Below are 54,656 nucleotides of genomic sequence, written 5' to 3' on the forward strand. Positions count from 1 at the left end.
ACCTTGGCGGCACCGAGGCCGAGCGCGTCGGAAACAGCCGAAAGGGCCATGTTGTCCGAACGCATGGTCGTGGCGATCGACCAATAGGCAGCGTTGTCCGCAGCTTCGCCGACGCGCAGGCCGGAGGAGACGCGGGACTGGGTTTCTTCCATGCTGGAGGAGATTCCGCGCAGGGTCGAGAGCGCAGCCATGGCTGCGACGTTGGTCAGAATGCTGGTCATGAGATGATTGCCCCTTGAATGGCTGATGTGGGAAGGGACATTCCGGACTATACCGGGAGCCGGCGCACAGCGTCATGCTTGCTAACCCGTTAATAATCAAGGTTAACTCGCCGTCTCGATGAGGCTAGCTAACGCCTGTTTGGTTAATGAAGAGCTAAACGAATCCCGCGAAGCGGCACAGCCGCAGATTTTATTTTGCAGCTTTTGCGTGCGCGCGCGCGTGCCAGAACATGCTTAAAAAAGAATAAAGCCGCACCCGTTTCCAGGTGCGGCTGAATGTACCGGGCTCCAGCGAGCCCGGCGTTCGTCGTTCGTACCCGATCAGCGGAAGAGCGACAGGACGTTCTGCGAGTCGGAGTTGGCGATCGACAGAGCCTGGATCGCCAGCTGCTGCTGCGTCTGCAGGGCCTTCAGGCGGGTCGACTCTTCGTTCATGTCGGCGTCGACCAGGCGGCCGATACCGGCGTCGATCGATTCGCTCAGCTTCTTGACGAACTCTTCCTGCATGTCGATGCGCATGCCGATCGAACCGAGGTCGGCGGCAGCACTCGTCATGTCGCTCAGGGCGGCGTCGACGGCGGAGATCATCACGTCGAGCTGGGCGCTGGTCAGCGAAGCGAGGTCGAGCGAAGCAACCGACTGCGTGGCAACGGCCGTGGCCGGGACAGCAGTGGTCAGAACGCCCCACTTGGTGGTGCCGTCATCGGTGACGACTTCCTGGCCGGTCGCAGCCACGTCGACTGCCTCGACCCAGGTGCCGTTGACCTTGACGTAGTCGCCGGTCAGAGCGCCGGCCGTTACTTCGGCGTAATCGCCGTCGAAGGTGGCACCGCCAGCGATCAGATCGTCGACGGAGTAGGCAGCAACCGTGAACTCGGTTTCGGTACCGTTCATGTTGACCTTCAGCGTCGTGCTTGCCTGCGAGACGTTGTAGGTCTTGTCGAGGATACCGGTGTTGCCGCCGTCATCGAAGAGAACGGTCGTCGAGTCGAGGGTGTAGTTCACCTTCTTGACCGACACGTTGCCCTGATCGTCGCGGACGAAGGAGGCGACGACGTTCTTCTGGATCGTGCCGCCTGCAGCGGTGAGGTCGGCCTGCAGCCAGTTCTCGCCGGAGAAGGAAGCGGCCGAAGAGATCGCCGTCAGCTGGTCCTTGAGCTGATTGATTTCTTCCTGGATCTTGGTCTTGTCGACGCCGTCCTCGGTCGCGGCAACGAGCTTGGCCTTGATTTCCTTGACGACTTCGATGGCCGATTCCATACCGGCGTAGGCGGTATCAACCTTGGCGGCACCGAGGCCGAGAGCGTCGGAGACCGACGACAGAGCCATGTTGTCAGAACGCATGGTCGTAGCAATCGACCAGTAGGCCGCGTTATCGGAAGCCGAACCGACGCGCAGGCCGGAGGAGATACGTGCCTGGGTGTCTTCCATGTTGGAAGAGATGTTACGCAGCGTTGCGAGAGCTGCCATTGCATTGGTGTTGGTAAGTACGCTCGACATAATGTTTGTCCCTTTGACAAAATACTATTGGGGGACATACCGGATCGGTTTCCCTTCCGGTCACGACAGCCCGGCGTCATGCCACTCGGTGCCGCATCTTTGGCTACCAAACCCGTCGTGTGAGGCAAAGGTCGCACGCCAATTCTTGCCAACATCTTAAATCCGAGCGCCACTCAGGTCGGCAGTCGGCTCATGGTAAACGGGGGGTAAGGAGGCGTGGTTAACGGTCAGCCGAACGATCGGACCAGGCTGCCGACCAGCAGGTTCCAGCCGTCGATCAAGACGAAGAAGAGGATCTTGAACGGCAGCGAGATCGAGGTCGGGGGCAGCATCATCATGCCCATGGCCATGGTGATGGCGGCAACGACCATGTCGATCACGAGGAATGGCAGGATGATCAGGAAGCCGATCTCGAAGCCGCGCCGGATTTCCGACAGCATGAATGCCGGGATGAGAACCCGGTAATCGATTGCCTCGGCCGTACCGACGGTCTGGTTCCGCTCCCTCGCCAGATCGACGAAGAGCGCCAGATCCTTATCGCGCGTGTTGACGCTCATGAAGGCGCGGAAGGGCTCCGCGATCCTCTGCACCGCCTCGGCCTCCTGTATCTGGTTTTCCAGAAGCGGCTGGACTCCCTCGTTCCAGGCCCGATCGAAGGTCGGTGCCATGACGTAGAAGGTCATGAACAGCGCCATGGAGATCAAGATGAGGTTGGACGGCGCAGTGGCAAGTCCCATGCCGGAGCGGAGGATCGAGAAGGCGATGACGAAGCGCGGAAAGCTGGTCACCATGATGAGGATGCCTGGCGCGACCGAGAGGACGGTCAGAAGACCGAACGTCCTTATGATCCAGGCCGCAGCGGAGCCGTCGACGGGCAGGTTCAGAAGGTCGGCGGGCGACTGCTGTGCCAAGGCAAGTCCCGGAATCGCCATCATGGCTATGAGCAGGAGGATCAGCCGAATCATGCGATCACGAAGGTTCTGGACATCAACCTTCGATAGCCATCGCAGGTGATCGCGGTCAACCAGGCGCGCAGGTCATCCCCTGTTATCGGCAAGGCATGACGGCAGGGGTCTATTCGATTACCAGGGTACGGAACATCACCCTCGACACCTTTCCCTTCGAACGCAACGCGACGCGCTCCTGAAGGTCGTCCCGCAGGTACTGGAAACCGCGCGGACCCTCAATCTGCTGCAGGGAGACCGTCCGTACATAGGCGAGGATGTCCTGGTGGATATCCTCCGCAAGGGGGAGTTCCGGCGGGCCGTTGAAGGCAAGCGCGACTTCGAGACGAATCCAGTTTTCCGAAGGATAGGCGAGGTTGGTCGTTATCGGGTCGAGGAGGACTATGCCGTTTGCCTCGGTCGCGATCTTCGGAATACCCTCTTCCTTGGGGTTCTTATCGCCTTCCGGCGCTGCGGCTTCCTCGACGCCCGGAACAGGTGGCGCGATCATCCCGCCCAATACCCAGCCGCCACCGGCACCAAGCAGAGTCAGAATTGCAACACCGCCGATCAGCAGCAGAAGCGACTTCTTCTTGTTGGCACCGTCTGCGCCCTGTGATTCGTCCATTGTCGTGTCCCGTGCTCAGGTCACCCTCAGAAGGGCGAGTAGAGATCCACCACCTGCTGGCCAATCGGCGGCTGTTGTACTTCCATCAGGCGACCGCGGCCGCCGTAGGAGATGCGCGCCTCGGCGATGCGCTCGTAGGAGATCGTGTTGTCGGCATTGACATCCTGCGGACGGACGATGCCGGCGACGTTCAGGATGCGGATTTCGTGATTCACCCGCACTTCCTGCGATCCGCTGATCAACAGGTTGCCGTTCTCCAGGATGCCGGTCACGACGGCGGCGACGAGCAGCTTCAACTTCTCGGAACGCTCCGTTGAGCCCTTGCCCTGGGAGCTCGAACTGGAATCGGTGCCCATGTCGCCCGATGTACCCGTGTCCGTGCTGAAGCCGAGGAAGTTCGAGACCTGGGCGCCCCACTGCAGATTGGTGCCGTTCGTGCGGCTGCGTTCGGTTTCGTTGTCGAACGAGGCTCTATCGTTGATCTGGATGTCGACGGTGAGGATATCGCCAACGTTGAGGGCGCGGGCATCCTTGAAGAGCGCGGACTGCGAGTCGCTCCATAGCGAGTAGCCATTGGAGAGCTGGCGCGGCTGTTTCGGATAGGACGCCATCTGCGGCGCGGAAGCGTATTGCAGGCCGCTGCCGATTGGGCTCATGGAAGGCGCATTGCCGATTTCCTTGATGGTCTGGCTCTGGCATCCCGCGAGCAGGAGGACGGCCATGAGGGCTGGGGCGCGCTTCTTCATGAGGGTTCTTTCGAGGTATTTGGGTCGGATGCGCTGGCGATGATCGTGGCGATCACTCCCGCCTTCTGGGGATCCATTTCGCTGAGGACGAGCCCCGACTGGCGCGGCGGAAGCTTCATGATGATGGCAGCCGCCACTTCGATGTTCATTTCTTCGAGCTGCGGCGCGGCGGCATCGGCCTTCATCGTCTTGAAGATTTCGACGAGGCCTGCCTCGGCACGAACGAGGAAATCGTTGCGACGCTTCAGCCAGTCCTCGTACTCCGCCTTACGGCTTTCGAGAACGGCGATCCGGGCGTCGACGTCGGACTGCAGCTTTTCCAGCTCCTGCTTCTGCAATAGGTAGCGCTGATCCCTGGCGGCATCGGCAATGTTGGTGCAGAACTGCCTGATCTCGTCCTGGGTGGAGTTCGTGAGCGATGGAGCAGGCTCCTGCGCATTCACCTGCGGGACCGCCAGCAGTACCACGCCTACCAGAAGAAGGTGACGAAGGGAGGTGCGACGGCCACCAGGGTCCATTTCCTCGGTCATTGCAGGACAAGCTCCGCTTGAAGGGCTCCGGCAGACTTGATGCCCTGCAGGATGGCAATGATCCCGTCGGGCTTGACGCCGATATTGTTAAGGCCGGCGACCAGCGTACGGAGATCGGGACCATCGAGGATGGCGACCGGGCCGCCTTCCTTCATCGCCATGATGTCCGTTTCCGGCTGGACCGCAGTTACGCCCCGGGAGAAAGGCTCCGGCTGAATGACCTGCGGCGTCTCTGTTACCTGGACGGTGAGCGTTCCATAGCTCACGGCCACGCGCGAAACCCTGACATCGGCGCCGATGACGATGGTGCCGGTGCGCTCGTTGATGACGACCTTGGCCGGCGTATCGGTCTGGACCACCAGGTTCTCGACTTCGGCCATTAGACGGGTAAGGTCGGCGGCCTTCGGCTTTTGGATGATGACTTCCTGCGAATCGCGCGCCTCCGCGATGGGACCTCCGTAACGCTGACCCGCGAAGACGTTCACCGCGTCGGCCATGCGGACGGCTGTGGAGAAATCCGGATTGCGCAATTGCAGCACCAGGTTGACCGCATCCTTGAAGCGCGACGGCAGTTCGCGTTCGATGATTGCTCCGTTGGGGACGCGACCAGCCGTGGTGACGCCTTCCGTCAGCGTCGCCGCCTCTCCCTGGGCGGAGAATCCCGATACGATGACGGCACCCTGTGCCACGGCATAGATCTGGCCGTCGGCACCGGAGAGCGACGTCATCACCAGCGTCCCACCGCGCAGCGAGGTCGCGTCGCCCAGCGAGCTGACACTCACATCGAGGCGGCTGCCCGGGCTTGCGAAGGGCGGCAGGTTCGCGGTGACCATCACCGCTGCGACGTTCTTCGCATTGGACTGGCCGCCCTGGGTGGAAATGCCGAGATTTTGCAGCATCGCCCGCATGGACTGGTCGGTGAAGGGCGAACTGCGAAGGCTGTCTCCGCTACCCTGCAGACCAACGACCAGACCATAGCCGATCAACTGGTTGTCGCGGCCAGACTGCAGCGAAGCGATGTCCTTGATGCGGGCGGCGTCCGCCATGGCCGATGGGGCAACAGCGGAGAGTGCCGCCGCCGTCAGAACCAGTGCGAGTATCCAGCGAGCGTGTTTCATCGCGCCATCACCTGTATCGTCCCGTCACCCATTACCGTGCCGCTCACGATGACGCCGGAATCCGTATTTCGAACGCGAATGAGATCTCCGACGGAGGCGTCCTGGAGAGGCATGCCGGCCGCCGAGATCGTCATGTTGCCGATGCTGAAGGAAAGTCGTACCGACGAGCCGCGGCGCACCGCATAAGGGGCACGCAGGCCGGAGAGAGCAATGGTGCGGCCTGGCAGCAGTGTTCGCGTGCTGACCATGCCGCTGACTTCCTCGACGGTGCGGGCATAGCCACCGGCGAGGTTCGGATTGGTCACGTCGACCTCTTCCACCGCGGCGACCGAAATCTCCTCGCCGGGATAGATGATCTGCTTCGGCACCACGGCGGTGCCCATGTTCGCGGCGGCAGCAGCTGTCATCCCCAATAGCAAGGCGGCAGCCCACGGGAAGACCTTCCCGTTGATGATCCTCATTCTGCGGCGAAACATCATGTCTGCCCTTCCCGCTGCTTACTTCAGGTTCTTGCTGACGATGGAAGCCATCTCATCTGCCGTGGTGATCACCTTGGAGTTCATCTCGTAGGCACGCTGCGCAGAGATGAGGTCGGTGATCTCCTTCACCGCATCGACGTTGGAGGCTTCCAGATAGCCCTGCTTGACGTAGCCGAAGCCCGGATCTTCCGGGACGGCGACGATCGGCTCGCCCGACGCCGGGGTCTGGGCGAACAGGTTGTCGCCCAGCGGCTGCAGTCCTGCCTCGTTCACGAAGTTGGCGATGGTGAGCTGGCCGATTTCCTGGAACTCGGTCGCATTCCCGATGCGGACGCTCACCTGGCCGGTCCGGCTGATGACAGTCTCGCTGACGTCCGGAGGGAAGACGATGCCCGGAACGACCGTATAGCCGTCGATGGTGACGAGTTGTCCCTCAGCATTGGTGTTGAAGGCGCCGGCCCGCGTGTACATCGTCGTACCGTCCGGCGTCTCGATCTGGAACCAGCCGCGGCCGACCAGCGAGAGGTCCAGGCTATTCTCGGTGTGCGTCAGCTGGCCCTGCGTATGAATGTTGCGCACGGCGGCGGTCTGGACACCGAGGCCGATGTTGGCGCCTTCCGGCACGATCGCCTGGTTGGCGCGGTTCGGCACGCCCTGGGCACGCTCGGTCTGGTAAAGGAGGTCGGAGAATTCAGCACGCGCGCGCTTGTAGCCGGTCGTGTTGATGTTAGCGATGTTGTTGGCGATGACCTCGAGATTGGTCTGCTGGGCATCCATGCCCGTCGCCGCGACGGAAAGCGCTCTCATGTCCCGGTCTCCGCTCCGTTAGATCGACATCTTGGTGACTTCGAGATACGCATTCACGATCTTGTCGCGCAGCGCGATCGCCGTATTCAACGACTGCTGGGCCTGCAGGACGGCGTCCACCACCTCACGGGTGTTGGCCTTGCCCTGAATTCCCTCGAATGATTTCACTTCGGCGAACTTCAGGCTGTTCATGGTGTCGGTCGCCATGCCGCCAAGGACGCTGGCGAAGTTCGTGCCGGCATTCTCGCCGGGGGCGAGCGTGCCATTGAGGGAGGAACTCGTCTCGACCAGTTCCTTCAGGTTCCGGGTCGGCGACAGGGAGCTTATCTGGGTAATGCTATCGATCATTGTCCGCTCTTCAGAAGGTCTATGGTCGCGGCGATGAGTTCCCGCGTCTGTTTGATGGTCTGCAGATTTGCGTCGTAGGTCCTGTTGGCCTCGCGCATGTCCGCCATTTCGATCAGCATGTTGACGTTCGGCAGTTTCACCATGCCACGCTCATCAGCAGCCGGATGGTTGGGGTCGTATTCCTCGATGAAATTCGAGGCATCGGTACCGAGCTTCTTTACGCGCACCAGTTCGACCTCGGCAGCGCGGTCCATCTCGGCGCCGAAGGTGATCGTCTTGCGCCGGTACGGATCGGCGCCGGGCGTGTCCCCTGTGGAGCGTGCGTTGGCAATGTTTTCGGAAACGATGCGCAGGCGTGTCGCCTGGGCCTCAAGGCCGGAGCCTGCGATCTTGGAAGCGGCTGAAAGCGGATCCATTGCTTACCTTCTTACCGTCATGAGCATCATGCTATGAAAAGACTTCACGAGGCTCGTGCTGAGCTCGTATTGGCGCTTGATCTCTCCGGTCTTGGAGAGCTCCTCGGCGAGCGCCACAGTGTTGCCGGACTCCTGCAGGCCGATTTCGTTGTTCAGCTCGTTGTCGCTGACTTCGATATCCTGGCCGTACTGGCTCGCCGCGAGGTGTCCGGGATGCGTCCGGACCATGCTGACCTGGGTCTGGTCCAGGACCGCATTGAACGGGGTGATGTCCTTGGCGCGGAACTGGGGCGTGTTGGCATTCGCGATGTTGGTCGCCACAACCTCCTGACGGACCGAAAGCCATTCAGCCTGCCGGGATGCGAGCGCGAATAGTTGAATCGGTTGCATAGGCTTCTCCATCGTTCTGCCTGGAGACTATGCAGGTAATCTTGCGTGGGACTTACGGACGCCCCGCGCCTTGATCCTCGTAGACTTCGCCGGACGACGTGACGATTGCCCACTTCCCGTCGCGCTGCTCGATTCGGGCCAGCTTGCTGTTGTCGGGGAGGATCGAACCGACGCGCACCATGTACATGCCGGCGCCGTCTTCGATCAGTGCACGGCCATTCGTGACGTGCAGCAAGCGGAACGAGCTCTTCCCTGGGAAGGGCTGGATTTCGCGCAGCCTGCCGCGCTCTTCCTCCTCGCCCAGCGCCGATGTTGTGGCGGTGGTCAGGCTATCTGCAGGCTCAGGTGCCGGCGCAGCCTCGTCATCATCGGAATTGTCGACCATAGCCAGAGGCGAGACGCTCATCACATTGCGCGGCTGCCCCGGGGGGAGATCGCGTGTATGCTCGAAGCTCGGGGTGCGGATACCGAACTTGTCCTCATTGAAGAAGACGTACCAGGGAAAGATCGCCGAGGCTGCAGCGAGCGCGATGCCCGTGGCCGTGAGGATCCGATCCCCTGTGCGAGGTGCATTCTTCTGGGGCCGGTGAAGGTCATCCATCTCCGGCGTCTCGATTTCAGCCATGCCTTACCCTCTCTGTCTCGCGGCCGGCGGCACCTGGCCGGCCGCGTTGCGAAGTGCTGTTGCGAGGTCGGCATAAGCGTCAGCGGAAGGCTGCTCGCCCGGCGTCTGCTTCAGGACTTCGTAAATGACCGGCACCTGCTTGATCGCCATGTCGAGATCCGGATCACTACCGGGGCGATATCCTCCGATAAGGCGTAGGTCGCGCGTTTCCTCGTATCGGTGGATGAGCGCCTTCAGGCGGGAAACGAGCTTCTCCTGGTCCGGCGTCCATGCCTTGCGGGCCAAACGGGAGATCGACGCAAGGGGATTGATTGGTGGATAGCGCCCCTCCTCCGCGAGGCTCCGATCCAGCACAAGATGGCCGTCGAGGATGCCACGCGTGGAATCGGCAATCGGGTCATTGTGGTTGTCGCCATCCACGAGGATAGAGATGATCGCCGTAACAGTGCCCGCACCTTCGGCGCCCGGCCCTGCCCGTTCGAGTAGGCGCGGCAGTTCGGTGAACACGGAAGCCGGATAGCCGCGTGCGATCGGCGGTTCGCCGGAAGCGACGGCGACCTCTCGGATCGCATGGGCAAAGCGGGTGACGCTGTCAACGATGAAGAGGACATTGTCCCCCTGGTCGCGGAAATGCTCGGCAATCGTCACGGCGACCAGCGGCGCCATCTTGCGTAGCATCGGGCTTTCGTCGCTCGTCGCAACGACCGCGATCGCCTTTGACATGTGCGCGCCCATCGTGTCCTCGATGAATTCGCGAACTTCTCGTCCTCGTTCGCCAACGAGCGCAATGACAACCTTGTCGAACGCGTCTGCACGAGCCAGCATCGACAGAAGCGTGGATTTGCCGACGCCCGAACCGGCAAACACGCCTAGGCGCTGGCCAAGGCAGAGCGGTGAGAAGATATCAACTGTCCGAACGCCGGTCATGAATCCCTTCTCGACGCGGCTGCGGGTCATCGAGGGCGGCGCCGTATTGGAGATGGAGCGCTTGACGCGTCCCTTGACCAGCGGTCCGCGCCTGTCGATCGGATCTCCCAGCGCGTTGATCGTGCGTCCGCACCAGCTGTCGTCCGGGGCGACCCGGAAAGCGCCCTTGCGGATCACCGTATCGCCGATGCCGATTGGCTCGCCGGGCTCGATCGGGCAGACGTAGACCACTTCCGGTTCGACGCGAACCACTTCGCCGAGGTGGATGCCGGTGGCGCTGCGGTGGGCCACAAACTCCCCGAGCCGAACATGCCGCGAGAGCCCCGCAACCGTATAGTGACCCGCCGCAATCGTGCGAACATGCCCTCCGTGCGCCACCGAGTGGGCCGGATTAGCGTAGCGTTCGGTGATCTCGGCAAGCTGCGCCAGCTTTCCGCTCGTGACTGCCTGCAGGATGGCCGCCTGGTCAAACATCGGCATTCAGTTCCTATCGGCCGCCGCCAAGCGTCTTGATGGCCTCGTCGAACGAGGCTTCGGTGTCGCGCATCATTGCGGAGATCCCCTCGAAGGCGCGGTTCACCTGGATCAGCTGCGTCATCTCGCTGATGCCGTTGACGTTCGATCCCTCGATGTAGCCCTGCACCACGGCAATGTTGAAGTTGTCGACGACCGGCTGGGGCGCAGCCACGGGAATTACCCCGCTGTTGTCTGCCCGCAGGAACCCCTGGGAAAGGTCGGCGGTAAACAGGCCAAGCGTTGCGACCGGCTGGCCGTCCTGCGAGATGCGGCCATCGGCACCAACGGTCGGCGGGCCGCCATTGCGGTTGAGCTGGATCGGTGCGCCGCCGGCGTCCAGAACCGGGTGCCCCATGATCGACACGAGTTCACCGGTCTCGAGCATCGTGAAGCGGCCGTCCCTGGTCAGCACCTGCCCTGCGGGCGTATCGATCGTGAACCAAGCATCACCCTTGATGGAAAAGTCGAGGGCATTGCCTGTCTGTTGCATCTGGCCCAGGCGCGTGGACAGATAATCGTTGCCCTGGGTGACGAATGCCACCTTGGCATTCAGTTCGTTACGGGTGCTGCTCAAGACCTCGTCGAATTTCACCTCGGTCGCGCGGAAGCCGACAGTGTTCATGTTGGCCATATTGTCGGCGATCGTGTTCAGACGGCGCTCGAGCGCGATCTGCGAGGAAATTCCGACGTATAGTCCGGACTGCATATCATTTGCCTCCGAGTTTCAGTGAATTGATCGAGATGAGAAGGTCAGTGGAGATGCCCTGAGTGGATGGGGCGAAGAGCGAAACGATGGAGACGGGATCGCTCGAATTTTCCATCTCCCACAGGGCCGCGAACCGCTCCAGCAGCTTCGATACCTTTGCGGGGTCCTGGAAGTCGGCAATGTCGATGGAGTCCTCGATGAATTCGGCCTGGCGGTCGACATCCATCGCAGCGATCTCGTCGGGCAACTGAAGGACGGTCCGGATCACCTCGACGAGTGCATCATCGGCCAGGATTTCCATGCCGGACTTTATGGAAGGGGCCATACGTTCGAAGTAGAGCGCCAGCCGCACGCCGGGATTGTCCGCTCCCGCCTCCTCCTCCAGCGTCTGGCGCTGGTATCGCTCTACCACGCCCTTCTGCGCCTTGTCGAAAGCGGTAGCCGCGGTGCCGTGCGCCTCGAAGTTGAAGGTCTCTGCAAGCGCCGCGTAACGGCTGTCGGCGAGCTTGCGCGCGAATGCCTCGCTGTCTGCCACGCCTTCGGTCAGTACCTTCCGGATGAAGGCCTTGGCATAGGCCATGTCCTCCAGGCCATGGGCCTTGAGGGCGTAGTTGTAGATGCGGCTGTCAGCCATGAAATCATCGACAGTTTTTATCTTGCCGATGTTGGCCAGGTAGTATTCGGTCTCGCGCGCCACATCCGGTTTCTCGGCCACGCGCGCCAGGGAGCTCGGCAAGTCCCTGCTGATCATTGCGTAGCTGGTATAAGTCGTGATCATCTCGGATCCCCCAGGCGCTGGTGAAACGGCCCTTTCGGACAATGCGCCCGATTCTGATGGCAAGCACTAGGATGGAAGACTTGTGCGAGGCTGTACCTCACCCCCGGAGCTCCAGACCGGTTTCTCTGACTGAACCAGCCTCACGCAAGCCAGAGGCCGTATCTCCACCGTGAAAGTCTCAACTTCTGTGTGGGTACCCGGATGAATATTCTAATCGGAATGGTGATCACGTTCGGCTGCATCCTGGGTGGCTACATGGCCATGGGGGGGCATATCGACGTTCTCATTCAGCCATTCGAACTGGTGATCATCGGCGGTGCCGGCCTCGGCGGCTTCATCGTCGCGAACCCGATGAAGGTGGTAAAGGACTCGGGCAAGGCGCTCGGCGAGGTGTTCAAGAACGCCGTGCCGAAGGAGCGCAACTACCTTGATGTTCTCGGGGTCCTCTACTCGCTGATGCGTGACCTGCGCACGAAGTCGCGTAACGAGATCGAAGCGCATATCGACAATCCCGAAGAATCGCCGATCTTCCAGACCGCCCCCAATCTTCTGAAGAACAAGGAACTGACCTCGTTCATCTGCGACTACGTCCGGCTGATCATCATCGGCAATGCGCGCTCGCACGAAATCGAGGCGCTCATGGATGAAGAACTAGAGACGCTTCTCCACGACAAGATGAAGCCTTACAACGCCATCTCGCAGATGGGCGACAGTTTCCCGGCCATCGGCATCGTTGCGGCAGTTCTCGGGGTCATCAAGGCGCTCGGAAAGATCAACGAGTCGCCCGAAGTTCTCGGCGGCCTGATCGGCGCCGCACTCGTCGGCACGATGCTCGGCATCGTCCTCTCCTATTCCGTCTGCACGCCGCTGGCGTCGCAGGTCAAGATCGTGCGCACCAAACAGCATCGCCTCTTCATCATCGTGAAGCAGACGCTTCTCGCCTACATGAACGGCTCTGTCCCACAGGTGGCGCTGGAATACGGACGCAAGACAATCTCCAACTACGAGCGCCCCTCGATCGATGCGGTCGAGCAGGAAATGATGAATCCGGGCGGTGAAAACAAGGCGGCATGATGACGACGACCGAGGCAAGGGAATTCTCCCCGGCTCCAATCGACTTCGCCCTTCTCGCGAGACTGACGGGGGGGCTTGGGGACCGGAAGACGATCGAGAAGATCAGCGCTGATTTCGGTCGGCTCTATGCCGACTTCCTGCCGGATGTCTTCAACAGCGAGACCGGCATCTCGATTGATGTGACCTATACCGGCTGCTCTTCCGGCCTGATGACGGATCTGGTCACGGATCTCGGGGACACGTTAACGCTTGCCGACGGCTCGCTCCGCAACTGGTCGCCGAACTTTGTTCTCGCCTGCGGCAACAGCTTCATCATCGCATTGATGGAACGCATGCTGGGCGCCCTGCCGGAAACCATCGAGCAGCCCTTCGAACGGCCTCTGTCGGAGATCGAACTCGATCTCGCGCAGATGGTCCTCGGCAAGATGGGTGAGGTCCTACGCTCGGGCGTGAACGCCCAGGGCGGCTTCGAGGCAATACTGGAGCGCAGCCACAACTTCGAGGACCGTCCGCAACCGGACGAGGCGATTCCGGCCGAATTCGGCGTCGCCATCCGACTGGCCATAGAGATCGGCAAGGTCACGTCCGAGCTCGCTCTCGTCATTCCGCAGCGCGCTTTCCTGAAGACCAAGGTCGTGATGCCGAAGGCGAAGGGTCAGTCATCGAAGACGAAGGAAGAGTGGCATGAGCGAATCACCGAGCAGGTTCGACGCTCCCACGTGACGCTGGAAGCGCGCGTTCGCCTCCAGACACTGACCCTCGGAACCATATCTCGCCTTGCCGCTGGCGACGTCATTGCCTTCCAGGACAAGAAAGACGTGACGGTTCAGGTGCGTGCCAACGGCATGGACATGTATGCCTGCGAACTCGGCCGGTCCGGCGAGCGGTATACGGTCCGCGTGAAAGACAACATCAGCACCGACGACGAGATCCTTGACCATCTGATGGGATAGAGCCGGGCAGGCCATCACCCGCACGGCAGGTTGACGCAAGTTTCAACGGGAATAATGAGCACATGGCTACGAAGAAGACACCAGTGACCGAAGAGGACATCGCGATGCCCGGCGTCGCGAGCGGCGAACTCGATCAGGCGATCGATGACCTGCGTGGCGTGCTCAAGGCCGATAGTGATGGCGTACCAGGTTTCGATGCCGACTTCGGGAATGTCGGCGGTGACCTTTCACCCGCAGGATCCAGTGATTTCGGTGCAGAGTTCGGCTCTGATCTTGCCGGTGCAGACAGCTCTGCCGCTGGTCTCGCGGAGTTTGGTGGCGGGGATTTCGGGGGCAGCGACTTCGGAAACACCGACTTCGGTGGTTCCGACCTCGGGGGCTCCGGTTTCGGCGGCGCAAGCATGGACGAACCGTCCTTTTCCGGTGGCGTCCAGGAGCCTGGTAGCGCGCTCGCCGCCAATCTCGACCTCATCATGGACATTCCGATCGACGTCGAAATTGTTCTCGGTTCAAGCCGTATGCAGGTTTCCGGGCTGATGAACCTCGAAGAAGGTGCAACGATCGCGCTGGACAAGAAGATCGGCGAGCCCGTTGAGATAATGGTCAACGGTCGGCGAATCGGCAAAGGTGAGATCACCGTGCTCGACAATGACGACACGCGCTTTGGCGTGAAGGTAACTGAAGTACTCAGTACGAAAAGAGCCTGATCCCGGTGTAGGGACAGAGAGGTAAGACCATGATGGACTTTGACGATTTCGGTGGCGCTGTAGCCGAGAAACCGTTGTCCCAGGCCGAAAAGGCCGCCGCTGTGCTTCTTGCCATGGGCAAGAGCGTAGCCGGCAAGCTTTTGAAGTACTTCACCCAGGCGGAACTCCAGACCATCATCGCCTCTGCCCAGCGCTTGCGCTCAATTCCGCCTGACGAGCTGTTGCTGCTCGTCAACGAATTCGAAGACCTGTTTACTGAAGGAACGGGTCTCATGGACAACGCCGCCGCCATCGAGGCGATCCTCGAAGAGGGGCTTACGCCTGAGGAAGTCGACGGCCTTCTCGGCCGCCGCACTGCCTTCCAGGCTTACGAATCGTCGATCTGGGACCGTCTGCAGGATGCCGATCCGGCCTTCGTTGCCAAGTTCCTGTCGCGCGAGCATCCCCAGACGATGGCCTACATCCTGTCGATGCTGCCGTCCTCCTTCGGTGCAAAGGTCCTGCTGCAACTGCCCGAGAGCCGTCGCGCCGACATCATGAACCGTACGGTAAACATGAAGGACGTGAGCGCGAAGGCAGCACAGATCATCGAAAAGCGGGTCGTGGACCTGATTGCGGCTATCGACGCCGAGCGCAATTCGCAGGGTTCGGCGAAGGTCGCAGAACTGATGAACGAGCTCGACAAGCCGCAGGTCGACACGTTGCTTACGTCTCTCGAGACGATCAGCAAGGAAGCCGTCAACAAGGTTCGCCCGAAGATCTTCCTCTTCGAGGACCTCCTCTACATGCCGCAGCGCAGCCGTGTCATGCTGCTGAACGACGTTGCAGCGGATATCCTGACGATGGCGCTTCGCGGTGCGAGCTCCGAAATCAAGGAGTGCGTGCTTTCGGCGATCAGCCCACGTCAGCGCCGCATGATCGAATCGGATCTCGCCGTCCCGGCTGCGGCACTGAACCCGCGCGAGGTGGCAATCGCGCGGCGTGCCGTGGCGCAGGAAGCGATCCGGCTCGCAACCGCCGGGCAGATCCTGCTCAAGGAGCCGGAAGAAGGCGGCGACGTGCAGGCAGCCTGAGGCCGCGACTGGGATTTCTCGCATGTGCTGCCCACAGTCTTTTTGTTGACTCGATTACCGGCTAGCGCCCGCATGCGCTAGCCTGCGGCTGCAGGCCTGATCGATTCGGCGGGGACGGACGTCTTGTCAGAAGATAAAGACAGCAAAACAGAAGACCCTACCGCCAAGAAAATCTCCGACGCGGCCGCCAAAGGCAACGTGCCTTTTGCGCGAGAAGTCCCCGTCTTCGCATCGGCACTCGCCTTCTACATCTTCCTTGTCTTCTTCATGCCCTCCGGCATGGCCAACCTCGCAGAGACCCTGAAGGACGTCTTCTCGCAGCCCGATCAATGGCAACTGGAGAACAGGCCGGACGTCATATCGCTCGGCGTCCATCTTGCCTGGGCCGTCGCGGGATTCCTCATCCCCGTCATGCTGCTCTTCATCCTGTTCGGCGTGGGATCGTCGCTTGCGCAGAACATGCCATCCATGGTGTTGGAGCGTATCCGTCCGCAGGTGTCGCGAATCTCACCTAAGAAGGGTTTCGAGCGTATCTACAGCGTGGCGGGCATGGTCGAGTTCGGCAAGTCCTTCTTCAAGATCCTCATCGTCTCGACCATCATGTACTTCGTCATGCGCGGCGAGTTCTTCTCAGCGCTCGATGCGATGTTCTCGGACCCGCAGGTCATTCTGGTCAAGCTTGACGGAATAGCCCGCAAGATGGTGGTCATCATCCTCCTGGCCACCGCCTTCCTCGCCGCAGTCGACGTGGCTTGGTCGCGTCATCACTGGTTCACCCAGCTCAAGATGACGAAGCAGGAGGTGAAGGACGAGTACAAGCAGGCCCAGGGCGACCCGCTGGTGAAGTCGAGGCAGCGGTCGATCGCCCGAGATCGCGCCCGACGCCGCATGATCGACAGCGTGCCCCGCGCCACGCTAGTGATCGCCAACCCCACCCACTTTGCAGTGGCCCTTCGCTATGTACGCGAGGAGAACGACGCGCCGGTGGTCGTCGCCAAGGGTCAGGATCTCATCGCCCTCAGGATCCGCGAGATCGCGGAGGCGAACGGCATCCCCGTCTTCGAAGATCCGCCACTTGCCCGCTCCATGTTTGCGCAAGTCTCGGTTGATAGCGTCATTCCGCCAGCCTTCTACAAGGCGGTGGCGGAACTGGTGCATCGGGTTTACGCGGCCCGTTAGCCGAATCAACGGACACATTGAGCGTCATGAAAAAATGCGACCACGCTGCAGAAAGAGAAAAGATACTCGCCAGTGCTATCAGTCCCGTGGCTACAGAGCTCCGCTTACTGGACGCCGGTGATCTGATTTCCCTGATACGGCTGGAGTCCTATGGCAATCTCGCTGACCTGGTTTCGTCGGCAGCGGAACTATACTTCCATCCCGGCACGATCAACTTCGGCGCAGGTGGAGAGTATTCGCTGGAGTGGAGCGGGCCGCCGCAGGTCGTTCTGGATCTCGAAATCAAGCCGAAGGGCGTCTCCGTTTATGCCCGCCTGACGCTCGCCGACACGCAGGCGGGAATTGAGATCGACCACATCGCCTTCCAGACGCCGCTGGAGAACCCGGAGGCAAATACAGAGTTCCTCGAGCGCAGTCTCCAGGAGGCGCGGTTCGTCAAGACGACGCCGCCCATGGCTCTGGCCAGCTAGGCGGGATCCGCCTCCTCTCCCTCAATGGATATGGCCGAGGCGGATCGCCTTGGCTATGGCCTGTATCCGGTTCACGGCATCGAGCTTCATGGTCGCCGAACCGAGATAGGCGTTGACCGTATGGACGGAGAGACCGAGATTTTCGGCGATTTCCTCGCTGATGCGTCCGTCGCCCGCCAGTTGCAGGCAGGCAACCTCCCGTTCGCTGAGTGTCTCGGCGGTCACCGTCCGCCGCTCGTCCAGCGCAAGCAGGTCCATCATGATCTGGCAGCCGAGCACGTGGTGTTCGACGATTGCGTCGCTGGAGAGGTTGAGGGAGGCAGCGGTGAAGACGAGATAGCCGTTCCCCGTCGCACCAAGCCGAATTGGGAACGCCAATCCGGAGAAAGGCAGAACGTCCGATGGCAGTTCACGGATGAGAGGCGTGAACTCTGAAGCCTGTACGAAACTCATGTGATCAGAGCCGGTCCAGGCCAACGGCAGGAGCGATGTCTCCACGTGGTCCAACATCGCGTCGCCGTAGGTTTCCACCATCATGGCGAGATGGCGGGAGTGCTCCTCTCCCCAGTTGTCCATTTCCGAGATCAGCTTGCGCTTGCCCGGAAGACCGCCACCCGCGATCCGGAACATCACGAAATTGCGGGCCCGCAGATGCTTCTGCATCGCCGCCAGTCTTGGAAATATATCGGCGCGGCTGGTAGGCCGTTGAGCGCGGAGGAAATGCGCCGCCGTTGAGGCGTCGATCGCCATGCTATGCGTTCATCCCATTCATGCCATGCTTCCCTAGACCAGGTTGTGGCGCACTGCGTAGGCTATGGCCTCCGAGCGGGTTTTGGTTCCCGTCTTCCGCATTACGCTCGTTATGTAATTGTTGATGGTGTTACGAGAGATGCCGAGAATGGTAGCAATCTCATCGCTTGTCTTTCCTTCCGCAATCCAAAACAGGCACTCCAGCTCACGTTCCGTAAGCTCGAAATCCCGCTCCGTGCGGACCTCTCGTCGATCGGAAGAACTGACTGCGTAGGCCGCCAGAAGCCCCACTTCCCGCAATCGCTCCTGCGACAGGATCAGCCCCTCCGAGAACAACAGGAGCAGCATATAGCGCGTCCGCCCGACGCACAGACTGAGGGAGCAATACTGCCGGCTGATGTTGTCCGGAACAGGTGTGTCATCGGGGACGAGAGAAAAGGTTGGGGCGAAGAGCGAGAGACACTTTTCCAGTTCCGTCGATCTTGCGTAGTTGCTGGCAATCTCGGGTGCGACGCGGCGGACCAGATCAAAGGGCCAGTCGGAAGAGATGATGTATTCGAGACCCTGTTGCTGGATGAGGTCGCAGCGGGCGAGGAGGAAATGGGAGGCGCCCACATACTCGGCCAGAAGATGCATCGACGACGGAACGTCACGCGCACCGGCAGTGAGCGAGAGCTTGCGGACAACACGTTCCCGAGACGAAGGCGTCGAGGATGTATCATCCTCAATCCCCATGGTGTCTCTTACTGCCCTCACTCCCCTTGAATCCATCCGCCTTGCTAACCCTTAACAAGCACGTCTGGAGAGGCCAAAAATGCGTTCCAGATCCATCTGTTCAGCGACTCGCCTCCATCTGATCGTCGATTCGTAACCATTCTAGGAAAGCCGCCGGAAATTTCCATCGCTTCGATCTCATCTCCAGGAGCAGGAGGACGTCACGGATCAACGAACGATCGATGCATCCAGACAAGCTACGGGTATGTAAACAGAAAAGGCCGACCCTGCGGTCGACCTTTTCTGGTAACATTTCCGTGAGCTCCGGTCAGGCCGCCTGATCGACTGCCCATTTGCGGAGGATCTTCGCGGCCCGCTCCTCGCTGATCTCCACCATGCGGGAAAGCCGCTTCTCCGGGCCTTCCTTGACACGGCGATTGAAGCCACCCTCGTCGTCGCCCATGCCGAGCAGATCGTCGGTGCTGTCGAAGCCGAAGTCGGAGCCGAAGCCCTCCATCAAAGAGCTGCCGCCGGCCGCCGGCGAGAAGTCCGGCAGTTCGAGGCCGGCGCTGTCGGTGGACAGTTCCGTGGAGGCTGTCGTTGCACCGACCGTGCGGACCAGCGGGCGCAGGCCGAGCCAGACAACCAGGAAGGCGACCACGACGAAGGCGAGCGAGTTGATGATGCCTCCGAGATTACGGCTGAGAACCTCGGTCACGCCCGGTCCCGATGCTGCTTCTTCGAGAAGCTGCGACTCCAGGAAGTCCATGGCGGTGAGCGTCACGACATCGCCCCGCTCCTGGTTGAGGCCGGCAGCGGACGTCACGATCTTCTGCATCTCGGCCAGATAGGCATCGATCTTCGCCTGATCGACGGGTTCGCCGACCATCTGGGCGATGCGGCCCCGATTGACGACCACGGCGACCGACAGCTTCTCGATCTGATAGCTGTTGCGGACGGTCGCAACAGTCCTGCTGTTGATCTCGTAGTTCGTCTGTTCTTCCTTCTTGTCCGACTGGTCGGAGGATTGCGGACCTGTGGCACCGCCTGCCTCAGGAGCAGCCTGGGGAATATTCTGTTCGACGGTCGCTGCAGAATCGTTCTGGTTCTGTTGCGAACGCTGCTCTTCCTTGGTGATGCGGACCGAACGCTCGACACGCGATTCCGGATCGAAGATCGTTTCCTGGATCTGCTGGCTGTCCGTGTTGAGGTTCGCGGTCACGCTGGAGCGGAAGTTGTCCATTCCGAGGAATGGTGCCAACGCCTTGTCGATGTTGGTTTCCAGTTCCTGCTGCACCGACTGCACGATGTTGAGGGAGCGGTTGAGCTCGCTGTTTCCATACTCGTCGCCGGCGGCGAGGAGCTGACCCGTGGAATCAAGAATGGTGACGTCGTCGACTTCGAGGCCCGGAACGGCTGACGCGACCAGATGCCGAATGGATGCCGCGGCCTTGCGGCCGGTGCTGGTGCTGGCGCGAATCATTACCGACGCCGTCGGCTTTTGCTCGCCTCGCCGGAAGTTGCCGACGTCGGGCATCACAATGTGAACTCTTGCGGCGGCGACGCCGCTGATTTGCTGGATAGAGCGGCCGATCTCACCCTCAAGGGCCCGCACACGGGTGACTTCCTGCATGAAGGAGGTCAGTCCGAGGGAGCCGACATTGTCGAAAAGCTCGTAGCCCGCATTGGCGCTGTTGGGCAGCCCGCGTTCAGCGAGGAGCAGGCGGGCCTTGCCTGTCATGCCAACCGGGACCTGGATGGTTGCTCCGTCGGCTCCGACGGCAAAGTCGATACTGGCCTCCGCAAGGGCGATGCTGACCTGGTTGAGGTCCGTGGTCTCAAGCCCAACGTAGAGGGTTTCATAAGCAGGCTTGTTGACATAAAGCGCGGCGCCCAGGACGAGCGCAAGAGAAACGACGCCTACCCCTGCCAGCGCAATAAGCTTGGTCTGGCCTAGCTTGGCCAGATTATCGAAAACTTGATTGAATTGAGCCAACAGATTCATTCTGTTCCCACATCGCAAATACGGATCAGGCCTATGCCCAGGGCCACCCTAGGCAACGAAGCTTGTGCGAGCGTTTCGGGAATGCGATCTGGGCGAACTGCCGAGCCGTGGTTTTGGCGCGCCGACGATCAAAGAATCAGAAGAAGTCGAAGTCTCCAGCAGCCTTGCTGAGCGGCTGGCTGTGACCATGGCGAACGCCGGTAGCAAGGGCGCGGTGCATATCCGCCAGCTTGACGAGGCTGAGGGCAGTCGACACGTCGACCATCCAGTCCTCAGGTATGGTCGCGGTAATCGTGTCGATGAATTCGGCCAGTCCGCGCGTCTTCTGCACCGCCAGGTCGATCCCCTGCAGCACCTTGATGCTGTCGGGATGCTGCATCAGGTTCGCGTCGCCGAGCTCCAGCAGCTGCGGTTCGACACGCTCTATCAGGTACGCCACGTCATGCAGCTCCGATACGAGCCGCATCAGGACCTCCGGCAGAGACTGCTCGAGGGAAGCGTCTTGCGGCTTCGAGATGTCTTTCATGGCTTTCCTCGCGCCCCTGCGGGCCTTCCTAAAAGAATTCGATGGAGCTTTCGACCGGCTTCGGCGTCCGGACGGGACGCTGCTGCTCGAGAGCAACGGTCTTTTGCGTCTCAGCTCCAGTCAGCGGATACTGGCGGGCCCTTCCGCTCACCGGCCAGTATTCGAGCTTGCGCCCATGCTCTCCACCCGTCGAAGAACTGACGATGGGGATACCCTCGTCCTTCAGGAATTGGGTGGCGAAAGCGGCGTTCTGCTCGCCGACGTTGGAAAAGCTGGCAATCGTCTTGGCGCCGCCGAAAATCTTCGCTTCGAGCCGGTCGCGCCGCGCGCCCCTTTTCAGGAGGCCGTTGATCAGCAGCTCCATCAGGTGAACGCCGTAGCGGGTCGCATCGCCACCCGAGGACGCCGCGCCGCCGGACCCCGGGAGCAGGAAGTGATTCATGCCGCCGACGCCTGCGACCGGATCCCGCAGACAAGCGGCCACGCAGGAACCAAGGATCGTCGAAAGGACCACGTCCGGGTCATCGACGACCTTGTACTCTCCCTGAATAATGTGGACCCGCTTTGCGGCGGCAGTCTCATTCATTTGAGCGCTCCGAATACGGCTTCGATAGCCGCCTTCATCTTCTCGATGGTGAATGGCTTGGCCAGAACGTTGTTCGCGCCAAGTTGCGCAGCCTTCTGGACCAGGGCCCTGTCGCCCTGAGCGGTGAGAATGATGAAGGCCGCCTTCTTGGTGTTGGGGTTCTTGCGAACCGCTTCCAGCAGACCAAGTCCGTCCATCTTCGGCATGTTGAAGTCCGAGATCACCAGGTGGTGCGGCTGCTCGTACATGATCTTCATGCCCTGCTCGCCGTCACCGGCGGCGGTGATCTGCTTGAAGCCCAGCTGTGTCAGAGCATCGCTGAGCAGCAGGCGGCTGGTTACCTGATCATCGACGATCAGAACTTTGATCTTTTCTGCGAGCGACATTTATTCGACACCTTCTTTTCGGGCAGCAGTTAGTTTCAGTATTTCCTCGCCGATCGCGCCGAGCGGCAATTGCTGTTCGACAGCGCCAATCTCGTGGGCAACGCGGGGCATTCCATAGACAACGCAGGTCTTTTCGTTCTGGCCGATGGTGCGGGCGCCGGCCCGCCGCATCGTCAACAGCCCGGAAGCACCATCACGGCCCATTCCGGTCAGGATGACGCCCACCGCGTTGCGCCCGGCCAGGGTCGCAACGGAGTCGAATAGGACGTCCACAGACGGACGGTGACCGTTGACCGGCTCGCGCTCAACCAGGCGGCACGACGGGGCTGATGGATTGACGACCTCCAGATGCCGGTCACCGCCAGGCGCCACGTATATCTTTCCGATCTGCAGCCGGGCACCATCGGTCGCTTCCTCGACGACCGGTGCGCAAAGGCGATTGAGGCGCTCGGCAAAGCTCTTGGTGAAGGTCGACGGCATGTGCTGAGTAATTACTGTCGGCGGACAGTTCTTCGGGAAGTTCTGCAGCACGGTAATGAGCGCCTCGACCCCGCCCGTAGACGACCCGATGGCGACGACCTTGCGGCCGACCCGGTATTCAGCAGACGGCGTAATGGCGGGTGCCGGCGGGAAGGCCTTGCGTCGCAGACCCGAACGCGCTGCCGCCTTCACCTTCTCAGCCAGATCCAGGAAGGGACGGGCGTCGCCGGGAGATGGCTTGCCGACACAGTCGAAAGCGCCGATCTCCAGGGCCGCCAATGTCGCATTGGCCCCTTGGTGGGTCATCGTGGACACCATGATCACCGGCATGGGCCGAAGCCGCATGATCTTGTCCAGGAATTCGAGGCCGTTCATGTTCGGCATCTCGATATCCAGGGTCACGACGTCGGGGTTGAGCTCCTTGATCGCTGCCCGGGCTTCGAGAGCATCGCTCGCCTGGCCGACGACGCTGACCTCGGGGTCGGAATTCAGGACGGCCGTGATCAGGCCACGCATGGTGGGAGAGTCATCTACGACCAGAACCCGTGCCGGTGAACTCATGCCCGCCTCCCCGCGCCAGAGCCCGTATAGCGGTAGGTGGTGATGCCGATGTTGTCGAACTGGTTCTTCGCATCTCCCGAGACGCGCTCGGAATGTCCGATGTAGAGATGACCACCGACGGGCAGCAGTGCTGCAAACCGTGACCAGATCTTCATCTGTGTCGGCTCGTCGAAGTAGATGACGACGTTGCGGCAGAAGATTACGTCGAACTGGCCCTTGAACGGCCACTGGGCCATCAGGTTGAGTTCGTTGAAGGTGATGAGCTTCTTGAGGCGATCATCGACCTGGAACTTCCGTCGCCCACCGACGTCGAGCTCCTTGAAATACTGCTTGCGGATCTGAGGCGACACCGTTTCCAGGGCGTTCTCGTCGTAGATCCCTGCCCGGGCCTGGGCGAGAATCTTCGGATCGATATCGGTCGCGAGGATCTTGAAATCATAATCCGCGGCATTGGGCAGTGCCGACAGGACGGTCAGGGCGATCGAATAGGGCTCCTGCCCGTCAGAACAGGCTGCCGACCATATGCGCACGCGCCCGCCCGACTTGGCCCGCGCGATCAATCCGGGCAGCACTTCGTCCCGGAGATGCTCGAAGTGATGGTTCTCACGGAAGAAGCGGGTGAAGTTGGTGGTGAGATGCGACAGCATCTCACGCCGTGCGGCCGCACCCTCCGGCGAAGCGACGAGGGCGCAATACTCCCGGAAACCCTTCAGCCCCAGCGAACGGATGTGCTTGGACAGCCGGGAATAGACTAGCGACGCCTTGGAATCATTCAGATAGATCCCGGCATCGGAATAGATCATCGCCGCAATTTCGGACAGATCGCGGCGGGTCAGCGGGTATTCCCCGCTTGCCATGACCTCGTCCGGCGATTGCCGGGTATCGACTGCGCCCATGGGCATCATGCAGCTTCGCTTTCCTTGTGCAGGAAGAGCGCATCCAACTCGATCATGCAGATCATCCGCTTGTCGATGGACAGGATCCCCCGCGCATATTGTTTCTCGAGGTCGGAAGAGACTTCCGGTACCGGCTGGATATTATCCTCGGTAATCGTAAGGATATCGGAAACAGCCTCCACCAGAAGACCGACCACGCGCGACCTCACCTGCGCCACGATGATCACGTGGCGCGCAGTCGGTTCCGCGTCCTTCATCCCGAGCCTTGCGGATAGATCGATGATCGGAAGCACGGCGCCACGAAGGTTGATCACGCCCATCACGTAGGGGGGCGCATGCGGCAGCGGAGTGGCCGGGGTCCAGCCCCGGATCTCTCGGACCGACATGATGTTGACGCAGAACTCCTGGTCGCCGATGCGGAAGGCGATCAGCTCGCGGCTGGCTTGATGGCTGTTTTTCACGGCGTACGACATACACTTAACCCGTGGCTGCTAGTGATATTTCCGGTTTGAGGGACTGCCCGCGCGATGCCGCCACAACGGCATCGACATCGAGAATGAGGGCGACGCGGCCATCACCGAGGATGGTAGCGGCCGCAATTCCGGGAACGTGGGTATAGTTGGCTTCCAGCGACTTGATGACAACCTGGCGCTGGCCCTGGATGGCATCGACCATGAGGGCACGCTGCCCGCCACCTTCAGATTCCACCAGCAGGGCGACTCCCTCGACGGGATTTGCCTGTGTTGCCCGGAAGTTCAGGATCCGGCCTACATCCACCAACGGGCAGAAGGAGTCGCGGATCGAGATGAGCCGCTGGTTTGCCCCGAAGGAATGGATGGAGGAGGCCTCCGGCTGCAGCGTCTCGACGATAGCCGTCAGCGGCACCACCAGCGTCTGCCCTGCAACCGTCACCACCATGCCGTCGAGAACGGCAAGCGTCAGCGGCAGGCTCATCGTGAAGGTGGAGCCGTGGCCTGGGCGCGACGAGATCGAGATTCGTCCACCAAGCGCCTGGATGGAGCGCTTCACCACGTCCATGCCGACGCCGCGGCCTGAAATGTCCGAGATCTTGTCGGCGGTCGAGAAGCCCGGCGCGAAGATCAGATTGTCGATCTCCTCGTCCGTCAGGTTGGCGTCTGCAGCGATCAGATCGTTGTCGATCGCCTTCTGCCTGACCCTTTCGCGGTTGATCCCGGCGCCATCGTCGACCAGCTCGATCACGATGCGGCCCGAGCGGTGCTTGGCCGTCAGCTTGATCGTGCCTTCCGGATCCTTGCCAGCCGCCTCGCGCTTCTCCGGTGTCTCAATGCCGTGATCGACGGCGTTACGGATCATGTGGGTCAGGGGCTCCGCAAGCTTGTCGATGACAGTCTTGTCGACTTCGGTATTCTCGCCTTCGGTGACGAGCCGGATCGACTTTCCGACCATGTCCGCGACTTCGCGGACGATACGCGACATGCGCTGGAAGACCGGCTTTACCGGCTGTGCGCGGATCGCCATGACGGAATCCTGGATCTCGCGCGTCAGTTGCTGGAGTTCCTCCAGGCCCATGTTGATGGAGGAAGTTCCCGTCGTGTCGTTCTCGATAACGCTCTGCGACAGCATGGCCTGATTGATGACAAGCTCGCCCACGAGGTTGATCAGGCGATCGACACGGTCGAGGTCGACGCGGATGGTCTGTCCTGCTGCGGCTGCGGCAGCCGCATTCTGCGCGGCGGCCGCGGAAGCGGCCGTGGCGGATGCTTCCTTCTTCTCGACCCGAGCGGCCGCGGCAGCCATCTTCGACACCGAACTCGCGGTCTCCGCTGCGGCTACGGCTTCCACTGCGGCATTGGCGGACGATGTCGTCTCAGCTGCGGTGTCTGTCTCGTCCAATGCCGAAAGGTCGAAGGGCACGGGGATCATCGGAACCTCTTCCTCGGGCGCCGCGTCGGCGGCTTCCCTGATCTCCAGGTCGCAATCCCATTCGGCAAATTCGAAGACAGTGCGAATGTCATCTTCGGACTTTTCCGTCTTCAGCTGGATGGTCCAGCCGAAATAGGCCTCTTCTGGATCCATCTTGTCGAGCGCCGGAAGACCGTCGGCATCGCAATTGATGCTCATCTCGCCGATGCGGGAGAGATCCCGCAACAGCAACGCCGCCTCGTTGCCCTTGGTGTAGAGTTCCCGACGCGGGCGGAACGAAATCTCGTAGGCCCGGCTGTCGTCCACCGCTTCACCGTCGTCGAAGGAATCGAACGAGAACGGGATCGGCTGGAAACCGCTGTCATCGGTAGGCGCGGGCGCGGGGGTAGCTGCAGCAGTTGCCGGTTCGGGCGTCTTGGCGGCAGGCGCCGGGGCCTCACCGTTCGCCAGCGCCTCGAGCTCCTTGACCAACGCCCGGCTGCGCGTCTCGTCGACATAACCGCCATCGCGGGCGGCATTGGTGAGGTCGGCAAGGACGTCGGCCGATTTCAGCATGACCTTCAGGACATCCTGCGTCGGCTCAAGACGGTTCGAACGTACGCAGTCGAGGGTCGTTTCGAAGACATGGGCAAAGGCGACAAGGTCGTCCAGGCCGAAGGCGCCAGCACCGCCCTTGATGGAATGAACGGCACGGAAGACGGCGTTCACCGTCTCGGGATCGCGATCTCCATCGTTGAGCTTCAGAAGCCCGGATTCCAGTTCCGCGAGTTGCTCCTCGCATTCCTGGAAGAAGATCTCTTTGATTTCGTTCATATCCATCGGAGAAAATCCTGATCAGGCGGTTTGTTTCAGGCTGTGACGCGCTCGATTGCATCGATGAGCTTGGCGGGATCGAACGGCTTAACGATCCAGCCCGTCGCACCAGCCTGGCGGGCTCGGTTCTTCTTCTCCGCATCGCTTTCGGTGGTCAGCACGAGGATCGGGACCGCACGATATTTCTCGTTGCGGCGGACGCCTTCGATGAAGCCGAAGCCGTCGAGGCGCGGCATGTTGATGTCGGTGACGATGACGTCCGGATTGGCATCTTCCAGGACTTCCAGCCCCTCGACGCCATCCTCGGCCTGGACCGTCTCGAAACCGGCATTATTGAGGGTTACCAGCAGCATGTTCCGGATGGTCCGGGAATCATCCACGGTCAGCACTTTCTTCTTCATGATTTCAGGTCTCCTTGGCCGTCAGCTGGTGAGGATCGATGCCGATGAGTTGCAGGGTCTTTTCGAATACGTCGGATGCCTTCTCGACAACGAAGGCCTTCTTGTCAGCCTGCCATGCGCGGGCAGCCGCGACGATGACCTGGACACATTGGACCCCCAGCCGTTCAACTTGCGACGCATCGATCTTCAGATCGCGGCCACGAAGCTCCATCAGCTTGCCATGCAGGACGGACGCTTCGTTCAGGTCCAGGACCGGTGACAGTTTCAGATTTTCCTGGGCAGCCTTTTTGCTCGCCATCAGTTCATTCCTTGTCTTCTGGGAAATTCGATTTCGTCGCCGGCAGGCTGCAGTGGATCACCGACATCGATCAGAGCGACCGGCAGGCGGGCGGGTGCCAGCGGCGTGGTGTTCTTACGGTCGGAGCGATAGCGGACCTGCCGCTCGACCCGAAACTCGCGGACGGTACGCCCGAGCTCGAGGATCACCGTGTGCAGGTCGTCCGCCTCGGATCCAACCATTCCGGCATTGCCAGCCGTGGCGCTGATCTCCCTGCCTACTGATGAGAGACCTGCCGAGATGCTGCCGAGTTCGCCGACATGCTCGTCGGAACGGGTGGCTATGCCGGCGATCGCGTCGTTTATTTCCGTGACCTGACGGACAATGCCACCGATGGCATCCTGCGTGCGGTGTACCATCTCGACCCCGGCATCCACCTGGGTCTTCGTCGTGTTGACCAGTGACTTGATCTCCCGGGCCGCATCGGCGGAGCGCTGCGCCAGGGCACGCACTTCCTGTGCGACGACCGCAAAGCCCCGCCCGCTTTCTCCCGCCCGTGCCGCTTCGATGCCTGCATTGAGCGCCAGGAGATTGGTCTGGAATGCGATCTCGTCGATGACGCCGATGATCTGGCCGATTTTTTCTGCAGACGTCTCTATGTCCGACATGGCAGTGATGGCACGTCCGACAGCCTCACCACTTTCCTCTACCGTTCCCCTCGTCATGGCTGCGAGCCGCGCCGCGTCGCCGGTTTCTGCGGCACCCGTGCGAAGACGGCCGACCAGTTCCTCCAGTTGATGCGCCGCTTCCCGGACACGGGCGGACTGCCCTTCGGATTCCTCGGCCACGGCACGTGCGCGCGCAGCAAGGGCGGCGGACGCCGTGCCAGCCTGGTCGCTACGCCCACAGGCGCCGTGGATCGAGGCGCGCATGGTCTCGATGGCGCCACCCAGCACGGATGTAATCTCTGCATAAGCCCCCGGCACGTCCTCCGGCAGCGTGGCGGTCAGGTCACGTTCGGCGAGCGAATGGATAACCTCGGACAGAAGCTGGATCACCTCGCCCTGGTCTTCCTGCCGTTGCTCGGCCAGGGCGCGATGGTGCTTCTGGCGCAATTCGTTGAACCGGAGCGAAACGGCGATTTCGACGTCGACCATGACTAAACGGACAAGCGCTGTGACGATGTCTGCGAGACCATCGGAGCCGCGCCGACCGAAAGGGAGCCGCGACTTGCGGCCTTCCTGCGCCATGGCTGCCTTCAACAGATGCTCCAGCATGACGGCATGTCCGGCAATGTGCCACCTGGGATCAAGTCCCATGCGGCTCTCGCTGTCGGACAGTATCTTGACGCGTTCTGCATAGAGCGCGTCGAACCGCGCGTCGGTCAAGACACTCCAGTGGGAGGATTGCAGATCATGCAGACGCTCGATCTGCTGCTCGCTGGCGAAGGCACGGGATGCCTCGGGGAAGGACTGATAGCGCAGCATGAGATCGCGCAGGCCGCTTTTCACCGCTGGCTCGAGCTGCGGCCGGTGGCGGCGCAGCAGGTCGCACAGGGCGGCGTCGAGGCCAGCGAATGCCAGCCTTTCCCCCAGGCTTCCCGCCTGTCCCTTTCGCGCCTGATCGGATCGCGTCTCGTTCCCCAACTGCATCCTCGAAACCAATAGATACCCAAGAAGGGCCGAGTGCGAACTGTCGCTTCACAAGGTCCGCCGCAGAGATCGCGGGCCGATGCACCGGCACACGCGCCGGCGTCACAGACCATGCGGTCACCGCAGTCGTTCTGATTGTGATCATGGATGATACCGGGTCGAGACCGGTACGGCAGGGCGGCGTCATGCCTCGGGAAACTCCAGGTAACCCAATTTGCCGTGGTTTCTAATATGTATGGTTAATTCCTTGCCCGAAGGTTAAGATGTGGCTGGAACTGTCCCAACATCGCAACCATTTGCAGCCGGAAGCCACGGTTCCGACGTGTGGCTCCTACCCTATGAGGCATGGGCTCACGCCTGTTAGGCCTCCGGCGGGAACCGGCGGCTGAGATGTGGCGAGCCCCGCAGACCAAAGCGCCACGGCTGGTCGGCAGCCTTGGTTATCCCGATGCGCGTTCCAGTTGCTACCGAGCAGCTCTCGCGCGGCAGCGACACCCGGAAGGGCGGTTCGACCAGACTGAGCCCGTCATGCTCGCGGCCGATGCCAAGTGCCTGGCACACCCGCCCGGGACCGGCACAGAGGAGGCGAGGTGCGGTCTGCCCGCGGCGCTCCTGCATTTCCGCCACACCCCATACCGGCTCCAGGGCACGGATGAGCACTGCGCTGCCGGGCCGGCAGACGACATTGAGACACCAGTGGATGCCGTAGGAACGGTAGACATAGGCATGTCCCGCAGGCCCGAACATCGAACGGTTCCTATCCGTCGGGCCTCGGAAACTGTGCGAGGCCGGATCGTCGGGCTCATAGGCTTCAGTCTCCACGACGATGCCACCGACACCACGGAAAGCCAGCTCGGCGCCGATGAGGTCGCGGGCGACTTCCACGGCGGAACGATCGAAGACATTCTGGGGGTCCATGGCCTGCTCTGGCTTGGGAGACTGAAGGGAAATGGTGCCCGGAGGCGGATTTGAACCACCGACACGCGGATTTTCAATCCGCTGCTCTACCAACTGAGCTATCCGGGCATCGAGGCTTCTTCAAGCCTTCCGGCACTGGGCCGGCGGGGCCTGCGCCCCGGAAGCGAGCGGGGTTATAACATCTTGTTCGGCCATGTCCAGCGGCGGCGGACACTTTTTTCGCCTGCGCTCATCGTCCGGGAAATCGGCGTGGAACAGACCGGCGGACACTACTCGTCCAGGGGGTCAGCCTTGCTCTGGTCCTCGGCCACCGGGATGGCGTAGGAACCCTTCAGCCAACGCGACAGATCGAGGGTACGGCAGCGATCGGAGCAGAAGGGATAGTGTTCACGAGCCGATGGCTTACCGCATTCCGGGCACGGCCTTGCCTTGCGAAGCGGCTCCACCTTGGCGCCGGGCTTTGTCGATGGTGCCATAGGTCTCAGCCCTCCGGCCAGGCCGCCTGCACGTCGAAGCCTTCTCCCGAAAGCAGCGACAGCGTTTCATAGAGCGGCAGCCCGACGACATTGGTGTAGGACCCTACGATCTTCTGCACGAAGCTGCCGGCGATGCCCTGGATCGCGTAGGCGCCGGCCTTGCCGCGCCACTGACCCGAAGCGATGTAGTTGTCGATCTCGTGCGGCGACAGTCGCTTGAACCGTACCTTCGTCTGTACGACCTTCTGCCGGAACTGGCCGCCCGGCGTGACGAGACAGATGCCGGTATAGACCGAGTGGCCGCGTCCGGAGAGAAGGTGCAGCGCGGAGGATGCCTCGTCCGTATACTCCGTCTTCTCCAGGATCCGGCGCCCGACCGCAACGACCGTGTCCGCCGACAGGATGTAGCTGTGGCGCCAGGCGAGATCGCTCTTGAGCGCAGCCCAGGCGGCCTCCGCCTTCTCGCCGGAAAGGCGGCGGGCAAGCGAGCGGGGGTGTTCGGACTTCTTCGGCGTCTCGTCGATGTCCATCGGCATCAGGCGCGCAGGATGGAGCCCTGCCTGGTTGAGCAGGTCCAGGCGACGCGGAGAGCCGGAGGCCAGGATGAGTTTCTGTTCTGACGCCATGAGCCTGCCGAACTGCCGCTTGATATTACTTGAAGCGGTAGGTGATACGGCCCTTGGTCAGGTCGTAGGGAGTCATTTCCACGAGGACCTTATCGCCGGCGAGAACGCGGATACGGTTCTTGCGCATCCGGCCAGCGGTATGGGCAATGATTTCGTGTTCGTTTTCTAGCTTCACACGGAACGTCGCGTTCGGCAGCAATTCGGTCACGACGCCCGGAAACTCAAGGACTTCTTCTTTAGCCATCTATGGATTATCTTCCTGTCTGTTGATTTCATGGGCGCAGCTTCAGCCGGCCCCGCAAATTTTGGCGGAAACTACACAATCATGTTCGCTTTGTGAACTCGCATAATTTCCGTTCCCCTTCCGTCGCTCATCGCCTGTCCGCCGGACGCTTCTGCAGGCTGGAAAAGCGCTCCTCGATCCGCTTCCAAAGGTGATCCCTCACCCCACGGTACGCGTCGAGCCGTTGCTCGCGAGAGCCGGTCGCGGCGGTTGGATCCATGGTCGGCCAGTAGACGACCTCAACCGCATTCGACCGCGTCAGTTCAAGCGCCGCATGATGGGCCTCGGGCGTCAATGTGATGATGACGTCAAAATAGTCGTCTTCGAGATCGTCAAGGGTCCGAGGCTGGTGACGCGGAATGGAAAGACCGATCTCGTCGAGCACGACATCCACGAAAGGATCAGGCTCTCCTGAACGCACGCCAGCCGACTGGACATAGATATCGGAAGGCAGCAGCCGCTTTGCAATGGCCTCTGCCATTGGCGACCGGATCGCATTCCAGCCGCACATGAAAAGGATTGCGCCCGGCCTCTCCTTCTTGACGTCCGCGTCAGGGGCGCCGCTCATGGACGTCATCCGCGCCAGTAGAGGACACAGACGAGCGTGAACAGCCGTCTGGCAGTATCAAAATCCAGCCGCACCTTGCCGTCCAGGCGATCCATCAGGGTTTGCGATCCCTCGTTGTGGATACCGCGGCGGCCCATGTCGATCGACTCGATCCGGCTAGGCGTGGCGGAGCGGATCGCCTCATAGTAGCTCTCGCAGATCATGAAGTAATCCTTGATGATCCGCCGGAAGGGCGTCAGCGAGAGAATGTGGGTGGCAACGTCCTCTCCACCCTCGGTCGTGATGGTGAAGACCAGCTTGGAGTCCACCAGCGAGAGCTTCAGGTGGTAGGGGCCGCCAGAATGTCCCACAGGCTCGAAGGTGTTTTCCTCCACCAGGTCGAAGATGGCAACAGCCCGCTCATGCTCGACATCCGGCGTGGAGCGCCCGATGGACTCATCCAGGACGACATCGGAAAGCCGGAAATCGCCCTTCGCCATCCTCAACCCCCGCGGTTGAGCCGGATCGAGACCGACCTTGCATGGGCATCGAGCCCTTCGGAATTCGCGAGCGTGATTGCCGCGGGCGCCAGCGCTGCCAGCTGGTCGGGACCGAGGCGAAGGATCGAGGTGCGCTTGACGTAGTCGAGGACGGAGAGACCTGACGAAAAGCGGGCCGAGCGTGCCGTCGGCAACACATGGTTCGATCCGCCGACATAATCGCCGATCACTTCCGGTGTATGCCGGCCGACGAAGATCGCTCCCGCATTGCGGATGCGGTTGATCAGCGCGTCGGGCTCCGCCACGGCGAGCTCCAGATGTTCGGCAGCGATCCGGTCCGCCAGCGGAACGGCCGCCGAAATGTCACCGACGAGGATGATCGCACCGAAATCCGCCCAGCTTTTTGCTGCGGTCCGTGACCGCGACAACCGGGTCAGTTGACGCTCCACCGCCTGCTCCACCGCCTCCCCGAAGGCGCGGTCGTCCGTGATCAGGATGGACTGGGCACCCTCGTCGTGTTCCGCCTGTGCCAGGAGATCCGCGGCGATCCAGTCCGGGTCGTTCTCGCCATCTGCGATAATGAGCACTTCGGAAGGACCGGCAATCATGTCGATCCCTACCTGACCGAAGACCTGCCGCTTCGCCGCGGCGACGTAAGCATTGCCCGGACCGACGATCTTGGCGACCGGTGCGATCGTTTCGGTGCCGTAGGCGAGAGCGGCAATCGCCTGCGCGCCGCCGACCCGGTAGATCTCCGTCACGCCGGCGATCCGGGCGGCCGCCAGGACAGTGGGATTGATCGCTCCACCGCTGGCCGGGACCACCATGACCACCCGAGGCACGCCCGCTACCTTCGCCGGCAGCGCGTTCATCAGGACCGAACTCGGATAGCTTGCTGTACCGCCCGGGACGTAGAGGCCGACTGCCTCGACCGCCGTCCAGCGGGACCCGAGTCCGACGCCGAGCGCATCCTCGTAGATGTCATCCTTCGGCATTTGCCGCGCATGGTGCTTCTCGATCCGCTCGGCCGCAAGCTTCAAAGCTTCCAGCACCTCCGGATCGGTGGCGGCTACCGCCGCATCGATGTCCGCGTCGCTGACCCGAAGGCCGGCCGTCGCGAGATCCACCCCATCGAAGCGGGCCGAATAGTCGAAGAGCGCGGCGTCGCCACGAAGGCGCACGTCATCGATGATGCCCCGCACCACGGCGTTGACATCATCGGAAACCTCCCGCTTCGTCGAGAGAAAGGCGGAAAACCGCGCCTCGAAGTCCTCGGATCGCTGATCCAGCCAGATTGCCACGTCTTACGTCCCCCTGAAATTCCGTGCTGCCTGCGTCACTCAGTCGGCCGGGTGCGCCGGCAGGCGCTCGGTTGCCCAGGCACCGCCGGTATCCAGCATCTGCACCTCGATGCATTCGACGTCGAGGCTGATCGCGGCACCGCCGGCAAGCGTCAGTTCGATCGTTCCGTCGGGCCCCTCGCCCTTCTGCTCGAACCGGATGGCCAGCAGGCAGTAAACACCTTCCGCGTCCTGTCGATTGATGCCCATCGACCGGACTGCCTCCACACGCTTGAAGGAGATGACCGAACGACGCCGTTCGTAGCCCTTCCTCCCGCGGTCGGCCTCTTCCCAGACAAAGCGGTTGACCACGGCGGTGAATTGCCGGTGGCGCGCGTCATAGCTCAGTTCGCCGACGCGAAAGACGCTATCCTGCATATGGGCGGAGATGATGCCGAGATCATCCTGATCGAGAGCGAGAAGCTTGAGGTCGGCCATGATTCCATTCCAATCCACGGCGCGCGCGGCGCGTTGTCATCCGGCGCTGGAGATAGGATGACGCGGCACGCCATGCAACGCCAGCGTGACCTTAGTCGCTGACCCGTTCGACCTCGGCGCCGCAGCGGGTGAGCTTTTCCTCCAGCCGCTCGAAGCCGCGGTCGAGGTGGTAGACACGGTTGACCATGGTCTCCCCCTCGGCCGCCAGCCCGGCGATGACAAGCGACACGGAAGCCCTCAGATCCGTCGCCATGACCGGGGCTCCGCGCAGCCGATCCACCCCCTCGATCCGCGCCATCTGTCCGGACAGCGAGATGCGCGCACCGAGACGCGCCAGTTCCTGCACATGCATGAAGCGGTTCTCGAAGATGGTCTCCGTGATGTGGGAAACGCCGGAGGAGCGCGTCATCAGCGCCATGAACTGTGCCTGCAGGTCGGTCGGGAAGCCGGGGAAGGGTTCCGTGACGACATCGACCGGCTGGATGCCGTTCCCGTTGCGCACCACCCTGAGCCCGCTTTCGGTCTCGGTGATTTCGGCTCCGGACATGCGCAGCGCATCAAGCGCGTTCTCGAGCAGGTCCGCGCGCGTTCCCTCGAGCGTCACGTCGCCACCGGTCATCGCGACAGCCATCGCATAGGTACCCGTCTCGATGCGGTCCGGCAGCACGCGGTGGCGCGCGCCGTGCAGCGAGGTGACGCCCTCGACCGTGATCGTGCTGCTTCCCGCGCCGGAGATGCGTGCTCCCATGGCGATGAGGCAGTCGGCAAGATCGACGACCTCGGGCTCGCGGGCGGCATTGTCGATCACGGTCGTGCCGTTCGCAAGCGTTGCGGCCATCATCAGCACATGGGTGGCCCCGACCGAGACCTTGGGGAAGGTGTAGTGTCCACCGACGAGCCCACCGTCCGGGGCAGTCGCATTGACATAGCCGCCGTCGATCTCAATCTGTGCGCCAAGCGCCTGCAGGCCTTCGAGGAAAAGGTCAACCGGGCGCGTGCCGATGGCGCACCCCCCCGGCAGCGATACGCGGGCCGTACCGGCGCGGGCCAGGAGCGGTCCGATGACCCAGAAGCTCGCACGCATCTTGGAGACGAGATCATAGGGAGCAGTCGTGTCGACGATCGTCCTGCAGGTGAACTGGATCGTCCGCGAATAGCTTTCCGTCTGGCTTTCGCGCCGCCCGTTGACCATCACGTCGACACCGTGATTGCCGAGGATTCGCAGAAGCTGCTCGACGTCGGCAAGATGCGGAACGTTCTCCAGCGTCAGCGTATCGCTGGTCAGCAGCGACGCAATCATCAGCGGAAGCGCCGCATTCTTGGCGCCGGAGATTGGGATGACGCCGTTGAGCTTGTTGCCGCCGCGAATTCTGATGCGATCCATGAGGTCCAACGGGAGCAAGCCCGCCCTTTGTTCTTGTGCAAGCGCGAAAGATGGCGTCCTTAGCGGAAAAGCAAGTAGGCTTCAAATGGTTTGGACTAGGCCGGATGCGGATGTGTCAGCCTGATTCGTCCTTTTTTGCGGCGGGCAGCCCGTCCACCTCGTCGGCCGCCCCGGCGCGCCGCGCCCGCGTCTGCGCCTTGCGGCGCAGCAGGTTCTCGCGAAGCTTGGCGGCGGCGCGTGCCTGCCGCTGCTCTTCCCTGATCTCCGCTTCCCGCTTGCGCCCGCTCTTCGTCTCTACTGCCGAAGGCGTCGCATCTTCGTCCTTTGCCGCCATCACTCGTTCCTACATGCCTGCTGGAAAACCCGTCGGCCTCCTTTTAGCTCCATCCTGCGGCGAACCGCAATTTGCGGCTTGCGCTCGCTCCGAAGCTATGGCAATAGGCCCCTCGCCCGACGACGTCCACCACGGACGCCCTTCAGATTGGGCCTAAGCTGCTATAGCTCAGGGGTAGAGCACTCCCTTGGTAAGGGAGAGGCCGAGAGTTCAAATCTCTCTAGCAGCACCATCACTTCCCCCCGAAATCCCGGCGTGGTTCGTCGAAGGCGCTCCTTCTTCTTTCTTCTTTGCCGATCATTCCACTACGCGGCGCCAGCCGACCGCATCGACGCCGGCGAACAATGCGCCCGGCGTAGTCGCCATGGAAGAGGTTGCAGGGAACAAAGCCCGGGCGTGAGCCCAGCCTCCGATGTCTCTGACGGAGACCGTGGAGGAACACAGGGCGATGCGGGACGGCAGGCATTCGGGAATGCCCGCCAATCCAAATTTGCCGCCAACTCGGTTGCCGCTGTGCCTATCGCGTCTTGTTGAGGAAGTCTTCCACCGACGCCCGGTGTTCCGACGTGGTGTAGCAGATCGCCTGCGCCTCCCGTCCGAGCGTGAATATCTCGTCTGCGGTGCTTTCCATCGACTGGTCCAGGATGGCCTTCGTCAGTGCGATCGCAGCCGGTGCGCCCTGGCAGAGTTCTTCTGCCCATGCCTGGGCATCGTTCAACAGTTCTTCAGCGCTGGAGATGCGGTCCACCATTCCGATCTGAAGCGCTTCCTCGGCCTCGACGACGCGGCCCGTCAGGATAAGCTCCTTCGCCTTCACCAGACCGACGCGACGGGGCAGGAAATACATGCCACCGCCATCGGAGACCAGGCCACGCTTGATGAAGCTCATGGAGAGCTTCGCCCCCGAGGCGGCGATGATGAAGTCGCAGGCAAGCGCCATGTCCAGCCCCAGGCCGAAGGCAGCGCCGTTGACGGCAGCGATCACCGGCTTGGTCATGTTGCGAATGACGCTGATGCCCTTGTGGGTCTGCTTCTGGCGTAGCCACCCGTTGAACGCCACCTCCCCGGCGGGTGCCTCAAGCCGCCCGCGCATGCCGCCGATATCGCCGCCCGAGCAGAAGCCCTTGCCTTCCCCCGTCAGGATCACGCCACGCACCTCGCGGCTCTTGTCGGCCCATTCGAATGCGGCGATGAGCTCCGCACGCATCTCGTCGTTGATGGCGTTCCTGACGTCAGGCCGGTTCAGCTTGATCGTCGCAATCCCATTCTTCACGTCCGTGGTGACGAAGGTCGCGACGGGGAGGATTTTCGCGTCGGCGTTCGTATTCATGGTAGGAGCCTTTGCTGATTTCTCTGCTTGTTGATGTCAGGCCGTTCGGGGAGCGATCGTCAGCGCCAGGGGCAGGTCCGTCCCGAACAGCACTTGCTGCTTCAGACCCTCACGATCCTGATCACCGAGGGCCCCGGCAGCCAATTCGTCGTATTTCTCCACCAGTTCCTCGTCGGTCAGCGGATCGTCGGGGTCGCCCTTGCGCGTCTGCTGGAAATGATCCAGTACCCGCCCGTCCGTCAGTTCGACCCGCAGCCGCGCCATGCGGCGGCTCGGATAGGCGGCAGCGATCTCGGCATCCTCGACCACCACGACCTTCGGCATGATGGCGCGGATATCTTCTCTGGCCAATGCCTCCGGCGTGAACGCCTCCATCCGCACACGGCCGACGGCGAGCAATGCGCCCACGCAGTACTGCACGGAGAACCGTGCATCTCGCGCAGTTTCGACCTTCATGCGGTTGCAGATGGCCGCGGTCGGTCCATAACCGTGCACGGTGATCGAATGGATGTCGCCCGCCTGAAAGCTCACCTGTGACTGCAGCGTCCTGACACCGTCCAGCGTGGGAAAGATATGGCCGCAACAGCCATGGTTCTTGAAGGTCATGCGGGTGATCGGCGTCCATTCGCCCAGCCCGTCGAGAGCCGCCTGCCAGTTGCCGGTCGTGTCGCTCGAGGCAGCGGCATAGCCGTGGGGCGCGTGCAGGCTGTCAAGCGATCCGGTCACTCCGGCAGAGGCCGCAAGGCCGGCGAGCACACCGGCTTCGGCCGCGTGTCCGCAATGGAGCGGCTTGGTGTTGCCAAGGCCTTGCAGGTTTTCCTGGTGTCCCCCAGCGAAGCTCGTGGAGATGGCGATGGCATGCGCGATCGTGTCAGCCGTCCCGCCGAGGAGCATGGCGGTGGAAACCGCCGCCCCAATCGTCCCGACCGTCGCGGTGATGTGCCAGTCGCGGTAATGGCTCGGCTGAAGCGCGATCGCGACGCGGCAGCCAACCTCGTAGCCGCCGATCACCGCGCGCCGGAATGCCTCGCCGCTCGCGCCGACATCCTGTGCGACGGCAAGGGCCGCCGAGATCGTCGGGCTGCCGGGATGATAGCCACCGTCACGGAAGATGTCGTCGAATTCCGCTGTATGGCTCGTCACGCCGTTCAGGAGAGCAGCGTGCCTTGATGTCCCAACCGAGCCGTCGACATAGCTGATCGCCCGCCCCTCTCCTCGTCCGGAAGCCAGAACCTTGGCGAGGGCCGGACCTGGACCATCGAGACAGCCGGGCAACATCGATCCGAACCAGTCAAGGATCGTACGCCGGGTCTGCCAGTCGACCTCCTCGGACAGGGGGCAGCTGTTCCAGTGCGCAGCCGCCTCGGCCAGTGTGATCAAAGGATTGCTCATCGTCTTCAGGCACCTCGTTTTCTTACCAACGCCCTTGCCCGCAACGGCGCCGGTGGAGGATCCAATACCCCCCGTTATTGCGTCAACTGACCATCCGTCCGGATCGGCCGACCGCTGGCCGTTGCCATTGCAGGGCCAGATCAGCCCCGCTTGAGCAAGAGGCCGCCGTCCACGGGCAGCAGGACGCCGGTAATGTATTTCGCTTCGTCGGAGGCCAGGAAGACTGCCGCGTTGGCGACGTCCAATGCCTCACCCATGAAGCCCATGGGAACGAGTGCATCGCGTTCCGCGCGAATTTCCTCGCGGCTGCGCCCGGTCTCGGCGGCCCGGCGCTCGATCGCCATCGGCGTATCAATCAATCCGGGAACGATGACGTTCGCTCGCACGCCGAAGGCGGCATTCTCGGCTGCGACGTGCTGCGTCAACGTGTTGATTGCTCCCTTTGAGGTCTTGTAAGCGAGCGTCGGGCGCTTGGAGAGCGACGAGGTGGAGGAGATGTTGATGATCGAACCCGACCGCTGTTGGCGCATCACCGGCAGCGCGTGCTTGCACATCATGAACATGCTCTGGAGGTTGAGCGTCATGATGCGCTCCCAGGCTTCCACTTCGAGTTCCCATGTCGGCCTGTCGCCCTTGGACATGCCGACATTGTTGTGCAGGATGTCCACCCGGCCGTAGCGAGCGACTGCGGCTTCGATGACGGCACGGCAATCATCCTCCCGGGTCACATCGGCCTCGAACGTGCTCGCCTGAGCCCCGTCCAGCAGTGCGCGAGTGTCCTCCGCCCAGGCGCCGACCTTGTCGACGAGCAGGCAGGTCGCCCCTTCCTGGGCAAAACGCATCGCGACGGCACGCCCGTTGCCGACCGTCGTGCCGGACTGCTGTCCCGCTCCGACGACCACCGCGATCTTGCCCTGCAAACGACCAGCCATGCTTCCTCTCCATCCGCCTATCTGACTAAGCGATAGCATCGGGCGGCGGACAGAAAGCCTGATCAAACGTTAGGTAATCCAGAGTTCCGTTCTGCTAAGCACTTATCAGGGCTGGCTCAGGACGACCTTGGACCCGGAATAGAACTCGGGGGATTCCCCCACTTGGCCAAGCAGCCAATCGATGAATTTCTTTGTCTTTACGTTCACCGAGGCCGTGGTGGGCCAAGTCACGTAGAAGGATGCGCCGGTTGCGATCCGCATGTCGAACGGCCGGACAAGCCGCCCCCTTCCGACCAGATCGTCCAGAAGTCCCAACTGGCCGATAGCGAGGCCAAAACCCTGCTCGGCTGCCGAGAAGGTAAGAAGCGAGGTGTCAAACTCCATGCCACGCCGATAGTCGATCTGGACGCCGATCGTCTCCGCCCAGTGCTCCCATGCACGCCGCCGATACCGGGAATGCAGCAATTCGCAGCGCTCGACATCCGCCGGCTTTTCGAGCGGTCCGACCTTCTCGAGGTAATCTGCGCTGCAGATCACGTCGATTTCCTCGTCCCACAGTTTGCGAGCCTTGGCATCCTTCCAGTGGCCAGAACCCAGCTGTACGGCAACGTCGAGATGGGTTCCCCGGAAATCCAACGGCTCGACTCGCGTGTCGAAACGGACCCGGATGTCGGGGTATTTCTGCATGAAATCCGGAAGCCGCGGCATCAACCACAGATGTGCGAGCGTCGGATGAACCCGCAGGTTGACGGTGCTCTGCGTCTCCTGGCTGATGATGCGATGCGTCGCATTCTCCAGTTCGTCGAACAGTCCGGCGATCTCAAGGCCGAAGGCACGGCCCACGTCGGTGAGTTTGGCGGAGCGGGTGCCGCGCTCGAAGAGGCTGACATTGAGGTAGTTCTCCAGGATCGCGATCTGACGGCTGATTGCGACCTGACTGACGCCAAGCTCCCTGGCCGCAGCCGTGAACGTCTTGTGCCGCGACGCGATGGCGAAGGCGCGAAGAGGGTTGAGCGGAAGGTTGAGTCTCTGTTCTTGCATAAGCGCAGGTTTCCCTAGAGCGACGAAAAGCCAGTCAATTTCCCAATAGGTCAGGCTAGTGTCGACATGGAAGCAATATCGGCTTGTCTCTTGCTCTGCAAATATCCCGGACATAACTTTGCCGGCAGCCCATCTGCAGTGACCCTGACGACAGGCGAAACGCCGGGAGGGGCAGGATGCGAAGGCTTGAAGGCAAGGTGGCCATCATTACGGGTGCGGGATGCGTCGCCCCGGGATGGGGCAATGGGAGAGCTGCGGCAGTCCTGTTCGCCAAGGAAGGCGCCACCGTCATCGGCACGGACATCAACACGGACGCGATGGAAGAGACCGCACGAATGCTGCGGGAGATCGGCGGTGCGCATCACCTCGCACACTGTGACGTCACCGACAGTTCTTCCATCGCAGGCATGGTTGAGGACGTCATGTCCCGATATGGCAGGGTGGACGTCCTTGTGAACAATGTCGGCGGATCAGCCAAGGGCGGTGCGGTCGAGATGAGCGAAGAGCTGTGGCTCAAGCAGCTCAACTACAATCTCACAAGCGTCTTTCTCATGTGCAAGCATGTGCTGCCCATCATGAAGGCTCAGGAAAGCGGCTCCATCGTCAATACAGCCTCCACGTCCGGAATTCGCTGGACCGGCGCTGCACAGGTCGCCTATGCAGCGGCGAAGGCAGGGGTCATACAGTTCTCGCGGGTCACCGCCGTCGAATATGCGCCATTCAACGTCCGCGTGAACACGGTGGTACCCGGCCAGATGCACACCCCGATGGTTGAAGCGCGCCTCGCCAGTCAGCGCGCCGGTGGCGATGTCAGTGCATTGCTTGCGCAGAGGCAGAGCAGGATTCCGCTGCCCTTCATGGGAGATGGCCGGGACACCGCAAATGCCGCGCTCTTCCTCGCCTCCGACGAAGCCCGGTTCGTGACCGGTACGGAACTGGTGGTCGACGGCGGGATGTCGGCGCGTTGTGACTGACCGCCGAAAGCACGTGAGACCCAAGGGCGGTATGATCTCTTCGCGCGTGAAGCCGTTGGCGAAGCTCTGCCTCCTGCTCCTGCTCGCAGCGGCGTCCGGCGCTATCTTCCAATGGCTTGGATCGCCGCTACCATGGATGATCGGCCCGCTGGTCATGACGGCCTTCCTTGCCATCAGCCAGTTGATGGTCGTGCGGGTCCCCAACCAGATCCGACCATTCGGCCAAGTGATCGTCGCCTGCCAGGTCGGACTGACCTTCACCCCCTCGGCGCTCGACAAGCTCTTCCTCCATGCACCAGTCATCATCGGGACGGCCGTCGCAAGCCTCTTCTGCATCTTCGCAGTCGCCGCCATCTTCGCACGCGCAAGCGGGCTCACCTTCGCCCAGGCCTTCCTCTCGGCCGTGCCCACGAGCCCGGTCGAGGCGGCCGCGATGGCGGTGGAGAGCAAGGTCGATCCGATGCCGGTCATCTTTTCACAGACGCTGCGGCTTTCAGCGGTCGTCGTACTCGTCCCCTTCGCGATGTACGCCGTGGAGGGATGGCCGGAAGGCCGCGGCATGATGGTCAATGGGTCCGTGACGTTCGACCCATTGGAGATCGGCCTGCTGGGAGCGATCGGCTTCGCCGGAATGTGGCTCTTCCGCCTGTTGCGCATTCCCAACCCGAACTTCCTCGGGCCCCTCGCCTTCACAGCCCTGCTCGCCGCGACGGGCAATGGAATCTCGCCATTTCCGGCGATCATCCTGTCGGCTGCACAAATCGTGCTCGGATCATGGCTCGGCTCGACATTCCGTCGTGAGATCATCACCTCTGCAGGCAGGCTTACGCTGGCCTGCGTTCTTGCGGTGCTGGTCCTGATCGGCCTTTGCGCCGCCATCGCCCTGGCGATGAGCTATCTCTCTGGAATGGACTGGCGGCTTGTCATCCTCGGCGCGGCACCGGGTGGCGTGGTCGAGATGGCGCTGACCGCGAAGTATCTGCATCAAGACGTGACGATCGTCACTGCATTCCACCTGACGCGGATATTCCTGTTCATGCCGAACATCCCCTGGATCGTGGCCCTGATCAACAAGTACGAAAAGCGAAGCAATTCCGCACGAGGAGACATGTCATGACTGAGTTTCGACCGCTACCGACAGATCGCCGGCCCCGCATAGCGGTCCTCGACGATTACATGGGTGTCGCGCGCAAGCTGGCGCCCTGGGAGAAGATCGAGGCGAGAGCGGACGTCGATTTCCTTCATGAGCCGATAGGCAAGGGCGAGGCCGGCATAGAACAACTTCGGGAGTATGATGCGATATGCCTTCTACGGGAACGCAGCGCATTTCCTGGAGAGCTCCTTTCTCAACTGCCGAACCTCAAGGCGATCGCAGCGACTGGTCTTCGAAACAGGACCCTTGACCACAGCAGGGCACGAGAGCTGGGCGTCGCCGTCATGACCACTACCGGGAGCGGAAGCGGCGTTTACGCAACAGCGGAGCTCGCCTGGGGCCTTATCCTGGCCCTGATGCGTTTCATCCCGGAGGAGAGCGCCGCCATGCGTCAAGGCGCATGGCAGACCCGGCTCGGCAATGCGCTGTGGGGGAAAACCATCGGCATCGTCGGCCTCGGCAAGCTCGGAGCCCGAATGGCTCTCATTGCCAAGGCCTTCGGAATGGAGGCGGTCGCGTGGAGCCCGAACCTGACGCCGGAGCGGGCCGCCGAAGCAGGCGCCACCTATCTCGGCAAGCAGGAACTGCTGGCGACGGCGGACGTGATATCCCTGCACCTCGTGCTCGGCCCCACCACCCGCGGTATTATTGGCAGGCAGGACTTGGCGCAGATGAAGCCCGAGTCAATCCTGATCAATACCGCCCGGGGTCCGCTGGTGGACGAGCAGGCTCTTCTGGAGGCTCTCCGCAGCGGACAGATCAGGGGAGCCGGGATCGACGTCTACGATCAGGAGCCGCTGCCGGCCGACCACCCGATCCGGACCTTGCCCAATGCTCTGGTCACACCGCATCTCGGCTATTCGGTGCGAGAGACCTTCGAGGCATTTTATGGCCAGACCGTCGAGAACCTGGAGAGCTGGCTGGACGGTCAGCCGATCCGGCTCGCAGAACAGCAATAGGAGGTCAGCATGCGCCTTGGGCCACCCGACCCGAACCATCTCACTGCAGAACAGAAGCGTGTCCACGACATGATCGCCTCCGGCCCACGTGGCCGGGTCCGCGGTCCTCTCGCCATCTGGCTGCATCGGCCAGAGCTGGCGGAAGCCGCGCAGGCCCTTGGCGCCTATTGCCGCTACGGCTCGTCGCTCGATCCCAAGCTGTCGGAACTCGCCATCCTGTGCATGGCGTGCGTGTGGCAGGCGGAATTTGAATGGTGGGCGCACAAGCCAATCGCGCTCAAGGCGGGGCTTGCTCCAGAGATCGTGGAGGCCCTGAAGGCGGGTGAGCGGCCCTCCTTCGCAGATCCGGAGGAAGCTGTCGTGCACGATGTGGTCTTTGCACTTTCCCGGGAGCGCAGGATCCCCGACGAGCTCTACGCGAAAGGGACGAACGTGCTGGGCGCCGACCGGCTGGTCGATCTGGTCGGCCTGTGCGGCTATTACACCCTGATATCCATGACCCTCAATGCGTTTGAAGTGCCCCTTCCGGACGGGGAAACCTACGAACTCACCACGCGATAACAAGATGCCGGCACCCGAGGGTGCCGGCAACCGATCTCACTTGCCATGTCGCGGAAAATGATCCGGCCGGAGCCGGATCATCAGACCTTTACTGGGCGACGATATTGCGCTCCTTGGCGAGACCGACCCAGAGATCCATCTCCTTCTCCACCTGTTCCTTGAACTCGGCTGCTGTCGTCTTGCCGGCCACGACAAAGTTCTCTTCCAGGACCTTCTTGAAGCGATCGGTGGAGATGGCCTTGTTCATGTCTGCGTTGAGCTTCTCGACCAGAGCCGGATCCATGCCCCCGGGGCCGAACAGCCCAAGCCAGCCGTCGATCTCGATGCCCTCGACACCATTCTCCCCGCTGGACTGGACGTCCGGCAGAAGTTCGAAACGCTCCGGTGCCAGCACGACCAGAGCCTTCACCTGACCGTTGTTGACATAGGGCATGACCGACGCGGTCGTGCTGATGTAGACGTCGGCGTGTCCGCCCATCAGGTTGACCTGGGCTTCGCCGCCGCCGGAATAATGGACGACGTCGGCCGGGATACCGGCCTGCTGGATCAGGAGTTCGGCAGAGAAATGGCTGGAGCTGCCGACGCCGGCGGTTGCGAAGAACATCGGCCGCTCCTTCGCCTCTGCCACGAACTGGTCGAAGCCTTCCGACTTCACGTTAGCACCGCTGACGGCCACATAGGGGCTCGTCGCCACCATGCCGATCGGAGTGATATCGGTCTTTGGATCGAACGGCAGATCCTTTTGAACGGCAGGCGCCGTCGAATGCGCGGCCGTGTTCACGAGGAGTGTGTAACCATCCGGCTGCTGCTGGGACAGATAGGCCGTGCCGATCATCGAGCCGGCACCGGCGCGGTTTTCCACGACGACCGGCTGCCCCCACATCTCCTGGAGCTCAGTCGCAAGCGAGCGCGCCATGAGGTCGGTCGAGCCGCCGCCGCTATAGGGAATGATGATGGTGACCGGCTTGTTCGGGAAGTCCTGCGCGACGACAGTTCCCGTCGCTGCGGCAAATGCCAGGGCGGCTGCTGCAAAGATCTTCATGGTTTCTCCTCCGTTTTTTTCAGTGCTCTTGTTGATGACCGTCAGCGGTGGCACCTAACGCCGCTCCCGGTGAAACTCAGTTCTCGCTTTCCAGCAGCTTTCTCTTTCCCGCCTCGCGGAATGTGGACCAGAGGCTCCAACCCAGGAGAAGCACGCTAATGACGACGAAGACACCGCTGATGGGACGCTCCACGATCGCCATCAGGTCGCCCCGCGCCAGCACCATGGCTCGCCGGAAATGCTGCTCGATCAACGGCCCGAGAACGAAGCCCAGCAAGAGTGGTGCCGCCGGGAAGGCAAAGATGCGCATCACGTAACCCAGCGCTCCGAAACCCGCGACGGTCAGCACGTCGAATGCGCTGTAACGGACAGAGTAGGCTCCGATCGCGATGAACATTACGATGGCCGGGAAGAGCAGGTGGTAAGGCACCGTCAGAAGCCGAACCCAAAGACCGATGAGGGGCAGGTTCAGGATGATGAGCAGGACGTTGCCGACCCAGAAACTCATCACCAGGCCCCAGAACAGCGTTGGCTGGTCGGTCATCATCTTCGGTCCGGGATGGATGCCGTGAACCATCATCGCGCCGATCATCAGGGCCATGGTGGCACTGCCGGGAATGCCCAGGGACAGCGTCGGGATGAATGCCGTCTGATCGGCGGCGTTGTTTGCGGTTTCCGGTGCGACGACCCCCTCGACCGCTCCCTTGCCGAAGCGCTCGGGTGTCTTGGAAACCCGCTTCTCCACCGCATAGGAGACGAAAGAGGCGATCGATGGGCCCGTACCGGGCAGTGCACCAAAGAAGGAACCGATCGTGGAACTGCGCAGCATCGGCATCCAGCTCCGACGAATGTCGTCCCTGCTCGGGATCAACGATCGCATGGTGACGGAGCGGGCGCTTGCGGGGGCTGCTTCGTCATTCTTGGTGCGGATCGACGAGATAACCTCGGAGATGCCGAACAATCCCATGGCAAGTGCGCTCAAGCCGAGGCCGTCCATCAGGTCGAGCGTGCCGAACGTGAAGCGTGGCGTCCCGCTCTGTGGATCCATGCCCACCGTCGCCAGAAGGATGCCCAGGACGACCATGGCAAGCCCCTTGGCGGCCGAGCCCTCCGTGATTGCAGAAGCGGCGATCAGCCCCAGGACCATCAGCGTGAAATATTCCGCCGGACCGAAGGACAGCGCGTAACCGGAGATCAGCGGGGAAAACAGGCTGAGGACCAGGATGCCGAAGACGCCACCGAAGAACGAGCCGAGAGCGGTCATTGCCAGAGCCACGCCGGCGCGACCCTGCTGTGCCATCGGATATCCGTCCAGGCAGGTCACAACGCTGGAGGACGTGCCGGGAATGTTGAGCAGGATCGACGCCGTGCTGCCGCCATAGGCGGTGCCGTAATAGATCCCCGCCAGCATGATAAGGGCCGTGGTCGGCTCCAGATGATAGGTGATCGGAAACAGCATCGAGATGGCTGCAAGCGCACCGATCCCCGGCAATACGCCGATGAATGTTCCGAGGAAAACGCCGATGAAACAGTAGAGGACGTTGATCGGGGTCAGCGCCGTTTCAAGGCCGAGCGCGATGTTGGAGAACATATCCATCAGAAGGGCCACGCGAAGAGAGGAAGGGGCAGCTGCAGCCCGAGCGAGAAGATCAAATAGGCGACGGCGCTAAGGCCTGTCGCGAGCGCGGCGTTACGAAGAGGACGGAACGACAGGTCGGCAAAAGCGGCCACGAATGTCGCCAGGAATGCAGCAGACAGAAGGCCGAACGGCTTGATGACGACGGCGAAGAGAATGACGCTGCCGAGGACCACCAGCGGTGTCGCCACTCTTATCTGCGGGAACGTTCCTTCACGCGACAGGCTGGCGAACAGGACCATTCCGCCGAAGATCGCAAGGATCACGCCAAGGCAGAAAGGAACCATGCCTGCGCCCATGCGCGTGACGGTGCCGAGAGGATAATGCATCCAGGAATAGGCTGTGAAGGCGGCTCCCAGCGCCACGAGCAATGCGCCTCCTACCGCGTCGCGGTAGTCGATACTAGGCATGCATTCTCCTCCCTTAAGTTCATGCGGGTTAGCGTTACGGATACTCTGGACAAACTCCCCGGACATCAACCTTCAATAAAGCATGCATCCATAACAAAAGGTCAGAGTGGGATGCCCGGCTGCGACGATTGCCAAGGCCCTTCGGTTGCGCGATGAACTTCACCATGGAAGATTTTCTTACGCAGAATGGCTGGGTCTTCGATCCGGCCGACGGATTCATTGGCCACATCGGCGGCTACTGGCGGTTGACCGATCAGAGGGGCGAACACTACGGGTTTATTACCCGCGAGATGCACGCCAACCGCAATGGCGTCGTTCACGGGGGGATGATCATGTCCTTTGTCGACCGCGCTTTCGGCCTTCATTCACGCTTGGCAAGCGGATCTGACAAGGCAGCGACCGTTTCTCTCAGTCACCAGTTCGTCGCTCCGCTTCCCCTCGGCAAGTTCGCGACCATATCCCCACGGATCGTCAAGCTGACCCCCCGGATGTCGTTCATCGAGGGCACGGTCCTTTGCGAGGATCAGCCGATCGTACAGGCGCAGGGTGTCTGGCGTCTCGCGCGCAGGACTACCTGACAGGAAGTCAGCTTGGACGGCGGGACGGGCAATTCGTGCCTCGGTTCCCGCCGCAGTCTATCCCCCGTCTATCCTAGGACGACGAGTGCGTCTGCCGCGGCAACGCCCTCACCCTTCGGCATCACGAACAGCGGATTGATTTCCGCCTCGAGCAACCGTTCGCCGAGGCTCTCTCCCATGCGGGCGAGCGCCATTATTGCCGCCACGAGGGCCTCCACATCATACTCCTTGCCGCCGCGATAGCCATTCAGGATGCGTGAGAGGCGAAGGTCCGAGACCATGTCGCGGGCATCTGTCTCGGCAATCGGCAGGAGTCGGATCGCAGAATCATCCGCGAGCTCCGCAAATACACCGCCTGCCCCCAGCAGGATAAGGGGACCGAGCTGGGGGTCCCGTCGCAGGCCGAGGATGACCTCGACGCCTCCGGACAGCATCTTCTGCACGAGGAACCCCTCAGGCTTGGGAAGGTTCTGGTCCGCCAAATGGCGCGCCATCTGCTCCACCGCAGGCCCGATCGTGGTATCATCCAGGCCGACCTTCACGCCCCCCACATCCGACTTGTGAGCGATCTGCGACGAAAGGACCTTCAGCACGACCCGCCCACCGAGTTCCATTGCGGCAGCCGTCGCTTCCGAAGCGGTCTGGACGATGCGCTGGTCGGTACCCGACAGGCCGTAGTGGTCGAAGAGCGCGCGCGACCTGGCCTCGTTGAGCGTGCCGGGTGTCAGCCAGTCGGGAGCACCCGGGACATCGGTTATCCGCAGCGCAGACTCAACGGCAGAAACAGGCAGGGCCGCACGCAAGGCTACGGCGCAGGTCTCCGGATCGGTATAGGCAGGAATGCCCTGCCTGTTTAGCTCCTTTACGATGTGGGGCGCATAGGGGCTCACATAGGCGATGAGCGGCTTTGTGCTTCGTGCTGCACCGTTCTTGATGGCACCAACCGCAATTTCCGGCTGGGCGAGCGCAGATGAACCGACAATCACCACCACGCCGTCTACGCTCTGCGAGTTCAGGAGCATCTCGGTTGATGCCGTCATCACGTCCGGCTTCACACCCGCGAGCGTCACGTCCACCGGGTTTGCCGTCATCGGTTCCGCCGCCTGCAAGATTGCAGCAAGACCATTGGCCGTTGCATCATCCAGAAGCGGCACATCCAGTCCGCCGATCCCACAGCTATCGGCAACGAGGCTCCCCGCCCCGCCCGTCGAGGTCAGGACGGCCACCCGGCGACCCTTCATCTTGCGTCCCGTTACCAGCATGGCCGGCACATCGAGAAGGTCGGCGAACCTGTCGGCACGGATGATGCCGCACTGCCTGAACAGCATATCGTAAACGCGGTCTTCGCCCGCCATGGCGCCGGTATGGGACACGGCGGCGCGTGCGCCCGAATCCGATCGACCCACCTTGAACACGACCACGGGCTTGCCTGCCCGGCGTGCCTTCTCGGCCGCGTGCCTGAACTTCTCGACGGAACGGATACCCTCGATATAGCCAACGACGACCTGGGTATCGTCGTCATCAGCATAGTAATCGATGAGATCAGCGAGATCGACGTCAACCTCGTTTCCGGTCGTCGCCAGCTTGCTGAATCCTATTCCGCGGGCAGCCCCGCGGGAGAGCAGAGCCCCCAGAATTCCGCCGCTCTGGGAAGCGACTGAGATGCCGCCGACCGGCAGGTCGCTGACCTCGAGCGCGCCACTGGCGGACAGCACAATGTTTCGGGCAAGGTCCATGGCGCCGATCGTGTTCGGCCCAAGAATACGCATCGTCCCGGCAGCGCGAAGCAATTCCTCCTGGCGTGCCCTGCCAGCCTCGCCCGCTTCGCTGAACCCGCTGGCGAGCACGATCGCGAGCTTTGTGCCCCGCTCGGCGAGCTGCCGCACGGCAACATGCGCTCGTTCGGCGCCGAGCAGCACGATAGCCGCGTCGGGTGCCTCCGGAAGATCTGCCACCGACGCGTAGCATTTGAGGCCGGAGATCTCCTCCACCTTCGGATTGATCGGGTATACTTTCCCCTCGAAGCCATGCTTGATCAGGTAGTTGACCGGTCGCCCGCCGGTCTTGGTCGGGTCGGCCGATGCACCAACCACGGCAACGCTGGACGGACGAAAGAGAGCACGCAGCGCGCTGGCGCGATCGATGGCATTGTCGGACATTCGGTTCTCCCCACTTCAGGAGGAGCGATATCCGCGCCTCCTCGCAACTGTCGCGGCAATCTCTTTGCTGGAGGCCGGAAGGACAACTGACTAATTGACCTACCGTCCCGACGATGGGTTTGGCATGGCTGCTCATCGCAACCCGAAGGAAGATCTAAGCGGTGCGGTCCGAAAAACCGGAGCCAAGCAAGGCATCCAGATCCGCCCGCCTCTTGGAAGGCCCGGCCGCCGCGGCCGATGCTGCGCAGTCTGACGCCAGTTCCTCCAGGTCCTGCTGTGCTGCCCAATAAAGCGGGCCGCCAAGCCAGCGCGGAAAGCCGTAGCCATTCACGACGACGACATCGATATCACTCGCCCTCGCTGCAATCTCCTCTTCCAGCACCAGTCCCGCTTCATTGACGATAGCGGCAATGGCGCGGCGCTGGATCTCGCGGGCATCGAGCGAACGGCGTTCGATGCCCTTCGCGTCCGAAGCCATGACGATGACATCTTCCACCACCGCGGACCGCTGCGGACGGCCCTTCTCGTCGTAGTCGTAATATCCCGCACCTGTCTTGCGTCCGAGGCGCTCCATCTCGCACAGCCGGTCCGGAATTGCCACGTAGCGCGCGGCCGGGTCGCGTGTGGCAGCCTGCTGCTGGCGCATCCGCCAGGCAATGTCGAGGCCAGACATGTCGGCGACTGCAAACGGTCCCATGGCGAATCCGAAATCCTTCAGGGCTTCATCCACCTCGTGCGGGAGAGCACCGTCTTCCAGCATGAATTCGCAGGCCGCGCGGTAGGCGGCATAGATGCGGTTGCCTATGAAGCCGAAGCCGTTCGATGCCTGGACCGGCTGCTTGCCGAGCGCCTTCGCGATGGCAAGGCCGGTAGCGACCGCCTCACGGGAACTCTCCGCTCCTGCGACTACCTCCAGGAGCTTCATGATATGGGCCGGGCTGAAGAAATGCAGGCCGATCACATCCTTTGGACGCGTGGTGGCGGCAGCGATACGGTCGATGTCGAGATAGGATGTATTCGTCGCCAGGAGCGCACCGGGCTTGGCGATGGTATCGAGTTTCGCGAAGACGCCTCTCTTAGTCTCGAGGTCCTCGAAGACAGCCTCGATCAGCACGTCACAATCCTCAAGCGACTGCAGTTCAGAGACCAGCACAAGGTTGCACTTCGCCCTGTCGCCGGCATCGACCGAGAGCTTGCCGGAGGTGACGCCCTTTTCGATGGCAGCCGTTATCCGCGCCTTCGCACGGGCAAGAGCCTCCGAATTGCTGTCGACGAGGACAGTGGGAAAGCCGCGCTGCAGCGTCGCTGTCGCGATATCGGCGCCCATCGTTCCGGCACCGACGATACCGAAGCTTTCAAAGCGCCGACCTTTCACGCCAGCCGGCAGGTTCCCACGCGCCGCCTCACGTTCGGCAAAGAAGATATGCCGCAAAGCCTTCGCTTCGGGCGCGACACGCAGTTGCTGGAACTCCGCGCGCTCTGCCGCCAGGCCCTCGCGAGCACCGACCGTACCGGCTGCCATCACATGACGGATAGCCGCCTGTATGTGCGGCCGGTTGCGGCCGGCTGCCACGGCCTTGGAAGTGGCAGCCTCGATATCCTCCGGCTTATCTTCCGGTCCGGGCAGTTCGACCACCCACTGCTTTCGGCCCGCAAGGCTGCGGGCAAGCGCCACCGACTCTTCACGCAGGTCGGTTTCCGCGACGGCATCGACCATTCCCAGCCGCAACGCTTCCGGAGACGATACCCTGCCGCCGGTGCAGATCAGGCTGATGGCCTTAGCCTTGCCCACAAGCCGGGGGAGCTTCTGCGTGCCGCCGGCACCGGGAATGATCCCCAGCGTGCACTCCGGAAGGCCGACGACCGTTTCCGGTGCGGCGATGCGGGCATCGCAGCCAAGAGCGAGTTCATAGCCACCGCCGAGCGCGGCACCGTGTAATGCCGCCACATAGGGCTTGGAGGAACCTTCGATCGCTTCGATAACCTGAGGCAGTTGCGGCGGCTCGAGCGGCAGGTCGAACTCGCGCAGGTCCGAGCCGGCGATGAAGCTCTTCCCCGCTCCGATAAGCACGGCACCGGCAAGGGTCGCATCGGCTTCCACTTCTGCGATCCGCCTCAGCAGGGCCTTGCGAACATCGGAAGAGCCTGCGTTCACTGGCGGATTGTCGATGATGAGGACGGCGACGTCACCGTCCCGTTCCAGGTGGACGGTTCCGCTCATCCTGCAACCCTCCCGAGTCCATCGATGGCACAGACACCCTTGCCATGCGGCAGCACCAGGAGCGGATTGATCTCAAACTCCTCGACGCGCGGAGCCGTTTCGGCGGCGAGCCGGGAAACCGAGACAATGGCGTCGGCAAGTGCATCGAGATCGCCCTTGGGAGCTCCGCGATAGCCGTCCAGAATGCGGCTGGCCTTGATTTCCTGGATCATTTCCATGGCGGCCGCGCGGTCGACGGGCGCAAGCCGCATGGTGCTGTCGCGGTAGAGCTCGGTGAAGATACCTCCGGCAGCAAGCACCACCAGCGGGCCTACCTGCGGGTCGCGACGAAAGCCGACCAGAACCTCCCCTACGCCACGCGTCATCTGTTGCACCAGTATCTCGGTGGCCTTGATCCCGGTATTCTCCTCCACACGCGACACGATCGCCTGCATGGCTTCGGCCAGTTGAGCGGCATCGGCAATATGCAGCACCACTCCACCGGAATCGGTCTTGTGGGCGATCCGGCTGTCGAGAACCTTGGCGACGACCGGATAGGCGAACGGCAGTTGCGGAACAGGGTCCCCCACCTTCAGCACGATATACGGGGCGCTGGTCAGGCCGTGGTGCTCGAGCAGGCGGTAGCAGGAGACTTCGTCCAGGACTGTGGTCTCGCCGATGAAGGCCGAGCTGTCGAGTGGCGTTGAACGGGTTGGCGCGCGGCGATGCAGGGCTGCCGCAATGGCGTCCCCGCATGTCTCCGGGTCCTGGAATGCCGGTACGCCCGCCTTCGCGAGAAGACGTGCGGCGTCAGGCGCATCGGGGACGAGAAATACCGCCAGCGGATGTCCCGGCTCGCGGGCAGCATCTACAGCAGGTTGCACGACCAGTTCCGGGTTGAAGCGGGCAGACGAGCCGGCCGTCGCCAGCACGAGGTCGAATTCCGGAGCGCTTCGAAGGATGTCCAGCGTCGCTTTCATCACATCATAGCGCGTCCCGGCAAGGGTCAGGTCGATGATGCGTCCCTCGCCCGGTTCGATCCCCTTTTCCCGCAGGCGCGCACGGGTCTCTTCGCTGGCCGGCACCACATCGACGCCGCGAAGCGCCATCTGGTCGACTGCCATGGCCGCGCCGCCGCCCGTGGTCGTCACCACTCCGACCCTGCCTCTGCGGGGGCCGTCGAGAGAGGCAGGCACCTGCTGCAGGAGCGGCATGACTTCCAGCAGCCCCTCGAACGATTCAACCCGGGCTATGCCGAGTTCGGCGAGAAAGATGTCCGCGACTTCATCGGCGCCTGCAAGCGAGCCGGTATGGGAGACGGCAAGTTCGGCCGCTTCTTCCGAACGACCGAGCTTGAAGGCCGCGACGGGCTTGCCGCGCTTGGCCGCCTCCAGCGCGAATTCCTGCAGCTTGTCCGCATGGCGAAGCGTCTCGATGAACAGCATGTAGCTGGTGATCTGCGGGTCATCGAGGGTTGCCAGACAGATCTCGCCGATCGAAAGATCGGTCTCCGCACCCACTGAAACGAGGCCGGCAAAGCCGATGCCTTTGCGTTTGCCGCGCGATACGAGCGCGCCGATCAGGCTGCCGCTGTGGGATCCGACGAATATCCCGCCCTTCGGGAGGTCCGGTTCCGCGAAGGCCGCATTGGCCGTCAGGGTCAGTCCGTTATGAAGATTGACGACTCCGATGCTCGAGGGTCCGACCAGCCGAATGGTTCCGCGGGCGAGAATGGCCTCGAGACGCGCCTGATTGGCGATGCCTCTTTCGCCTGCCTCGGCGAAGCCGCTGGACAACATCGTTGCGACCGGAACACCGAGACGCTCACACTCCTCCAGGGCATCCAATGCCTTTTCCGCATCCGTGAGGATGAAGGCATGGTCTGGCCGTTTCGGCAGATCCGCCAGTGATTTGTAGGCCTTTTCTCCCTGCACGGTCTCGCGCCGCGGATTAACGACGAAGATCTCCCCGTCGAAGCCGGCGCGCCGCAGAAACTGCAGCGGGCGGCCTGCTGTCTTCGACGGATCGTCAGATACGCCGATCAAAGCAAGGGATTGCGGCCTGAGCAGCGCAGCGGAACTCAAAGTCATGAAGCCTACCTCCTAGCGTGCACGCTGGTCGAACCGCCGCTCGAAGACGTGTTCGGCGATCCGGTTCTTGAGCATTTCGATCGAGCCCCCGGCGATCATCCACCCGCGTGTGCGCTTCACGCAGTATTCAACCAGGCTTTCCGTACTGTAGCCGTAGCCGCCCATAACCTGCAGGGCTTCGTTCGCCACTTCGAAGCCGGCCTGATTGCAGGCAAGCTTCGCGACAGCCGTGTCGTAGGCGCTAGGCAGTTCACCATTCGCGACGG

At 62.1% G+C, this 54,656-nt stretch carries 61 protein-coding genes and 2 tRNA genes (2 of these 63 cut by a window edge); 12 read left to right on the top strand and 51 right to left on the bottom strand.

Going from position 1 to position 54,656, the window contains the following annotated elements; all coding sequences use genetic code 11:
* The 16 genes from ACEPP2_RS01805 to ACEPP2_RS01880 form a co-directional block, all read right to left on the bottom strand.
* Positions 1–221 carry the 5' end (the start) of a flagellin N-terminal helical domain-containing protein gene (locus tag ACEPP2_RS01805; protein ID WP_395515615.1) on the bottom strand. The gene continues 958 nt to the left of window position 1, outside the view, so only the first 221 of its 1,179 coding nucleotides appear in the window; its start codon is at positions 219–221; its stop codon lies off the left edge, out of view.
* Between the two features lie 321 nt (positions 222–542).
* On the bottom strand, positions 543–1,721 hold the full coding sequence (locus tag ACEPP2_RS01810; RefSeq protein WP_395515616.1) for a flagellin N-terminal helical domain-containing protein: 1,179 nt from the start codon (positions 1,719–1,721) through the stop codon (positions 543–545).
* Positions 1,722–1,948: 227 nt separating this feature from the next.
* Complete coding sequence (fliP, locus tag ACEPP2_RS01815; protein ID WP_052636954.1) at positions 1,949–2,686, bottom strand: flagellar type III secretion system pore protein FliP; 738 nt, start codon at positions 2,684–2,686, stop codon at positions 1,949–1,951.
* A 109-nt stretch (positions 2,687–2,795) separates the two neighbouring features.
* A complete protein-coding gene (locus ACEPP2_RS01820; RefSeq protein ID WP_142588269.1) occupies positions 2,796–3,293 on the bottom strand; it encodes a flagellar basal body-associated FliL family protein in 498 nt (165 codons plus the stop codon).
* A 26-nt stretch (positions 3,294–3,319) separates the two neighbouring features.
* Positions 3,320–4,039: a flagellar basal body L-ring protein FlgH gene (gene flgH, locus ACEPP2_RS01825; protein WP_142588268.1), complete on the bottom strand. Its 720-nt coding sequence runs from the start codon at positions 4,037–4,039 to the stop codon at positions 3,320–3,322.
* Positions 4,036–4,569, bottom strand: a complete 534-nt coding sequence (locus ACEPP2_RS01830; protein ID WP_244665766.1) for a MotE family protein — start codon at positions 4,567–4,569, stop codon at positions 4,036–4,038. The genes flgH and ACEPP2_RS01830 overlap by 4 nt, the downstream gene beginning before the upstream one ends.
* The gene (locus ACEPP2_RS01835) at positions 4,566–5,687 is read right to left on the bottom strand and encodes a flagellar basal body P-ring protein FlgI (protein WP_395515617.1); all 1,122 of its coding nucleotides are present in this window, start codon (positions 5,685–5,687) and stop codon (positions 4,566–4,568) included. Before ACEPP2_RS01835 ends, ACEPP2_RS01830 begins: the two co-directional genes overlap by 4 nt.
* Positions 5,684–6,166, bottom strand: coding sequence for a flagellar basal body P-ring formation chaperone FlgA (gene flgA / locus ACEPP2_RS01840; protein WP_395515618.1), 483 nt, complete (start codon positions 6,164–6,166; stop codon positions 5,684–5,686). The genes ACEPP2_RS01835 and flgA overlap by 4 nt, the downstream gene beginning before the upstream one ends.
* 18 nt (positions 6,167–6,184) lie before the next feature.
* Complete coding sequence (gene flgG, locus ACEPP2_RS01845) at positions 6,185–6,973, bottom strand: flagellar basal-body rod protein FlgG (RefSeq protein ID WP_142588265.1); 789 nt, start codon at positions 6,971–6,973, stop codon at positions 6,185–6,187.
* An 18-nt stretch (positions 6,974–6,991) separates the two neighbouring features.
* Complete coding sequence (locus ACEPP2_RS01850; protein WP_395515619.1) at positions 6,992–7,321, bottom strand: flagellar hook-basal body complex protein FliE; 330 nt, start codon at positions 7,319–7,321, stop codon at positions 6,992–6,994.
* Positions 7,318–7,737, bottom strand: coding sequence for a flagellar basal body rod protein FlgC (gene flgC / locus ACEPP2_RS01855; protein ID WP_052636939.1), 420 nt, complete (start codon positions 7,735–7,737; stop codon positions 7,318–7,320). The genes ACEPP2_RS01850 and flgC overlap by 4 nt, the downstream gene beginning before the upstream one ends.
* 3 nt (positions 7,738–7,740) lie before the next feature.
* Entirely contained in the window at positions 7,741–8,127 is a 387-nt protein-coding gene (flgB, locus tag ACEPP2_RS01860; protein ID WP_077549068.1) for a flagellar basal body rod protein FlgB, read from the bottom strand.
* Positions 8,128–8,179: 52 nt separating this feature from the next.
* Positions 8,180–8,752 carry a flagellar protein gene (locus ACEPP2_RS01865; RefSeq protein WP_395515620.1) on the bottom strand — a complete coding sequence of 191 codons (573 nt, stop codon included), beginning with the start codon at positions 8,750–8,752 and terminating at the stop codon, positions 8,180–8,182.
* Positions 8,753–8,755: 3 nt separating this feature from the next.
* On the bottom strand, positions 8,756–10,153 hold the full coding sequence (gene fliI / locus ACEPP2_RS01870) for a flagellar protein export ATPase FliI (protein ID WP_395515621.1): 1,398 nt from the start codon (positions 10,151–10,153) through the stop codon (positions 8,756–8,758).
* A 13-nt stretch (positions 10,154–10,166) separates the two neighbouring features.
* The gene (gene flgF / locus ACEPP2_RS01875) at positions 10,167–10,901 is read right to left on the bottom strand and encodes a flagellar basal-body rod protein FlgF (RefSeq protein WP_395515622.1); all 735 of its coding nucleotides are present in this window, start codon (positions 10,899–10,901) and stop codon (positions 10,167–10,169) included.
* A gap of 1 nt (position 10,902) precedes the next feature.
* Positions 10,903–11,679, bottom strand: a complete 777-nt coding sequence (locus ACEPP2_RS01880) for a DUF1217 domain-containing protein (protein WP_077549064.1) — start codon at positions 11,677–11,679, stop codon at positions 10,903–10,905.
* A gap of 201 nt (positions 11,680–11,880) precedes the next feature.
* On the opposite strand from ACEPP2_RS01880, the gene motA reads away from it, so the two are divergent.
* The 6 genes from motA (at position 11,881) to ACEPP2_RS01910 (ending at position 17,135) form a co-directional block, all read left to right on the top strand.
* Positions 11,881–12,753 carry a flagellar motor stator protein MotA gene (gene motA, locus ACEPP2_RS01885; RefSeq protein ID WP_077549063.1) on the top strand — a complete coding sequence of 291 codons (873 nt, stop codon included), beginning with the start codon at positions 11,881–11,883 and terminating at the stop codon, positions 12,751–12,753.
* On the top strand, positions 12,753–13,706 hold the full coding sequence (locus ACEPP2_RS01890; protein ID WP_077549184.1) for a FliM/FliN family flagellar motor switch protein: 954 nt from the start codon (positions 12,753–12,755) through the stop codon (positions 13,704–13,706). The genes motA and ACEPP2_RS01890 overlap by 1 nt, the downstream gene beginning before the upstream one ends.
* Positions 13,707–13,768: 62 nt before the next feature.
* Positions 13,769–14,413: a flagellar motor switch protein FliN gene (gene fliN / locus ACEPP2_RS01895; RefSeq protein ID WP_395515623.1), complete on the top strand. Its 645-nt coding sequence runs from the start codon at positions 13,769–13,771 to the stop codon at positions 14,411–14,413.
* Positions 14,414–14,442: 29 nt separating this feature from the next.
* Entirely contained in the window at positions 14,443–15,486 is a 1,044-nt protein-coding gene (gene fliG / locus ACEPP2_RS01900) for a flagellar motor switch protein FliG (RefSeq protein ID WP_395515624.1), read from the top strand.
* 123 nt (positions 15,487–15,609) lie between these two features.
* Positions 15,610–16,665: a flagellar biosynthesis protein FlhB gene (gene flhB, locus ACEPP2_RS01905; RefSeq protein WP_244665764.1), complete on the top strand. Its 1,056-nt coding sequence runs from the start codon at positions 15,610–15,612 to the stop codon at positions 16,663–16,665.
* 26 nt (positions 16,666–16,691) lie between these two features.
* Positions 16,692–17,135: a hypothetical protein gene (locus ACEPP2_RS01910; RefSeq protein ID WP_052636920.1), complete on the top strand. Its 444-nt coding sequence runs from the start codon at positions 16,692–16,694 to the stop codon at positions 17,133–17,135.
* Positions 17,136–17,156: 21 nt separating this feature from the next.
* On the opposite strand, the gene visR is transcribed toward ACEPP2_RS01910, so the two are convergent.
* The 24 genes from visR to ACEPP2_RS02030 form a co-directional block, all read right to left on the bottom strand.
* Positions 17,157–17,885, bottom strand: a complete 729-nt coding sequence (gene visR / locus ACEPP2_RS01915; protein WP_395515625.1) for a transcriptional regulator VisR — start codon at positions 17,883–17,885, stop codon at positions 17,157–17,159.
* A 33-nt stretch (positions 17,886–17,918) separates the two neighbouring features.
* Positions 17,919–18,620, bottom strand: a complete 702-nt coding sequence (gene visN, locus ACEPP2_RS01920; RefSeq protein ID WP_318290221.1) for a transcriptional regulator VisN — start codon at positions 18,618–18,620, stop codon at positions 17,919–17,921.
* Positions 18,621–18,927: 307 nt separating this feature from the next.
* Positions 18,928–20,604, bottom strand: a complete 1,677-nt coding sequence (gene fliF / locus ACEPP2_RS01925) for a flagellar basal-body MS-ring/collar protein FliF (RefSeq protein ID WP_077549056.1) — start codon at positions 20,602–20,604, stop codon at positions 18,928–18,930.
* A gap of 136 nt (positions 20,605–20,740) precedes the next feature.
* Positions 20,741–21,130 carry a chemotaxis protein CheT gene (gene cheT / locus ACEPP2_RS01930; RefSeq protein WP_052636916.1) on the bottom strand — a complete coding sequence of 130 codons (390 nt, stop codon included), beginning with the start codon at positions 21,128–21,130 and terminating at the stop codon, positions 20,741–20,743.
* Positions 21,131–21,158: 28 nt separating this feature from the next.
* Positions 21,159–21,716 carry a chemoreceptor glutamine deamidase CheD gene (gene cheD, locus ACEPP2_RS01935; protein WP_077549055.1) on the bottom strand — a complete coding sequence of 186 codons (558 nt, stop codon included), beginning with the start codon at positions 21,714–21,716 and terminating at the stop codon, positions 21,159–21,161.
* Positions 21,713–22,102: a response regulator gene (locus ACEPP2_RS01940; protein WP_052636914.1), complete on the bottom strand. Its 390-nt coding sequence runs from the start codon at positions 22,100–22,102 to the stop codon at positions 21,713–21,715. Before ACEPP2_RS01940 ends, cheD begins: the two co-directional genes overlap by 4 nt.
* Positions 22,103–23,143, bottom strand: coding sequence for a protein-glutamate O-methylesterase CheB (cheB, locus tag ACEPP2_RS01945; RefSeq protein ID WP_395515626.1), 1,041 nt, complete (start codon positions 23,141–23,143; stop codon positions 22,103–22,105).
* On the bottom strand, positions 23,140–24,048 hold the full coding sequence (gene cheR, locus ACEPP2_RS01950) for a protein-glutamate O-methyltransferase CheR (RefSeq protein WP_052636912.1): 909 nt from the start codon (positions 24,046–24,048) through the stop codon (positions 23,140–23,142). The genes cheB and cheR overlap by 4 nt, the downstream gene beginning before the upstream one ends.
* Positions 24,045–24,512, bottom strand: coding sequence for a chemotaxis protein CheW (locus tag ACEPP2_RS01955; protein WP_052636911.1), 468 nt, complete (start codon positions 24,510–24,512; stop codon positions 24,045–24,047). The genes cheR and ACEPP2_RS01955 overlap by 4 nt, the downstream gene beginning before the upstream one ends.
* Positions 24,513–24,516: 4 nt before the next feature.
* Complete coding sequence (locus ACEPP2_RS01960; RefSeq protein ID WP_077549053.1) at positions 24,517–26,763, bottom strand: chemotaxis protein CheA; 2,247 nt, start codon at positions 26,761–26,763, stop codon at positions 24,517–24,519.
* A 29-nt stretch (positions 26,764–26,792) separates the two neighbouring features.
* Complete coding sequence (cheY1, locus tag ACEPP2_RS01965; protein ID WP_052636909.1) at positions 26,793–27,158, bottom strand: chemotaxis response regulator CheY1; 366 nt, start codon at positions 27,156–27,158, stop codon at positions 26,793–26,795.
* A gap of 4 nt (positions 27,159–27,162) precedes the next feature.
* Complete coding sequence (locus ACEPP2_RS01970; RefSeq protein ID WP_281978697.1) at positions 27,163–27,456, bottom strand: STAS domain-containing protein; 294 nt, start codon at positions 27,454–27,456, stop codon at positions 27,163–27,165.
* The gene (locus ACEPP2_RS01975) at positions 27,456–29,087 is read right to left on the bottom strand and encodes a globin-coupled sensor protein (protein WP_281978698.1); all 1,632 of its coding nucleotides are present in this window, start codon (positions 29,085–29,087) and stop codon (positions 27,456–27,458) included. The genes ACEPP2_RS01970 and ACEPP2_RS01975 overlap by 1 nt, the downstream gene beginning before the upstream one ends.
* A gap of 360 nt (positions 29,088–29,447) precedes the next feature.
* Positions 29,448–30,005, bottom strand: a complete 558-nt coding sequence (locus ACEPP2_RS01980) for a DNA-3-methyladenine glycosylase (protein WP_077549050.1) — start codon at positions 30,003–30,005, stop codon at positions 29,448–29,450.
* Positions 30,006–30,037: 32 nt separating this feature from the next.
* Positions 30,038–30,113 (bottom strand) — tRNA-Phe (locus tag ACEPP2_RS01985).
* Positions 30,114–30,274: 161 nt separating this feature from the next.
* Positions 30,275–30,481: a DNA gyrase inhibitor YacG gene (gene yacG, locus ACEPP2_RS01990; protein ID WP_077549049.1), complete on the bottom strand. Its 207-nt coding sequence runs from the start codon at positions 30,479–30,481 to the stop codon at positions 30,275–30,277.
* A 5-nt stretch (positions 30,482–30,486) separates the two neighbouring features.
* A complete protein-coding gene (locus tag ACEPP2_RS01995; RefSeq protein WP_052636904.1) occupies positions 30,487–31,107 on the bottom strand; it encodes a Maf-like protein in 621 nt (206 codons plus the stop codon).
* Between the two features lie 25 nt (positions 31,108–31,132).
* Complete coding sequence (infA, locus tag ACEPP2_RS02000) at positions 31,133–31,351, bottom strand: translation initiation factor IF-1 (protein ID WP_004435948.1); 219 nt, start codon at positions 31,349–31,351, stop codon at positions 31,133–31,135.
* A 127-nt stretch (positions 31,352–31,478) separates the two neighbouring features.
* Positions 31,479–31,967, bottom strand: a complete 489-nt coding sequence (locus ACEPP2_RS02005) for an arsenate-mycothiol transferase ArsC (RefSeq protein ID WP_395515627.1) — start codon at positions 31,965–31,967, stop codon at positions 31,479–31,481.
* Positions 31,964–32,437, bottom strand: coding sequence for a UPF0262 family protein (locus ACEPP2_RS02010; RefSeq protein WP_142588247.1), 474 nt, complete (start codon positions 32,435–32,437; stop codon positions 31,964–31,966). The genes ACEPP2_RS02005 and ACEPP2_RS02010 overlap by 4 nt, the downstream gene beginning before the upstream one ends.
* A 2-nt stretch (positions 32,438–32,439) precedes the next feature.
* Positions 32,440–33,738, bottom strand: a complete 1,299-nt coding sequence (hisD, locus tag ACEPP2_RS02015; protein WP_395515628.1) for a histidinol dehydrogenase — start codon at positions 33,736–33,738, stop codon at positions 32,440–32,442.
* 39 nt (positions 33,739–33,777) lie between these two features.
* A complete protein-coding gene (locus ACEPP2_RS02020) occupies positions 33,778–34,215 on the bottom strand; it encodes a DUF2948 family protein (protein WP_152341061.1) in 438 nt (145 codons plus the stop codon).
* Positions 34,216–34,306: 91 nt separating this feature from the next.
* Positions 34,307–35,599, bottom strand: a complete 1,293-nt coding sequence (gene murA / locus ACEPP2_RS02025) for a UDP-N-acetylglucosamine 1-carboxyvinyltransferase (RefSeq protein WP_395515629.1) — start codon at positions 35,597–35,599, stop codon at positions 34,307–34,309.
* 115 nt (positions 35,600–35,714) lie between these two features.
* Positions 35,715–35,933: a hypothetical protein gene (locus ACEPP2_RS02030; RefSeq protein WP_052636898.1), complete on the bottom strand. Its 219-nt coding sequence runs from the start codon at positions 35,931–35,933 to the stop codon at positions 35,715–35,717.
* Positions 35,934–36,090: 157 nt separating this feature from the next.
* Here ACEPP2_RS02030 and ACEPP2_RS02035 point away from each other — a divergent pair.
* Positions 36,091–36,165, top strand: a tRNA-Thr gene (locus ACEPP2_RS02035).
* A 285-nt stretch (positions 36,166–36,450) separates the two neighbouring features.
* Here the strand turns inward: ACEPP2_RS02035 and ACEPP2_RS02040 are convergent.
* From ACEPP2_RS02040 to ACEPP2_RS02055, 4 genes are all read right to left on the bottom strand, one after another.
* The gene (locus ACEPP2_RS02040) at positions 36,451–37,263 is read right to left on the bottom strand and encodes an enoyl-CoA hydratase/isomerase family protein (RefSeq protein ID WP_395515630.1); all 813 of its coding nucleotides are present in this window, start codon (positions 37,261–37,263) and stop codon (positions 36,451–36,453) included.
* A 36-nt stretch (positions 37,264–37,299) separates the two neighbouring features.
* Entirely contained in the window at positions 37,300–38,655 is a 1,356-nt protein-coding gene (locus ACEPP2_RS02045; protein WP_395515631.1) for an MmgE/PrpD family protein, read from the bottom strand.
* A 140-nt stretch (positions 38,656–38,795) separates the two neighbouring features.
* Positions 38,796–39,587 carry an SDR family NAD(P)-dependent oxidoreductase gene (locus ACEPP2_RS02050; RefSeq protein ID WP_395515632.1) on the bottom strand — a complete coding sequence of 264 codons (792 nt, stop codon included), beginning with the start codon at positions 39,585–39,587 and terminating at the stop codon, positions 38,796–38,798.
* A 105-nt stretch (positions 39,588–39,692) separates the two neighbouring features.
* Entirely contained in the window at positions 39,693–40,628 is a 936-nt protein-coding gene (locus ACEPP2_RS02055; RefSeq protein ID WP_142588242.1) for a LysR substrate-binding domain-containing protein, read from the bottom strand.
* A 176-nt stretch (positions 40,629–40,804) separates the two neighbouring features.
* On the opposite strand from ACEPP2_RS02055, the gene ACEPP2_RS02060 reads away from it, so the two are divergent.
* From ACEPP2_RS02060 to ACEPP2_RS02075, 4 genes are read left to right on the top strand one after another with little or no spacing between them, the layout of a single operon-like run.
* Positions 40,805–41,602, top strand: coding sequence for an SDR family NAD(P)-dependent oxidoreductase (locus tag ACEPP2_RS02060; protein ID WP_395515633.1), 798 nt, complete (start codon positions 40,805–40,807; stop codon positions 41,600–41,602).
* Between the two features lie 31 nt (positions 41,603–41,633).
* Entirely contained in the window at positions 41,634–42,719 is a 1,086-nt protein-coding gene (locus ACEPP2_RS02065) for an AbrB family transcriptional regulator (RefSeq protein WP_395515634.1), read from the top strand.
* Positions 42,716–43,714 (top strand): D-2-hydroxyacid dehydrogenase family protein, encoded by a 999-nt coding sequence (locus ACEPP2_RS02070; protein WP_395515635.1) that lies wholly within the window; start codon positions 42,716–42,718, stop codon positions 43,712–43,714. The genes ACEPP2_RS02065 and ACEPP2_RS02070 overlap by 4 nt, the downstream gene beginning before the upstream one ends.
* A gap of 9 nt (positions 43,715–43,723) precedes the next feature.
* Positions 43,724–44,275 (top strand): carboxymuconolactone decarboxylase family protein, encoded by a 552-nt coding sequence (locus ACEPP2_RS02075; protein WP_395515636.1) that lies wholly within the window; start codon positions 43,724–43,726, stop codon positions 44,273–44,275.
* Between the two features lie 88 nt (positions 44,276–44,363).
* Here ACEPP2_RS02075 and ACEPP2_RS02080 read toward each other — a convergent pair whose 3' ends face one another.
* From ACEPP2_RS02080 to ACEPP2_RS02090, 3 genes are all read right to left on the bottom strand, one after another.
* On the bottom strand, positions 44,364–45,317 hold the full coding sequence (locus tag ACEPP2_RS02080; RefSeq protein ID WP_395515637.1) for a Bug family tripartite tricarboxylate transporter substrate binding protein: 954 nt from the start codon (positions 45,315–45,317) through the stop codon (positions 44,364–44,366).
* 76 nt (positions 45,318–45,393) lie between these two features.
* Positions 45,394–46,914: a tripartite tricarboxylate transporter permease gene (locus ACEPP2_RS02085; protein ID WP_152341073.1), complete on the bottom strand. Its 1,521-nt coding sequence runs from the start codon at positions 46,912–46,914 to the stop codon at positions 45,394–45,396.
* Entirely contained in the window at positions 46,914–47,363 is a 450-nt protein-coding gene (locus tag ACEPP2_RS02090; RefSeq protein WP_172973646.1) for a tripartite tricarboxylate transporter TctB family protein, read from the bottom strand. Before ACEPP2_RS02090 ends, ACEPP2_RS02085 begins: the two co-directional genes overlap by 1 nt.
* Positions 47,364–47,527: 164 nt before the next feature.
* On the opposite strand from ACEPP2_RS02090, the gene ACEPP2_RS02095 reads away from it, so the two are divergent.
* Positions 47,528–47,941: a PaaI family thioesterase gene (locus tag ACEPP2_RS02095; protein WP_395515638.1), complete on the top strand. Its 414-nt coding sequence runs from the start codon at positions 47,528–47,530 to the stop codon at positions 47,939–47,941.
* A 68-nt stretch (positions 47,942–48,009) separates the two neighbouring features.
* Here ACEPP2_RS02095 and ACEPP2_RS02100 read toward each other — a convergent pair whose 3' ends face one another.
* The 4 genes from ACEPP2_RS02100 to ACEPP2_RS02115 form a co-directional block, all read right to left on the bottom strand.
* Entirely contained in the window at positions 48,010–50,100 is a 2,091-nt protein-coding gene (locus tag ACEPP2_RS02100; RefSeq protein ID WP_395515639.1) for an acetate--CoA ligase family protein, read from the bottom strand.
* A 154-nt stretch (positions 50,101–50,254) separates the two neighbouring features.
* Positions 50,255–52,321, bottom strand: coding sequence for a 3-hydroxyacyl-CoA dehydrogenase NAD-binding domain-containing protein (locus tag ACEPP2_RS02105; RefSeq protein WP_395515640.1), 2,067 nt, complete (start codon positions 52,319–52,321; stop codon positions 50,255–50,257).
* On the bottom strand, positions 52,318–54,390 hold the full coding sequence (locus tag ACEPP2_RS02110) for an acetate--CoA ligase family protein (protein ID WP_395515641.1): 2,073 nt from the start codon (positions 54,388–54,390) through the stop codon (positions 52,318–52,320). The genes ACEPP2_RS02105 and ACEPP2_RS02110 overlap by 4 nt, the downstream gene beginning before the upstream one ends.
* Before the next feature lie 12 nt (positions 54,391–54,402).
* A protein-coding gene (locus ACEPP2_RS02115; protein ID WP_395515642.1) for an acyl-CoA dehydrogenase family protein crosses the window boundary here: on the bottom strand, positions 54,403–54,656 show its 3' end. 895 nt of this gene lie beyond the right edge of the window; 254 of the gene's 1,149 nt are visible here — the last part of the coding sequence; the start codon falls outside the window, past its right edge — the gene reads right to left on this strand; its stop codon occupies positions 54,403–54,405.

Origin of the sequence: Pseudorhizobium flavum (genome assembly GCF_044142885.1) — a bacterium.
Taxonomy (GTDB): Bacteria; Pseudomonadota; Alphaproteobacteria; order Rhizobiales; family Rhizobiaceae; genus Neorhizobium; species Neorhizobium flavum.

Coding starts and splice junctions, on each gene's coding strand:
- ACEPP2_RS01810 (WP_395515616.1), bottom strand. CDS start 1,721: ATGTCGAGCGTACTTACCAACACCAATGCAATGGCAGCTCTCGCAACG.
- fliP (WP_052636954.1), bottom strand. CDS start 2,686: ATGATTCGGCTGATCCTCCTGCTCATAGCCATGATGGCGATTCCGGGA.
- ACEPP2_RS01820 (WP_142588269.1), bottom strand. CDS start 3,293: ATGGACGAATCACAGGGCGCAGACGGTGCCAACAAGAAGAAGTCGCTT.
- flgH (WP_142588268.1), bottom strand. CDS start 4,039: ATGAAGAAGCGCGCCCCAGCCCTCATGGCCGTCCTCCTGCTCGCGGGA.
- ACEPP2_RS01830 (WP_244665766.1), bottom strand. CDS start 4,569: ATGACCGAGGAAATGGACCCTGGTGGCCGTCGCACCTCCCTTCGTCAC.
- ACEPP2_RS01835 (WP_395515617.1), bottom strand. CDS start 5,687: ATGAAACACGCTCGCTGGATACTCGCACTGGTTCTGACGGCGGCGGCA.
- flgA (WP_395515618.1), bottom strand. CDS start 6,166: ATGATGTTTCGCCGCAGAATGAGGATCATCAACGGGAAGGTCTTCCCG.
- flgG (WP_142588265.1), bottom strand. CDS start 6,973: ATGAGAGCGCTTTCCGTCGCGGCGACGGGCATGGATGCCCAGCAGACC.
- ACEPP2_RS01850 (WP_395515619.1), bottom strand. CDS start 7,321: ATGATCGATAGCATTACCCAGATAAGCTCCCTGTCGCCGACCCGGAAC.
- flgC (WP_052636939.1), bottom strand. CDS start 7,737: ATGGATCCGCTTTCAGCCGCTTCCAAGATCGCAGGCTCCGGCCTTGAG.
- flgB (WP_077549068.1), bottom strand. CDS start 8,127: ATGCAACCGATTCAACTATTCGCGCTCGCATCCCGGCAGGCTGAATGG.
- ACEPP2_RS01865 (WP_395515620.1), bottom strand. CDS start 8,752: ATGGCTGAAATCGAGACGCCGGAGATGGATGACCTTCACCGGCCCCAG.
- fliI (WP_395515621.1), bottom strand. CDS start 10,153: ATGTTTGACCAGGCGGCCATCCTGCAGGCAGTCACGAGCGGAAAGCTG.
- flgF (WP_395515622.1), bottom strand. CDS start 10,901: ATGCAGTCCGGACTATACGTCGGAATTTCCTCGCAGATCGCGCTCGAG.
- ACEPP2_RS01880 (WP_077549064.1), bottom strand. CDS start 11,679: ATGATCACGACTTATACCAGCTACGCAATGATCAGCAGGGACTTGCCG.
- motA (WP_077549063.1), top strand. CDS start 11,881: ATGAATATTCTAATCGGAATGGTGATCACGTTCGGCTGCATCCTGGGT.
- ACEPP2_RS01890 (WP_077549184.1), top strand. CDS start 12,753: ATGACGACGACCGAGGCAAGGGAATTCTCCCCGGCTCCAATCGACTTC.
- fliN (WP_395515623.1), top strand. CDS start 13,769: ATGGCTACGAAGAAGACACCAGTGACCGAAGAGGACATCGCGATGCCC.
- fliG (WP_395515624.1), top strand. CDS start 14,443: ATGATGGACTTTGACGATTTCGGTGGCGCTGTAGCCGAGAAACCGTTG.
- ACEPP2_RS01910 (WP_052636920.1), top strand. CDS start 16,692: ATGAAAAAATGCGACCACGCTGCAGAAAGAGAAAAGATACTCGCCAGT.
- visR (WP_395515625.1), bottom strand. CDS start 17,885: ATGGCGATCGACGCCTCAACGGCGGCGCATTTCCTCCGCGCTCAACGG.
- visN (WP_318290221.1), bottom strand. CDS start 18,620: ATGGGGATTGAGGATGATACATCCTCGACGCCTTCGTCTCGGGAACGT.
- fliF (WP_077549056.1), bottom strand. CDS start 20,604: ATGAATCTGTTGGCTCAATTCAATCAAGTTTTCGATAATCTGGCCAAG.
- cheT (WP_052636916.1), bottom strand. CDS start 21,130: ATGAAAGACATCTCGAAGCCGCAAGACGCTTCCCTCGAGCAGTCTCTG.
- cheD (WP_077549055.1), bottom strand. CDS start 21,716: ATGAATGAGACTGCCGCCGCAAAGCGGGTCCACATTATTCAGGGAGAG.
- ACEPP2_RS01940 (WP_052636914.1), bottom strand. CDS start 22,102: ATGTCGCTCGCAGAAAAGATCAAAGTTCTGATCGTCGATGATCAGGTA.
- cheB (WP_395515626.1), bottom strand. CDS start 23,143: ATGAGTTCACCGGCACGGGTTCTGGTCGTAGATGACTCTCCCACCATG.
- cheR (WP_052636912.1), bottom strand. CDS start 24,048: ATGATGCCCATGGGCGCAGTCGATACCCGGCAATCGCCGGACGAGGTC.
- ACEPP2_RS01955 (WP_052636911.1), bottom strand. CDS start 24,512: ATGTCGTACGCCGTGAAAAACAGCCATCAAGCCAGCCGCGAGCTGATC.
- ACEPP2_RS01960 (WP_077549053.1), bottom strand. CDS start 26,763: ATGGATATGAACGAAATCAAAGAGATCTTCTTCCAGGAATGCGAGGAG.
- cheY1 (WP_052636909.1), bottom strand. CDS start 27,158: ATGAAGAAGAAAGTGCTGACCGTGGATGATTCCCGGACCATCCGGAAC.
- ACEPP2_RS01970 (WP_281978697.1), bottom strand. CDS start 27,456: ATGGCGAGCAAAAAGGCTGCCCAGGAAAATCTGAAACTGTCACCGGTC.
- ACEPP2_RS01975 (WP_281978698.1), bottom strand. CDS start 29,087: ATGCAGTTGGGGAACGAGACGCGATCCGATCAGGCGCGAAAGGGACAG.
- ACEPP2_RS01980 (WP_077549050.1), bottom strand. CDS start 30,005: ATGGACCCCCAGAATGTCTTCGATCGTTCCGCCGTGGAAGTCGCCCGC.
- yacG (WP_077549049.1), bottom strand. CDS start 30,481: ATGGCACCATCGACAAAGCCCGGCGCCAAGGTGGAGCCGCTTCGCAAG.
- ACEPP2_RS01995 (WP_052636904.1), bottom strand. CDS start 31,107: ATGGCGTCAGAACAGAAACTCATCCTGGCCTCCGGCTCTCCGCGTCGC.
- infA (WP_004435948.1), bottom strand. CDS start 31,351: ATGGCTAAAGAAGAAGTCCTTGAGTTTCCGGGCGTCGTGACCGAATTG.
- ACEPP2_RS02005 (WP_395515627.1), bottom strand. CDS start 31,967: ATGACGTCCATGAGCGGCGCCCCTGACGCGGACGTCAAGAAGGAGAGG.
- ACEPP2_RS02010 (WP_142588247.1), bottom strand. CDS start 32,437: ATGGCGAAGGGCGATTTCCGGCTTTCCGATGTCGTCCTGGATGAGTCC.
- ACEPP2_RS02020 (WP_152341061.1), bottom strand. CDS start 34,215: ATGGCCGACCTCAAGCTTCTCGCTCTCGATCAGGATGATCTCGGCATC.
- murA (WP_395515629.1), bottom strand. CDS start 35,599: ATGGATCGCATCAGAATTCGCGGCGGCAACAAGCTCAACGGCGTCATC.
- ACEPP2_RS02030 (WP_052636898.1), bottom strand. CDS start 35,933: ATGGCGGCAAAGGACGAAGATGCGACGCCTTCGGCAGTAGAGACGAAG.
- ACEPP2_RS02040 (WP_395515630.1), bottom strand. CDS start 37,263: ATGAATACGAACGCCGACGCGAAAATCCTCCCCGTCGCGACCTTCGTC.
- ACEPP2_RS02045 (WP_395515631.1), bottom strand. CDS start 38,655: ATGAGCAATCCTTTGATCACACTGGCCGAGGCGGCTGCGCACTGGAAC.
- ACEPP2_RS02050 (WP_395515632.1), bottom strand. CDS start 39,587: ATGGCTGGTCGTTTGCAGGGCAAGATCGCGGTGGTCGTCGGAGCGGGA.
- ACEPP2_RS02055 (WP_142588242.1), bottom strand. CDS start 40,628: ATGCAAGAACAGAGACTCAACCTTCCGCTCAACCCTCTTCGCGCCTTC.
- ACEPP2_RS02060 (WP_395515633.1), top strand. CDS start 40,805: ATGCGAAGGCTTGAAGGCAAGGTGGCCATCATTACGGGTGCGGGATGC.
- ACEPP2_RS02065 (WP_395515634.1), top strand. CDS start 41,634: ATGATCTCTTCGCGCGTGAAGCCGTTGGCGAAGCTCTGCCTCCTGCTC.
- ACEPP2_RS02070 (WP_395515635.1), top strand. CDS start 42,716: ATGACTGAGTTTCGACCGCTACCGACAGATCGCCGGCCCCGCATAGCG.
- ACEPP2_RS02075 (WP_395515636.1), top strand. CDS start 43,724: ATGCGCCTTGGGCCACCCGACCCGAACCATCTCACTGCAGAACAGAAG.
- ACEPP2_RS02080 (WP_395515637.1), bottom strand. CDS start 45,317: ATGAAGATCTTTGCAGCAGCCGCCCTGGCATTTGCCGCAGCGACGGGA.
- ACEPP2_RS02085 (WP_152341073.1), bottom strand. CDS start 46,914: ATGGATATGTTCTCCAACATCGCGCTCGGCCTTGAAACGGCGCTGACC.
- ACEPP2_RS02090 (WP_172973646.1), bottom strand. CDS start 47,363: ATGCCTAGTATCGACTACCGCGACGCGGTAGGAGGCGCATTGCTCGTG.
- ACEPP2_RS02095 (WP_395515638.1), top strand. CDS start 47,528: ATGGAAGATTTTCTTACGCAGAATGGCTGGGTCTTCGATCCGGCCGAC.
- ACEPP2_RS02100 (WP_395515639.1), bottom strand. CDS start 50,100: ATGTCCGACAATGCCATCGATCGCGCCAGCGCGCTGCGTGCTCTCTTT.
- ACEPP2_RS02105 (WP_395515640.1), bottom strand. CDS start 52,321: ATGAGCGGAACCGTCCACCTGGAACGGGACGGTGACGTCGCCGTCCTC.
- ACEPP2_RS02110 (WP_395515641.1), bottom strand. CDS start 54,390: ATGACTTTGAGTTCCGCTGCGCTGCTCAGGCCGCAATCCCTTGCTTTG.